The organism is Sphingomonas sp. PAMC 26617 (assembly GCF_000242835.1).
GTDB lineage: Bacteria > Pseudomonadota > Alphaproteobacteria > Sphingomonadales > Sphingomonadaceae > Sphingomonas.
In genome coordinates, this window is the sequence record NZ_JH594425.1 from 1,414,271 (window position 1) to 1,471,941 (window position 57,671).

The window sequence follows — 57,671 nt, forward strand, 5'->3', positions numbered from 1 at the left end:
CCACCCCAACCCCTCCCCTGAAGGGGAGGGGCTAAGTTGTCCCCGTCCGCGCAACCCCCACCACGCCCCCGCAGCCGGCAATAAACCCCATCATCGCCTCCAGCGGAGCGTCCGCCCGCCGCGCCCATACCGCACCACCGACGTCTGCGTGATCGCGGCGGGGCGCTATGCATCTGGTCAAGGTCGACGGCGATCCGCTAGCGGATATCGGAACGCTCGAGCGTGTGGCGTTCGTGATGAAGGGCGGCATGATCGTCCGCGGGGGGACTGCGGGGTAAGGGCTGTACTGAGAGGAAAAGCCCCTCCCCTTCAGGGGAGGGGTTGGGGGTGGGGCAGTGTCTCACCGAGAACGCGCTCTGCCAGACTTCCCCACCCCAACCCAGTGTCGGGTGAAGGATGCCCCGCATCCTTCAGGCCATGCCGGGGGCATGGCCGACCCGACACTCCTAAAGGGGAGGGGCTAACCCTTTTCAGTCCCGCAAAACCTCCACCACATCCCCGCACGCCGGAATAAACCCCACCATCGCCTCCAGCGGTTCCCCCGCCTGCCAAGCCCGCACCGCCGCGATCGGCCCACCGTGCGCAATCACCAGCGTGGTCCCGGAACCCGGCAACCGGCCCCACGCCGCGCAGGCCCGTTCCGAGAGATCAAGCCCGGTCTCGCCCCCACCCGGACGAAACCCCGCCGGATCGGTCATCATCCGGTCCATCAGATCCCCGGTCTCACGCCAGATCGCGTGCCACGTCCGGCCCTCCCACGTCCCGAAGTCGCGCTCCAGCCAACCCGTGTCAGCCTGCACCGGAACCCCCCGCCGCCGTGCGATCATCGCGGCCAGCCGCGCCGTCCGCAGCGCCCCGGAATGAACGATCGCATCGATCGGCACCGCCGACAGTTCCTCCGCCAGCCCCCGCGCCATCGCCAGACCCGCGCGGCTCCACCCCATGTCGGAGCGCCCATAGCAACGCTTGCGCCACGCCAGCGCGACCGGCGGATGCCGCACCAGCAGCACCGTCCCGCTCACACCGCCGCCGCCGCGAGCAGCACGACGAGCTGCCCGACATAAGCCGCGAACCCGAGGCAGTCGCCGGTACTTCCGCCGATCCGCCGCCGCAGAAAAGCGGCCAGCCAGAGCAGGAAGACCGCCCCGACCAGCAGGCACGCCAGCATCGACACCGGGCGCAGCAGCACCAGCGGCAGCACCCCCGGCACCGCCAAGACCACCGCCAGCAGCACCCGCCCGAGCGGCACCTTCCCCGCGCGCACCGCCATCCCGTCCCCCCGCACCGGCGCGACGGCCCCTGCGAGCACCACCGCCCACAGCCGCCCCATCGTGGCGGCGGCAACGATCGCCGCGACTACGAGTCCCGCCGGGAGCGCAACGATCGCCGCAAGCCGCAGCGCGACCACCAGCCCGAGCCCGAGCGTCCCGTAACTCCCGATCCGGCTGTCCTTCATGATCCGCAGCGCGGTCTCGCCGTGCGCGGTGCCGCCGAACGCATCGCAGAAATCGGCGACCGCATCCTCATGGAACGCGCCGGTCAGCAGGCCCTCGACCATCAACGCCAGCACCGCCGCGACGACCGGCGGCCACGCCGCGCCCGCGCCAGCGAACACGCCCGCGGTCACCAGCCCGACCAGCGACCCCACCGGCGGCAACCACGCCATCGCGCGCGCGAGGCCATCGGCGGCCTGCTCCCCCGACAGCCGCGCGAGCACCGGCACGGGCACCCGCGTCAGGAATTGCAGCGCGAGCAACGGTGGTGCCCAGGATGGGGCCAGAAACGGGGCGCGCGTCATGTCAGTCCGCCCGCTCCGCGCCGATCGCATCGAGCCGCGCGACATCGTTCAATAGCGCGGCGGCGGCATCGAGCAGCGGCAAGGCAACGAGTGCGCCGCTCGCCTCGCCGAGCCGCATCTCCCATGCGAGCACCGGCTCGAGCCCCAATGCCGCAAGCGCGGCGGCGTGGCCCGGTTCGGCAGAGCGATGCCCCGCGATCATCTGGCGCTTGGTTCCGGGCGCAAGCCGCTCGGCCATCAGCGCGGCGGCGGTCGCGACATAGCCGTCGAGCAGCAGCGTACAGCCGAGCGCCGCCCCACGGGCGTAAAACCCCGCCATCGCCGCGATCTCATAGCCGCAGACCGAGGCGATCGCCGCCGTCGCATCCTCGGCGAGAAGCAGCGTCGCGCGCGCGACCGCATCGGCGACGACGCGCGCCTTGATCGCCAGCGTCGTATCGTCCGCGCCAGCGCCACGCCCGACCGCCGCGTCGGTATCGAGCCCGGTCAGCAATGCGGCCAGGCAAGCCGCGGGAGTGGTGTTGCCGATCCCCATCTCGCCCGCGATCAGCAGCGCCGCGCGCTCCGCGACGGCGCGGTCCGCCTCGTCCGCGCCGACCTGCCACGCGGCGTCGAACTGCGCGGTGGTCATCGCCGGACCGTGCGCGAGGCTGGCACTGCCGTCGCCGACGCGCGCATCACGGAAGAAGGCGGGCGGATCGACCATGCGCGGCCCCGCCACCCCGACATCGACCAGCCGCAACGGGCAATCGTTGGTCGCAGCGAGCGCGTTGCTCGTCGCCTGTCCGGCGAGGATCGTCCCGATCATCATCCCCGTCACCGCCGACGGCCACGCCGACACACCGTCCGCGACGCACCCGTGATCACCCGCGAACAGCACGACGCGGCGGGGCCGCGTGCGTGGATCGCGCCGGTCCTGCGTCAGCGCGAGCGCCACCGCGAGCCGTTCGAGCTGGCCGAGGCTGCGCCGCGGCTTGGCGAGCGCGTCGAGATGGTCCCAGAGCGTCTGTTCGTCGATCATGCGGCTTCCTTTGCGATGGCGATCAGTGCGGCCACGTCGAGCACCCGTTCCAGCGTGGCGGCGATTGCGTTCAGCGCGGCATCGATCGTCTCGCGCCGGTCGAGCCCGTCCGAGCGTGCGCCGAGGCTGGCGACGAGGTGCGCGCGCGCGTCCGGCTGGTCGAACAGGCCGTGGACGTAGCAGCCCCCGATCTGCCCGTCGCGCGCGGTCGCGCCGTCGTGCGCGCCATCGGCGAAGCGGAGCAGCGCGGGGGCATCGGGGTCGACGGTCGTGACCCCGGCGTGGATCTCATAGCCCGCGAACGCTGCGTCGCCCGAGACGAACCACCCCGTAATCGGCCGCGTCCGCTTGTCGCCCCGGATCACGGTATCGACCGGGAGCAGCCCGAGCCCCGCGACCGACCCCGCGTCGCCCTCGATCCCGTCCGGGTCGGCGATCGTCCGCCCGAGCATCTGATACCCGCCGCAAATCCCGAGCACGCGCCCGCCGCGCCGGACGTGCGCGGCGAGATCCACGTCCCACCCCTGCGCGCGCAGGAAGGCGAGGTCGGCAATCGTCGCCTTGGTCCCCGGCAGGATGACCAGCGCGGCATCCCCCGGCAGCGGCGTCCCCGGCGGGATCATCGCGAGCCGCACGCCGGGCTCGTGCGCGAGCGCGTCGAAATCGTCGAAATTGGCGATCCGCGCCAGCATCGGCACCGCGATCAGCGGCCCCGCGCCATCGCCGGTGTCGCGCCCGAGCGCGACCGCATCCTCGGCGGGCAGCCGCGCCGCATCGCTGAGCCACGGCACCACCCCGATGCTCCGCCACCCGGTGCGCGCGGTGATCGCCGCCAGCCCGTCGTCGAACAGCGACACGTCGCCGCGAAACTTGTTGATCAGGAAACCGCGGATCATCGCGGCATCGGCGGGGTCGATCACAGCCTGCGTCCCGACCAGCGCCGCGATCACCCCGCCGCGATCGATATCGCCGACCAGCACGACCGGCACGTCCGCCGCGCGCGCGAACCCCATGTTGGCGATGTCCCCGCGCCGCAGGTTGATCTCCGCGGGCGACCCCGCGCCCTCGACCACGACGATATCCGCTTCGGCGCGCAACCGCTGGTACGCACCGAGCACCTCGGGCAACAAGTCCGGCTTGCGCCGCCAGTAATCGCCGCCGCGTAGCGTCCCCTGCGCCTTGCCGCGCACCACCAGCTGCGAGGTCCGGTCGCTTTGCGGCTTGAGCAGCACCGGGTTCATGTCGACGCTCGGCGCGACCCGCGCGGCGATCGCCTGCAACGCCTGCGCGCGCCCGATTTCGCCGCCGTCCGCAGTGACCGCGGCGTTGTTCGACATGTTTTGCGGCTTGAACGGACGAACCGTGAGCCCGCGATTGGCGAACACGCGGCACAGCCCCGCGACCAGCACCGACTTGCCGACGTCCGACCCGGTCCCCTGCAGCATCAGCGCAGCCATGCGATCCCCCCGACGACAAGCCATAGCAACCCGCAGGCGATCCGATAGCAGCGCAGCGCGCGCGCAAGATCGCGCGCAGCGGGGAGGGGGCCATCTCCCAGGATCGCGCGCGCAGCGGGTTCGCCGTCGTAGCGGACCGGACCGCCGAGCGTCCGCCCGAGCACCCCCGCTATCGCCGCCTCGGGCCAGCCGCCATTGGGTGAGGCGTGACCAGGCGCGTCCCGTAGCATCGTCCGCCAGCCGCCCCGCCCGGCGAGACACAGCAACGCCCCCGCAATCCGCGCCGGAACCCAGTTCACCCCATCGTCCGCCCGCGCCGCCGCCCAGCCGAACCAGACGTAACGCGGCGTGCGATGCCCGATCATCGAATCCGCGGTGTTGATCGCCTTCGCCGCGACCAGCCCGGGCAACCCGAGGAACAGGAACCAGAACGCGGGCGCGACGACGCCGTCGCAGAAGCTTTCGGCAAGGCTTTCGATCGCGGCGGTCGCAACCCCGGCCTCGTCGAGTGTGTCGGTATCGCGCCCGACGATCATCGCGATCGCCGCGCGCGCAGCGGGCAGGTCGCCCGCCAGAAGCGGCCGCAACACCGCAGCGACATGATCATGAAGGCTCCGTTGCGCGAGCCCCGTAGTGCCCACGGCAACCACCAGCACCAGCCCCCAGCCACGCCCCGCACCCCGCTCGATCGCCACGCCAAACACCGCAGACACCGCAATCAACACCGCCAGCAGCGCAACGCCCCCGATCCGCTGCCACGCCGCATCGCCGCGGTTCCACCGCCGATCGAGCGCCGCGATCAGCGCCCCCGCCGCCATCACCGGATGCCACCAGCGGCGCGGATAGCCGAACGCGGCCTCCGCGATCAGCATGGCGAGCAGCATCCCGGCATGGCTCACCGCGCGATCGGCAGAATGAAGCGGTGACCTGCGGGAGTCAGCCCGATCTCGACATCCACGCCATACGCCTCGGCGATCAGCGGCGCGGTGAGCACCGCGTCGGCAGGCCCCGCAGCAACGACCCGGCCGCCCCGCAACAGCACCGCATCGTCCGCGATCCGCGCCGCGAGGTGGAGATCGTGGAGCACCAGCACCACCCCGCTCCCCGCATCCGCGATCGCCCGCAACCGCGCTAAAACATCAAGCTGGTGCGCGGGATCGAGGCTCGCGAGCGGTTCGTCCGCCAGCAGCCAGTCGGGCTCCCCCGCCAGCACCCGCGCCAGCAACGCGCGCCCGCGTTCGCCCCCCGACAGATGCTCGACCCCACGCCCCGCCAGCCCGGTCATGTCGGTCGCCGCCAGCGCGCGCGCGACCGCATCGCGGTCCGCTTCGCTCTCGCCCCAGCGCCCGCGATGCGGCAGCCGCCCGAGCCCCACCAAAGTCGACACGTCGATGTTCCAGTGCACGTCGGCGGCTTGCGGCAACAGCCCGATCGCGCGCGCGCGGACGCGTCGGTCGATCCGCTGTACGTCCGCACCGTCGAGCGTCGCGGCACCATCGTCGGGAACACGCAGCGCTGCGAGGCAAGCGAGCAACGTGCTTTTCCCCGCACCGTTCGGCCCGAGCAACGCGGTCACGCGCCCGCGCCGGAACGCGAAGCTGACCGCATCGAGGACACGCTTGCCCCCCAGCGACAGGCCGATCCCCTCGGCAGCAAGCGTGCTCATGCCAGCCTCCGGCGCATGCGGATCAGCAGATACAGGAAGAACGGCCCGCCCAGCATCGACATCGCGATCCCCAGCCGCAATTCGCTCACCGTCGGCGCGAGCCGGACGAGACTGTCCGCCACCATCAGCAACACCGCCCCGCCAAGCGCGGAGGGAAGCAGGATCGCGGACGGCCGGTTGCCCGCGAACGGGCGCACCATGTGCGGCACGATCAGCCCGACGAATCCGATCACCCCCGCCGACGCCACCGCCGCGCCGACGCACAGCGCTGTCCCCGCGATCACCACGAGTTGCAGCCGCCCCGGATCGACCCCGACCGAGCGCGCCGCCTGTTCGCCGAGCGTCAGGGCATCGAGCGACCGCGCAGTCGTCGCGAGCAGCGCGCTCCCGACCACGATCAGCGGCAGCGCAACCTTGACGTCGTCCCAGCTGCGATCGGTCAGCGCGCCCATCAGCCAGGTCACGATCTGCGATGAAACGAACGGCGTCGGCGCAAGGCTGATCGCGAGCGCGGTGAGCGAGCCGGTGATGCTGGTCAGGATCATCCCCGCGAGCGTGAACAGGATCAGGCTTCCCGAACGTCCAGCGATCAATGCGAGCAACGCCATCGTCGCCCCGGCGCCGACCAGTGCGAACCCCGGCAGCAGCCAGAGCCGCGCCGCGAAGCCGAAATAGAGCGACACCACCGCGCCCAGCGCCGCGCCCGACGACACGCCGAACAGGCCGGGATCGGCGAGCGGGTTGCGTAGATACCCCTGCATCACCGCCCCCGACAACCCGAGCGCACCCCCCACCAGCAGCGCGAGCATTGTGCGCGGGAGGCGCAGTTCGACGATGATGATCGAGCGCGGGTCGGCGGCGGTCCACGCGTCGAGCGGTACCCACACTTTGCCCGCCGCGACCGACAGGCACGCCGCGCAGACCAGCGCGACGACGAGTCCGAGGTTGAGCCGGGTCACGCGGTGAACCCGCGGCGGACCTGCTTTAGCCGCGCCATTGCGTCGATGATCGTCGGTCCGCCGCAATTCATCAGCCGCGCCGGATAGGGCGCGACCGTGATCCGCCGCGCGAGCCGCCTGACCGCCGGGTGCGCGGTCAGCCGATCCTCGCCCGCTTCGGCGGCAGCGACCGACAGCAGCACGCGCGGCGGCTGCGCGATGAGATATTCTAGCGGGAGCACGTCCCATTTCTTGAGGCCGTAGGCTGCACTCATGTTGCGGAACCCCGCGCGGCGGAGCAATTCATCGGGAAGCGTCCCGCTGCCGGGCACGAGCCCGCCGGATTGCCAGATCAGCGCGGGCAGCGGCGTGGCGCGAGCAGGGGTCGCCGCCGCCGTGATCCGCGCCGCCAGCGCAACGCCGCGTTCGACATGCCCGGTCGCGGCAGCGATGTCGCGGACCTGCACGACGCTTTCGGCGACCGACTCCGGCACCGTAAACTGGACGAGCCGGATATGCAGCCGCTTGAGCGCGGCAACCGTCGCGGGCTCGGTATGCGGCCCGGTCAGCACCACGTCGGGCCGCAGCGCGACGACTTCCTCGGCGGTCCCGGAAGTCGCGCGAAAGCGGTTGGCGACGCCGAGCGGGATCGAGGTCGCGCGCGGGTCCTGCGAATAATGGCTGATCCCCGCGATCTGCGCCGGGTCGGCGATGCGCACCAACACCGCGTCGATACACGGGTTGATCGATACGATCCGCGGCGGGCGCGCCGGGGCCGCCGATGCCAGCAGCGCCGCTGCCACGGGCAGGGCGAGCAAACGCCTCAAAACTCGACGCCCTTCTGCGCCGCGAACCCGGCGTTATACGGGTGCTTCACTTCGGTGAAATCGGTGATGAGGTCGGCGATCTCGAGCAGTTCGGGCTTCGCGCCGCGCCCGGTGATGCAGATGTGCTTGGTCAGCGGGCGGTCCTTCAGGAACGCGACGATGTCGGCGATCGGCAGCGTGTCGTTGCGCAGCACGATGTTGAGTTCGTCGAGGATCACGAAGTCGATCGCGGGGTCGAGGATCATCTCCTTCGACCGCTCCCACGCGGCCTTCGCAGCAGCAATGTCGAGTGCGCGGTCCTGCGTGTCCCAGGTGAAGCCTTCGCCCATCACCTCGAAGGTCGCGAGGTCGGGATGCGCCTCGAAGAAGTTGCGCTCGCCCGTCTCCCACTTGCCCTTCACATATTGCAGGATCGCGACCTTCATCCCCCAGCCGATGCTGCGGATCGCCATCCCGAACGCCGAGGAGGACTTGCCCTTGCCGTTGCCGGTGTGGACGATCAGCAGACCGCGCTCGAGCGTGCGGCGCGCCTGCATCCGTTCGCGCGCGGCGGCGATGCGCTTGCTGCGCGCATTGTGGCGGGCGAAATCCTCGGGGGTCTCGGTCATCGGGGGAACTCCTCAAGCGCGGTGGCAAGACGGACGAGGCCAGCCGCACCGCGCGGCAGGCCGATACGGAGCCGGTCGGGCTGATCGGCGAAGGGGCGGGTCAGGATCGCGTGGCGCGCAAGCGTCTCGAACAGGCGGGTTGCCGCCTTGCAGGCGATGAGCCGGAACAACGGCGCGTGGCCGATCAGGTCGAGCCCGGCGTCGCGCAGCACTTCGTCGAGCAGCGTGCCGGTCTCCGCGATCCGCGAGGCTTGCGCCTGGCGCCAGCCGTCGTCGCGATAGGCCGCCGTCCCGATCGCAACCGCGGCGGACGAGACCGGCCAGTCGCCGAGCAGCGTCCGCAAGCGCGTTGCAAGATCCTGACCGGCAACGACGAAGCCGAGCCGCACGCCGGGGAGCCCGTAGAATTTCCCGAACGACCGCAGCATGATCAGCCGGTCGCTCGCGTGCGGGCAGAGGGCGGGGGCGGGGTCGGCATAGGCTTCGTCCACGACGACGGTCATCGTCGTCGCAAGCGTGCGCAGCAGCGCGGGATCGGTGACGCGGCCATCGGGATTGGCGGGCGAGGCGAGCACCAGCAGGTCGGCGTCGTTGAGCGCGCCGCCACCTCCAACTCCCACCGTCACCCCGGGCTTGGCCCGGGGTCCACCGGGGTGCGTATCCCCTGGCCGTGGATCACGCGGCACGGTGGACCCCGGGACAGGCCCGGGGTGACGAATGGGAAGGGATGGGGCGTGACCCACTGCATCCACCGAATCCGCCGAAACCGCCACCGCACCCGGCCACGCCGCGAGATGCCCCGCATAGCCCGGCCGCACCACGCTCGGCCGTTTCGCGCCCAGTAGCGGTGCCAGCACCCGCATCGCAAGGTCGGTCCCCGGCACCGCGACGACCTGTGTCGGATCGGCCACCCCGAACGCCGCCGCCGCCGCCGCCTCGAGTGCGGCGATCGCCCCCGGCTCGGGCAGCCGCTCCCAACCCGGATCGACCCCCGCCACCGGCCACGCCCAGGGTGCGATCCCGGTCGACAGGTCGATCCAGTCCGCCCCCCCGAACGCGGCCCGCGCAGCCTCGACCCGTCCGCCGTGGGCGTGAAACAGGGCGAGGTCGCGGGGTGTCATCGGGCGGTCAATAGGTCAGCCGGATGCCGCCAAAGGCAGCGCGACCGGGTTGCCCATATTGGTAGATCGTCTGGTAGTGCGTATCGAGCACGTTCTCGATCCGGCCGTACACTTCGACCGTCCTGGTGACCGGAAAGGACGCGCGCAGGTCCGCGAGCACATAGCCGTCGAGCCGTCGCGCGTTCGCGGCATCGTCGAAACTGTCGCCGACCGAGGTCAGCGTCGCGCCGGTCGTCAGCCCGAAGGTCCAGCGATAGTCGGCGTTGACGGTGATGCTCTGGCCCGGCCGCCGCGCGAGCGTGTATCCGAACGTGGCGGAACCGGGCGAGCGATCGGTCGCGTCGAGATAGGTGTAGCTCGCGCTGACCGTCAGCGGCGCGACCGGGCGCAGCAGCAGCGTGAGTTCCACCCCCTGCGCGCGGGTCCGTGCGATATTGTCGTAAGTGCCGAACGGGCGATCGGTGCAGATCCCGGTCAATGGTCCGTCGCACGATACGAAGGTGATGAGATCGCGCGAGTTGCGGTGAAAATACGTCGCGCTTGCCTCGACCGCGCCGTCCAGCGCCTTTTGCGTGATACCGGCGTCCCAGCCGTGCGAGCGTTCCGGGGTCAGGCCGGCATTCCCATATTCGCTCTGCAGCTGGTACAGCGTCGGGGCCTTGAACCCTTCGGAATAGCTCGCACGCAGCGTGGTCGCGCCGGCGTTGGGCGAATAGACCCCGCTTCCCGAAAACGTCGTCGCACCGCCGAAGATGTTGTGGTCGTCATGCCGCACGCCGCCCGTCGCGGTCAGCCCGGCGATCGGCGTGATCGCGAGCTGGCCGTAGCCGCTGAACAACCGCGCCCGCCCGCGCGTGACCGGGCCGCCATAGCTCGACGAGGAAAAGCGCGAGACCTCGCGTTCGGCACCGAAGGTCGCGAACACCGCCTTGGTGATGTCCGCCGTCCCCTGATATTCGATCCGGTCGTTGCGGCCGATCCCGCGGAACGTCTCGGTCGGGTCGCTGTCGGGGTCGAAATTGCGGCGGTCGGTATCGGTGTGCGCATAGCCGATGCGGTTGCGCAGGCGCCCGTCGAACAGCGCGGCGTTGAGCCCGGCATAGCCGATCCATTGTTCGGAATCGCCATATTCACGCGTGTCGCCGAACGTGTAGTCGGGCGGCGGGAAGCCATCGAAATCGGTGCGGCTGTTGGTGTAGAAACCCCGCAGGTCAACCGAGACGGTGCTCGCGAGCGCGATCCCGAGGCTGCCGTTGGCGGCATAGCTGCGGAACCCGTCGCGTTCGGTGCCGGGCGCATAGGCCGAGATCCCACCGGTACTATAATACCCGCCGCCGAAGCTCGCCGACACCGGCCCGGCCTTGCCCGAGACGTTGGCGAACCCCTGCCCGGTGCCATCGCCGCCGCCCTCGGCACGTGCGATGATCGCGATGTTCTCGGTCGGCTGGCGGGTGACGAGGTTGACCACCCCGCCGATCGCCTGGCTGCCCCACAACACCGATTGCGCCCCGCGCAGCACTTCGATCCGCGCGATATTGCCGATCAGCAGGTTGCCGAAGTTGAACCCCCCGCCCGGCGCGGACGGATCGTTGAGCTTGATCCCGTCGATCAGCGCGACGGTCTGGTCGCTCTCCGCGCCGCGAATGCTGACCGAGGTCGTGGTGCCGATCCCGCCGTTGCGGACCACGGTGACGCCGGGTGTCTGGCGGAGCAGGTCGGACACGACCACCGCCTGGCGCTGCGTGATGGTGGCGGTGTCCAGAACGGTGACCGACTGGCCGACGGTATCGACAGGGCGTGCCGCGCGGTTGGCGGTGACGACGATCTCCTGCGCGGCATCGGCGGCCTTCTCCAGCCCAGTGGTGGACTGCGCGCTCTGCGCCAGCGCGGGCGCGGCAAGCGCTATGCACGGCAGCACTATCAGATAGGTACAGGTCTTCACGTGGTTCCCCTTCGCAACAGCTCATGGGACCACGCATGGCGATATGCCGGAAAACGACTTCCCGCGACGCACGACCCCAACCATGTCGTCTCGCGAGGAAACCCTCGATCGCTCGGCACTCCCCGGCCGGACGAAGGACAACCGCGACAGGCAGGTCTCCTGGCTTCCGGGTCCTCATCTTGCCCGGCCTTCCCGGATCCGGAGATCCAGTGGCGCACGAAGGAGCAAGACTCGCCGGTCACAGTTGCGGGGACAGCCCCGGATGACGAGCCTGCGCTCGCTTCCGGGTTCCCTTTTCATCCCATCTCTGGGAACCTGTCGCAGCTGCGCGTCTAGAACGCGCGTTGGACAAGGGCAAGCCGTGGCACGATCGACACTATTCCTGGGCGGCGCACGGTCGGGCAAGAGCCGGCTTGCGCAGCAGGCGGCGGAGGCGTGCGACGGACCGCTGACCTATCTTGCGACCGGGGAAGGCCGCGACGATGAGATGGCGGATCGCATCGCCCGGCACCAGGCGGATCGCGGCGCGCGGTGGCGGACGGTGGAATGCCCGCTCGCGCTCCCCGAGGCAATTGGCGCGGTCGGGGCCGGCGCGGTACTGGTCGATTGCCTGACGTTGTGGCTGTCGAACCTGATGCTGGGGGAACATGACATCGCTCGCCGCACCGCGGATCTGCTCGCCGCGATCGCCGGAACGCCGCTGCCGGTAATGATCGTGAGCAACGAGGTCGGGCTGGGGATCGTGCCCGAGCATCCGCTGGGCCGGAGGTTCCGCGACGCCGCGGGGCGGCTCAACCAGGAGGTCGCGGCGCAGGTGGACGCGTGCTATTTTGTCGCGGCGGGACTGGTGTTGCCGCTGCAACCCTTTGGCGGGACGCGCTAGACGTGATCTCGTTCTCCCGCCGGCGCAGGAGAACGAGACCGCGTCCTCAGACGCGCATCGGCATCAGGACGTACAGCGCCGCCGACTTGTCATTCTCGCGGATCAACGTCGGCGCGGCGGCATCGGCGAGGTGGACCTCGATCGTGTCGCCATCGAGCTGCCCGAGGATGTCGAGCAGATAGCGGCTGTTGAACCCGATCTCGAACCCGAGCGCGGTGTATTCGCCCGGGACTTCCTCGGCGGCGGTGCCGTTTTCGGGCGAGCTGACCGACAGGATGATCTTGTCGCGGTCGAGCGCCATCTTGACCGCGCGGGTCTTCTCGGTCGCGATCGTCGAGACGCGGTCGACGCCTTCCTCGAAGCTGCGCGGGTCGATCTTGAGGATCTTGTCGTTGCCGGTCGGGATGACGCGGCTGTAGTCCGGGAAGGTCCCGTCGATCAGCTTGGACGTCAGCAGCGCCTGCCCGAGATCGAAGCGGATCTTGGTCGGCGACATCGACACGCCGACCGAGCCGTCGATCTCGTCGAGCAGCTTGCGCAGCTCGGCGATGCACTTCCGCGGGATGATGATGTCGGGCATCGTCTCCGCGCCATCCGGCCGCGGCATGGTCACGCGCGCAAGACGGTGGCCGTCGGTTGCGGCGGCCTTGAGCACGGGGAGCGGATCCTCTGACACGTGCCAGAAGATGCCGTTCAGATAATAGCGCGTTTCCTCGGTCGAGATCGCGAAGCGCGTCTTGTCGATGATCTGCTTGAGCGTCTCGGCGGGCAGCTCGAAGCTGACCGGGAGCTCGCCCTCGGCGATCACCGGGAAATCGTCGCGCGGCAGCGTGCCGAGCTGGAACTTGGCGCGTCCCGCCATGATCGTCATCTTGCCCTCGGCCGCGCTGAGCGACACCTGGCTACCCTCGGGCAGTTTGCGTGCGATGTCGAACAAGGTGTGCGCCGACACGGTGGTCGAGCCCGGCTGGTCGACCGCGGCCGCGATCGTCTCGTTGATCTGGAGATCCAAATCGGTCGCCATCAGCTTGAGGCCACCTTCGGCGGTCGCCTCGATCAGCACGTTGGACAGGATTGGAATGGTATTGCGCCGCTCGACCACCGACTGGACGTGGCTGAGCCCCTTCAACAAGGTTGCGCGTTCGATCGTCGCCTTCATGCCGTTCCCCCGGGCCGCCGCCCCATTTTCAGCCCATTCCGGTGCGCACCGGGGGCAATTCGCCGTGTGCCTTTCCTTAAACATAAAAGGGGCCGGAGCAAGCGCCCCGACCCCTCTTTCCCGCAGCTAATCAGCCGTGGGCCGTCTCGTTTCCGGTCGTAAGCGACCGAATCAGAAGCGGAAGCCGACGCCGGCGAGAACCTGGTGACGGTCCGTGTCGACGCTGAAGTTGTTGGTGTTGGCACCATTCGCGAACTCAAGACGTGCGTTGCCGTAGTTCGAATAGCGATATTCGAGCTTGGCATAGGTGCGCGCCGTGATCGCCTGCTCGACGCCTGCGCCGACCCGGTAGCCGTCCAGCGTATAATGCTGGCCGGTGGTGACCGTGCCGTTGTTCGCGGTCAGATCGAGGCGGGCGTTGGTGTAACCGCCCTTGACGTACAGCAGCATGGTCGGCTGAAGCTTGTAGCCGACGCGCGCGCCGGCATAGAAGTCACGACCGGCCTTGACGCGGCCGTAGCCGAGCGCGGCTGCATCGACCGGGTTGTTGGTGACCTTGCTGGTCGACCCGGTGACTTCGCCTTCGACGCCGAACACGAAGCGGCCGCCGTTGTCGATGTCATAGCCGATGTCGCCGCCATAGGTCAGGCCGTCGGCACCGCGGTCGCCGCGGATGCTCGATCCGTCGGTGCTGCCGGGCTGCAGCTTGTCATAGCCGAGCAGGACGCCGGCACGCGGGCCGTTGAACGCGCGGTCGGGGGAATTGGTGGGCGGGCCGTCCTGGGCCAGTGCGGGGGCAGCCATGCCGAGGCCGAGAACGGCGGTGGCGGCGGTGAGGACGATCTTGCGCATTGGGGTAACTCCATGGTGTTCGCCCGCCGGTTCCAAATCCTTAACAGCGGGGAAGGCTCAGATAGGCGCTCGCCGAAGGCCTTGCATGAACCTCAGATAAACACGGAAAACCGTTGCTTTTGCGCCACACGGGGTTGAAGGAACGCCCATGAATTCCAACGCCCCGATACTGTCGCAAACCGCCCCGAAGTCGCCACGCGGCGGCCGCGATTACATTGCGCGGCACGGCGAAACCGTCTTCAACGCCGCAGGGCGCCTGCAGGGGGAGCACCCGCACACGCCGCTGACCCGCGCCGGTTTCGCGCAGGCGGAGGAAATGGGGCGGGTGTTGCGGCAGAAATTGGGCGCCAAGCCCGCACTGACCTTGTGGGCCTCGCCGACCGGGCGCGCATTGCAGACGCTTGCGGTGATCGCGGAGCATCTCGAGCTCGATTGGCACGGCGCACACACCGATTCGCGGCTGGTCGAGATCGGCACCGGCGACTGGGCGGGGCGCTATTATGCCGATCTCGCGGCGGAAGGGCTGAAGGTCGTGGATCGCGAGACCGGGCTGTTGCATCCCGCCCCGGGCGGCGAACACTATCCCGCGATCGCCGCACGCGTATCGGGCTGGCTCGCGGATACCGACGCCGATCCGGGCGACCGGCTCGTCATCATGCACGGCGTCTCCAGCCGGGTGCTGCGCGGGGTGATGACCGGAGGCGCGGACTTGCCGGGCTATGGCGCGCCCGCATTGCCCGGGCTGCCGCAGGGCTCGATCGTGCTGATCGAGCGCGGAGTCGAGACGCTGGTCCATCGCGGCGCGGGGCATGCGCCCGCGTGATCCGGCGGCTGCTGGCGGTGCTGGCGTTGGCCGCGCTCCCGGCGGGGGCGGGGGCGCGCGAGACGCTCGGCGTGTTCGACCGGTGGGGCGCGTTCAGCGACTCCGCGCCGGGCCGCTGCTTCGCGATCGCCGAGCCGGTGCGCGCGGGCGGCGCGTCGCGCTGGCGGCCGTTCGCGAGCATCGCGAGCTGGCCGGGGCGGGAGGCTGGAGCGGGACGGGTGCGGAACCAGCTCCACATCCGGCTGAGCCGGGAGCGCGATCGCCAGGCGCGCGTCACGCTGTCGGTCGGGGACCGCCGCTTCGACCTGACCGCGACCGCTGCCGACGCTTGGGCGCCCGATGCGCGGACCGACGCCGCGATCGTCTCGGCGATCCGCTCCAGCCGGAGCATGAGCGTCGAGACGCTGGGGCAGGCCGGGGGGCCGTTCGCGGACGTCTATGCGCTGAAGGGCGCGGCGACCGCGATCGATGCGGCGGCGATTGCCTGTCTCGGCCGGTAACGGGCAGCGCGGCGAACGCAGCGAAGGTTGCACGGACCGGGCACGGGCGTCTCATATAAGCTATTGTTATATTGGCAAAATACCGTGATTCACGCCTGCGCGCCGACGAGGCCGTAATAGACCGTTCCGTCGGCCGCCGTGATCGTGACGAGCAGCGCGACCTCGGTCCCGCGCGGGCCGTACAGCGCGCCTTCGAAGCTGCCCGTGACGCCCGAAGCGGTGTAGGTCGCGGTGCCGCTGACCCGGCCGGTCGACGGATCGACCACGCCGACCAGCGTGATCGGCTGTGGGGTGACGGGCGGGCCGTAGATGGACGAGCCCGTTCCCCCCAGCGACGCGGGATAGAAAGCGGTGCTGCCGCTGACCGACCGCGCGCCATAGTCGATCGCGAGCGACGCCGTCGCGCCGGTGCCGCCATAAACGAAGGTCGAGGTGAGGGTGGACTGCCCGCGCAGGATGACGGTCCCCGCAGTGGGAAGGTCGCTCGCAAGCGTCCGCGCACCGAACAACAGATAGCGCAGCACGCGATTGTCGGGGTCGGTCGTATCCTGCCACGTGACATAGCCGGCATAGCTCAGGCCGATCCCGGCGCCATTGGCATCATAGCCGAGATCGACCGGCTTGCGGGAAAGGCTTTGGGGTGACCCGACCGACGTATCAAAGGATGCGCTCCCGCTTCCCTGCACTTGCGTGCCGACCGTGAGCGCCGCGCTGCCGTAGCGGGCCTTGTACTGCCGCGTCGCCACCGTGAAATCGAACCCCTGCGCTGCCGACTCCTGATCGAGGCGTGTCAACGGGGACGCCCCGCGGGGTTGCTGCAACGTGTAGCCAATCGCGGTGAAGACGCGATCGCGCGTGAAGTCCGACGCAGCGGCATAGCTTGGCTGGGGTGTGGGCGTGGGTGTCGGCGAGGGGGTGGGGGTGGGGGCGGCTCCCGATGGTCCGGCCGGGACGACCGCGACATCGCCGCCCCCGCCCCCGCCGCTGCCGCTCCCGCTGCACGACGCCGTTATCAGGCCTATCCCGACCAGCACGCACCAGTTCGTCTTTGCCAGTACCGTCATTCGTCCGTCCCCCCGACCCGGCGGGACGAATAGCGGGATCAGGAGGGGCCGACAAACCCTTCCCGCACGATGGTGCAACGCCGAATAGGCGCGGCGTGACGGATTTGAGGTGTGGGAGACTTGCGGGGAACCAGGCGGCCAGGCTTCCTCACAAGGCGGCAGCGACGGCATCGGCTTAACATCCGCGCAACTCCTCGTGGCGTGATCGTCCGCAACGGTTCGATTGCGGGGTTCGAGGCGTATCCGTCCCAGTCGCTGTATCATGCCAGCAAGGCGGCGGTTCGCTCCGTTGCACGGAGCCGGACGAACGATCTGACGGGCCGCGGCATCCGCGTGAACGTCGTCTTGCCGGGCAGCGCCGACACCCCCTTGGTGCCAAACGTCTTCGACGGCTCGCCCGATGCAGCCGGCGGAGCCTTCTCGCCATACGCCGATCGCCAGAGAGTGCGCTCCGGAACCGGTATCGCGCACGGTATCTTCAATCGATCGAAGTCTATCCGGCTTCGAGCGGAGCGGTGGCCGGCACGGCGTCGAGCGCGACGCTCACGGCCGCTTGCAGTTCCGCCAGACTGTACCCGTCCCGCGCCTGGATGGCCAAACCCTGCATGATCGCCGTGATGAACCGCGACAGACGCTCCGCGGGCTCTGCCGTCAGCCACTGCCGCAGTTTCTCCGCCAGCAAGGTGCGGAAGGCGGCACGACGCTGGACGAGTTCCTGCGCAAGCTCGGCATGGTCCGGATGGCTGGCGATCATCCCGGTGTTGAGCATGCAGCCGATCTCTCCCTTCGGATCGAGCAATCCCCGGGCGGTGCCGTCGAGCAGAAGGCGCACAGCTTCCCGAAGCGACCCCGCCGCATCCATGAACGACAGATCGGAGGCTCCGCGGAAATCTGCGTACCGGTCGAGCGCTTCGCGATAGAGCGCCGCCTTGTTGCCGAACGCGGCATACAGGCTGGGTGCCGCGACACCCAGCTCCGCCGTGAGCTGCTGGAACGATACACCCTCATAACCGTGCCGCCAGAACAGACGCATGGCGCTGTCCAACGCAGCGTCCCGGTCGAACCCGCGGGGTCTTCCAATCGGTCGGTTTGACGGGGTTTCCATAATGCCCGTTAAACAACGATTGACAGGCGGACGCAACCAATCCATTCTTTTATGACCGTTAAAGAATACTGAGGTGATACCAATGCCGTCAGCCAATCCCATCGCCGTCATCACCGGGGCATCCTCCGGCATCGGTGCGGTGTACGCCGATCGCCTCGCGGCGCGCGGCTATGATCTCGTGCTGGTGGCGCGCCGGATCGATCGCTTGTGAACGCTGGCGGACAGCCTGTCGGCGGCGCACCAAGTCGAGGTCCAGGCGATCGAGGCCGACCTCACCGACGAAGCAGGCCTTGCACGGGTCGAGCAGCTGCTACGCTCCGACGAGCGGATCGCGCTGCTGGTGAACAACGCGGGCAATGGCAAGCTGAGCGGCACCCTCGACATGTCCGATGCCGATACGGCCTCGACGATCGCGCTCAACCTCGTCGCGCCCACCCGGCTGGCTCGCGCCGTCCTGCCTGCGTTCGTGAAGCGGGATGCCGGTGCGATCATCAACATCGCGTCGGTCATGGCGCTGCACGTGCTTCCCATCACGACGCTGTACAGCGCGACGAAGAGCTACGTGGTGATGTTCAGCCGTGGGCTGCAAGGCGAGTTGCAGGGGACCGGCGTTCGCGTCCAGGTTGTCCTTCCGGCAGCTACTGTAACCGAATTCTACGACCAGGCCGGTCTTCCGCTTTCGGCGCTCGATCCTGCGGTCGTCATGACGGCGGAAAATCTGGTCGATGCGGCGCTTGCCGGTTTCGATACGGGCGAGGCGGTGACGCTTCCTTCGGTCCACGATGCCGAACTCTGGACCGCCTATGACGCAGCGCAGGATGCGCTATTTGGTGCCACGCAGGTCGGCAGTCCGGCACCGCGCTACGCCCCGGCTGTTTGAGCAAGTCCCAATCTGGGCAGGTCCCGGCAAATCGTGCCGAGTCGCGGCTTCGTTCTTCCGGTCCCTCCGGTGATCGCGCCGCCAGGGGGCCGGCCCGAGGGCGGGCGGCAGCCGCGCTGGCCTGCCGTGCGCGTTCCCGCCGTACGGGGAGTGGAAAAACCGTGCGTTTTGCCCTATGTGCGCCCCATGCAGACAGCACCAGCCTTCTCCATGCCCATCCCGGGGCATATCGACCCTGTACCCGTGCCTCGCGCATTGGTGCCGCGCAGCGACGGGCGGATCGATCTGCTCGGCCTGTCCAAGCCCGATCTGCGGATGGCGCTCGAGACCTCGCAGCTCGACCCCAAGCAGGCGAAGCTGCGCGCCAAGCAATTGTGGCACTGGATCTACAATCGCGGCGTCACCGACTTTTCGCTGATGACCGACATCTCGAAGACGATGCAGCCGTGGCTCGAGCAGCGCTTCACGATCAGCCGCCCGCAAGTGGTCGAGGCGCAGGTGTCGACCGACGGGACGCGCAAGTGGTTGCTGCGGACCGACGACGGCAATGATTACGAGATGGTGTTCATCCCCGATGCGGACCGCGGCACCTTGTGCGTGTCGAGCCAGGTCGGCTGCACGCTCAACTGCCGCTTCTGCCACACCGGCACGATGCGGCTGGTGCGCAACCTGACCCCAAGCGAGATCGTCGGGCAGGTGATGCTCGCGCGCGATGCTTTGGGCGAATGGCCGAGCCAGCCCGAGGGGCGGATGCTCACCAACATCGTGATGATGGGGATGGGCGAGCCGCTCTACAATTTCGACAATGTCCGCGACGGGTTGAAGATCGTGATGGACGGCGACGGGATCGGCCTGTCGCGGCGGCGGATCACTTTGTCGACCTCGGGCGTCGTGCCGCTGATGGCGCGCGCGGGCGAGGAGATTTCGGTCAACCTCGCGGTGTCGCTCCATGCCGTCACCAACGAGATCCGCGACGAGATCGTCCCGATCAACCGCAAGTATAAGCTCGAACAGGTGCTGCAGGCGTGCGCGGACTATCCGGGCGCGAACAATGCGCGGCGGATCACGTTTGAATATGTGATGCTCAAGGACAAGAACGACAGCGACGCGGATGCGCGCGAGCTGGTGCGGTTGCTTAAACTTTATGATCTGCCGGCGAAGGTCAATCTGATCCCGTTCAACCCGTGGCCGGGCGCGCCGTATGAATGCTCGACGCCGGAGCGGATCAAGGCGTTTTCGAACATCGTGTTCGACGCCGGGATCAGCGCGCCGGTCCGCACCCCGCGCGGGCGCGATATCGATGCGGCCTGCGGTCAGCTCAAGACCGCGAGCGAGAAGAAGACGCGCGCCGAGCTCGATCGGCTGGCGGAGGAGAAGCAGGCGGCGCTGGGGTGAGGGGGGCGGGGGGTTTCGCGGCCCGTGCCGGTCCCACAACTCGCCGTCACCCTGAACGCGTTTCAGGGTCCACCGTCCCGCAACTCCGGTCCGAGCCTGTTGCGCGGTGGATGCTGAAACAAGTTCAGCATGACGGGGGTGTTGGGGGGTGGCGCGTCCTGATCGGCCGTGCGATTCTCATCAGCGTTGCGTTCCCACGCCGCCGTCACCCTGAACGCGTTTCAGGGTCCACCGTGCCGCGGGGGCGGTCCGTGCCTGTTGCACGGTGGATGCTGAAACGAGTTCAGCATGACGGGGGTGTTGGGGGGTAGCGCGTCATGATCGGCCGTGCGTTTCTCAACAGCGTCCCTTTCCACGCCGCCGTCACCCTGAACTCGTTTCAGGGTCCACCGTGCCGCGGGGGCGGTCCGTGCCTGTTGCACGGTGGATGCTGAAACAAGTTCAGCATGACGGGGGTGTTGGGGGGTAGCGCGTCATGATCGGCCGTGCGTTTCTCAACAGCGTCCCTTTCCACGCCGCCGTCACCCTGAACGCGCTTCAGGGTCCACCGTGCCGCAAGTCCGGTCCGAGCCTGTTGCGCGGTGGATGCTGAAACAGGTTCAGCATGACGGCAGGAGGTGGATGGCACGCGCAACTGCGCCACCCGACCAACCCGACCCTATATCTTGCCTCGATCCGCCCGCTGCGGCACAGGCGTCCGGCACAAGATGCGGCAGGACGGAGGCGCGGTGACCCTGACGACAATCGGCCTGTCCGCGGGCGCGGGCATCCTCGGCGGCGCGATGAACGCGCTGGCGGGCGGGGGCACGTTCGCGACGCTGCCCGCGCTGATCGCGCTCGGGCTGCCCGCCAATACCGCCAATGCGACCTCGAACGTCGCGCTGCTGCCGGGCGCGGCGACGAGCAGCTGGGCGTTTCGCAAGGAGCTTCAGCCGGTCGGCGGGGTCAATGTGTGGCTGCTCGGGGCGATCACCTTCGTTGGCGGGCTGGCGGGGAGCGCGCTGCTCGTGGTGACGCCGACGCGCGCGTTCGACCTGATCATCCCGTGGCTGCTGCTGTTCGCGTTCGTCGTGATCGCGTTCGGGAAGCAGGCCGCCGATGCGCTCCACAGCCGGGTCGCGATCGGGCAGCGGACGCTGATCGCGGCGCAGACGTTGCTCGGCGTCTACGGCGGCTATTTCGGCGGCGGGGTCGGGTTGATGACGACCGCGATCTACGGGTTGCTCGCGGGGGTGTCGCCGCGCGCGCTGTTCGCGCCGCGCACGTTGATGCTCGCGCTCGCCAATGCCGCCGCCGCGATCGTGTTCATCGCGGGCGGGCTGGTCGCGTGGGCGGCGGCGGTGCCGATGCTGGTCGGCGCGATCTTCGGCGGGTGGATCGGCGCGATCGTGGGCAAGCGGCTGTCCCCCGGGCTGGTGCGCGGGTGGACGCTGTTCGTTACCGCCGCGACGACGATCGTGTTCTTCGCGCGCGCCTATTTCTGATTCGGGAGCGTCAGCAGCGCGGCAAGGATCCTGGGGTCGTCCTTCGGGTCGATCGAGGCCTTGTAGGCGGTGCGCATCTTGCCGATCTCGGTCGTCCAGGTCTTGGCGTCGAGCTTCGGCTGCGTCAGCAACTGCTCGGCCGAATGGCAGGCGGTGCAGTTGGTCGTCAGGATCTCCGCGCTTGTGGGGAGCGTCGCGGTCTCGGGCGGGAGCGTGATCGACTGCGAGGTCAGCGCGATCGCGGTGGGCGCGGGGGTTGCCTCGGGCGCACGGTGGCACGCGCCGAGCAGCAGCAGCGCGACGAGCGGGGCGCGCGTCATGCCACCACCACGCGCGTGGTTTCGATGCTGCTGCGCATATAGCCTCCGGGGTTCCAGATCGGCGAGGCCTTCTGGCCAGCGCCGCGCATGTTGACGGTGCGCACCGCGATCTCGTGCGATCCGCGCGGCAGGCCCGCCAGCGGTATCGCCCAGCGGCGGAAGCTGTAGGGGCCGTGGTCCGGACCAAGCTGCGCCGCCTTCCAGCTTCGCCCGCCGTCGAGCGACACCTCGACCTTCGCGACACCCGCGTCGCCGCCCAGCGCGATCCCGCGCGCTTCCTGCGGCGTGGTGCGGGTGAAGAAGGCGCGCGGCGGCATCCGGCCGATCGGGACGGTCGCGAAATCCTTCGCGCCGGGCTGCACGCCCGCGTCGGCGGTCGCGGGGATGCGATACGCCTTTTCCATCCAATAGCCGGTGTCGGGCGCGGTCAGCAGCTCGATCGAATCGAGCGCCTTGATCCAGTAGGTCGAATAATAGCCCGGGACGATCAGCCGCAGCGGGAAACCGTTGAGCAGCGGGAGCGCGGCGCCGTTCATCCCGTAGGCGACGATCACGTCGTCGGTGCGCGCATGGTCGAGCGCGAGGCTCTTGGCGAAATGCGGTGCCTCGCCCGGGGCCTGGTCGAGCCCGGAGAGCTTCACCTGCACCACGCCCGGCGCGACACCCGCGCGGTCGAGCAGGTCGCGCAGCCGCACGCCGGTCCAGCGCGCATTGCCCATCGCGCCATTGCCCCATTGCGCGCCCGGCACGCGCGGCGCGAACAGCCCGCGCGAATTGCCCGAACACTGGTTGACGGCCGCGATCTCCACCTTGGGCATCGCCTGGATGTCGGTCAGTGAGAGCGCAGTCGCGCGCTTGACCGCGCCACCGATCTTGAGCCGGAACGCCGCTGCGTCGACCGACAGCGGAATGTCGGCATAATGCCAGCGGACGTAGAACCGGTCGTTCGGGGTGAACGGATCGTCGCCGAGCGCGCCGTCGAACGCCGCCATCGGGGTTTCCAGCAGCGGCGCACGGCTGCGTTGCAGGATCATCCCCGTCTTGCCGGGAAAGGCGTCGGTCAGCGGTCGCTGGCCCGTGCCGTCCGAGAGACCGAGGTCGACCATCGCCTGCGCCCAGAGCGGGGCGCTGGCGAGCGCGCCGACGCCGAGGCCCCCGAGCGCGAGCGCGGCGCGGCGGTCGACGGGCTCAGCCATGCTGGATCGCCACCGGCACGAACCGCGCGACCTGCTTGCCGACCAGCGAGAGCTGTTCGATCACCGCGGCATCGTTCGCGCCGCCATCCTCGTCGAACTTGGTTAGCTGCGTGTTGACCGCGGCGGCGAACGGCGTCGGCCAGCCGCGCAAAGCGTGGACGATCGAGCGCAGCGCGGCGATCGTGCTGCCGGTCGCCTGCCAGCCATAAGCGGTCGCGATCAGGCCGACCGGCATGTCGGCGAGATACTGGCGATGCGGGTCGCGCGCGGTTTCCTCGAGCAGGTCGAGCGCGTTCTTGACCACGCCCGAGATGCTGCCGTGATAGCCGGGCGAAGCGATGATGATCGCGGATGCCTGGCGGATCGTGTCGACGAATTCGGTTTCGTCGGGCGTGCGGGTCGTCGCCTTGGGATCATAGAGCGGGAGCCGCGCCATGTCCGCGCCGCCGAACATGCGGGTGCGGAAGCCTTCGCGCCCCGCCGCGTCGAGCGCGATGCGCAGCGCGCGTTCGGTCGAGGAGATACCGCCGATCGTCCCGCCGATCCCGACGACGAGGGGCTGATCGGATACGGGTTCGGCCATCGGGGCAGGGCTTTCGGCTGGGTCCAAACGGACCGGGAGCGCGCTCAATAGCCCGGCAGGGCAATTGTCTCAATGCTTCTGACTGCCCCTCTGACTGCCCGCCTGACTGCGGTGTCATATCGGGATACGCAACATTGCTCGCGCCACGGCACCGGGCCTGCTAAAAGCACGCGATGCTGTCCCCCTGCTTGCGCGATCTGTCATACACAGATAATACACTCGTTCGTCCTGTCGGGATCTGCTGAGTATGCGCCCATATCCGTTCGATGCCGACCCGGCTTCCTCGCGCAATGGCCCGCTCGAGCTGAAGGACGGGGTTCCGCCGCCCGAACGCTATCTCCGCGAGACGCCGTTCGAACCCGAGGACGACCACTATCCCCGCCCGCCGCGCCGGCGGCGGCAGATCAACTGGATGCGCTGGATCATGCGCGGGCTTGGGCTGGCGATCGTGCTGTTCGTGCTCGCGGTCGCCTGGCTCGCGGTGACCGCCCCCTTGTCCAAGTCGCTCCAGCCGCCGACGCCGCCGAGCGTCACGCTGCTCGCGGACGATGGCACGCCGATCGCGCGGCGCGGGGCGATCGTCGGCGCGTCGGTCGATGCCGCCAAGCTGCCCAAGAACGTTACCAACGCGTTCCTCGCGATCGAGGATCGCCGCTTCCGCTCGCATTGGGGGATCGACCCGCAGGGGATCGCGCGCGCGTTCGTCCACAACCTGCGCTCGAGCGGGCGCGACCAGGGCGGCAGCACGATCACGCAGCAGCTCGCGAAGAACGCGTTCCTCGATTCGGACCGCACCGCCGCGCGGAAGATCCGCGAAGTGCTGATCGCCTTCTGGCTCGAGGCGTGGCTGACCAAGGACCAGATTCTGTCGCGCTACCTTTCGACGGTCTATTTCGGCGACAATACCTACGGCCTGCGCGCGGCCGCGAAACATTATTTCGGGCGGACCCCGGAGAATCTGTCGATCGCACAGGGGGCGATGCTTGCAGGGCTGGTCAAGGCGCCGTCCAAGCTCGCGCCGACGGTCAACCTGTCGGGCGCGCGCGCGCGCGGCGCGCTGGTGCTGGCGGCGATGGTCGATGCGGGGTTCCTCGACAAGACGACCGCCGCCTCGGTCCGTCCCGCGCGGCTCGCGAGCGACCGGGTCGCGCCGCTTCCGAACGGCACCTATTTCGCGGACTGGGTGCTCCCCGCCGCGCGCGACCAGGCGGGCGAACTCGCCGCCGAGAGCAAGGTCCGCACCACGCTCGACCGCCGGTTGCAGAAGGCCGCCGAACGCTCGGTCAAGCGCGCCGGGTTGCGGCAGGCGCAGGTCGCGCTCGTCGCGATGCGCCCGGACGGCCGCGTCGTCGCGATGGTCGGGGGCAAATCCTATGCCGCCAGCCCGTTCAACCGCGCGACGCAGGCGATGCGGCAGCCGGGATCGGCGTTCAAGCTGTTCGTCTATCTCGCGGCGATGCGCCACGGGATGACCCCGGATTCGATCATCGACGACAAGCCGATCACGATCGCCAACTGGAGCCCGAAGAATGCGGACGGGCGCTATCTCGGCCCGATCACGCTGCGACAGGCGTTCGCGCGCTCGTCCAACGTCGCGGCGGCGCGGATCACGCAGGAGGTCGGCGTCGCCGCCGTCATCAAGGCGGCGCGCGATCTCGGCGTGACGACGCCGATCCCCAACGAGGCGACGATCGCGCTCGGCACCGCGAGCATGTCGCTGCTCGAACTGACGCAGGCCTATGCCGCGATCGCCGCCGAGCAATATCCGGTGCGCGCGCGCGGGCTCGAGGATGCGCCGTCGCGCGGCATGTTCGCGACGCTGACCGATCGCCCGCATGCGCTGTCGGGGACGATCCGCGACGAGATGCTCGACCTGTTGTCCGCCTCCGCCGAGACGGGGACGGGGCGCGCGGCGGCCTTGTCGGTCAAGACCTATGGCAAGACCGGCACGACGCAGGACAGCCGCGACGCGCTGTTCGTCGGCTTCGCCAACGGGCTGGTGGTCGGCGTGTGGGTCGGCAATGACGACAATACGCCGAACGCCGGACTGTCGGGCGGCGGCGTGCCCGCGCGGGTGTGGAGCGACTTCATGCAGCAGGCGCTCGGCGTCGGGCGCGCGGTGGTGCCCGAGGCGGTGACCGAGGATGTCGACCCGGACGCCAACGGCTTTGGCGAGACGATCGAGAACTTCCTCGACCCGGGGAATATCCCGCCGGTCGAAGGCGAAATTCCCGGCGTCGGGCGCGTGCGATTGCGGGACGGGCGGCTCGATTTCGAACCGACCCGCGACGGGCGGCGCGAAGACGAGCGCGACCGCCGCCGCCGCGACGACCCCGAGGATCGCGCACCGCAGCGCGATGGCTATGAGGACGAGCAATAGCGGGTGGCTGGCGCGGGGGTGCGGTTTTGGGTACACGCACCTCAAAATCAGGAGCGCTTCCCCGGCGAAGGCCGGGGCCCAGTAGCGAAGGGGGTTGCAACAACGCGCTGCGCTCGCAACCATATCGCCCGCTACTGGGCCCCGGCCTTCGCCGGGGAAGCGCCTTTATGCGTGCATTCATTTTATCGGCGTGACGCCGCGTTGTTCCAAGGATTCCTATGACCGACCAGAAATGTGGCCTCGTCGCCGTCCTCGGCGCCCCCAATGCGGGCAAGTCGACGCTCGTCAACGCGCTCGTCGGGCAGAAGGTCGCGATCGTCAGCCCCAAGGCGCAGACCACCCGCGTCCGGCTGATGGGCGTCGCGATCGAGGGCGACACGCAACTGCTGCTGGTCGACACGCCCGGCATCTTCGAGCCCAAGCGCCGCTTCGACCGTGCGATGGTGCAGGCGGCGTGGGGCGGGGCGGAAGGCGCGGACGTGCTCGCGCTGGTGGTCGATGCCAAGGGCGGGCTGCCGACCAAGGTCACCGACATCGCGACCGCGATCAAGGACCGGCCCGAACCCAAATATCTGATCCTCAACAAGGTCGATCTGGCGGACAAGGCCAAGCTGCTGCTCCACGCCGAGCGGCTCAACGGCCTCGTCGCGTTCGACGAGACGTTCTTCGTCAGTGCCTCGACCGGGGACGGCCTGCCCGAGCTGAAGGCGCATCTGGCGGCGCGGATGCCCGCCGAGCCGTGGCATTTCCCCGAGGACCAGGTGTCCGACGCGACCGAGCGCAGCCTTGCGTCGGAAGTGACACGCGAGCAGATCTTTCTCCAGCTCCACGCCGAACTGCCCTACGCGTCGGCGGTCGAGACCGAGCAATATCTCGAGCGCGAGGACGGATCGGTCGAGATCCACCAGCAGATCCTGGTCGAACGCCCGACGCAGCGCGCGATCGTGCTCGGAAAGGGCGGCACGCGGATCAAGGAGATCGGCGCACGCGCGCGGACCGAGCTGAGCAGCATCATGGGGCGGCCGGTGCATCTGTACCTGCACGTCAAGGTCCGCCCGGGCTGGGACGACGAGCGCGACGTCTATCGCGACATGGGGCTCGACTGGGTGGAGTGAGGCGCGCTTTCGCCCCGGTATTGCTTCCCTCTTCTTACTTCCCCGGCGAAGGCCGGGGCCCAGAAGCGGAGCGGACGAAGGCCGGGCGGTGCGCTCCGTTACCCTGGACATCACAACTGGGCCCCGGCCTTCGCCGGGGAAGCATCAGGGGTTTGACGACTTTACCGGGAGAGGGGAAGTTCGCGATGCGCCGTCCTGTTCTAACCCAGCATCGCCTCCATCCGTTCCGGCATGAGCACCCCCCCTTTCACTTCCCCCCTTCACTTCCCCGGCGAAGGCCGGGGCCCAGGAGCGGAGCGGACGAAGGCCGGGCGATGCGCTCCGTTACCCTGGACATCACAACTGGGCCCCGGCCTTCGCCGGGGAAGCATCAGGGGTTTGATGCGTTGCCTTTAACCCGTTCGTTTCGAGCGAAGTCGAGAAACAGCTACGCGCGCTGTGCCAGGTTTCTCGACGCCGCTCGAAACGAACGGGAGAGGGAAATGTCGTCCTGTTTCAGCCCAGCATTGCCTCGACCCATTCCGGCACCAGCACCCCCGCCGCCCCGAGCCGCGTCTCGTGGAAATAGGCGCTCCCCGCCGACCGCTCGAGATTGAGCTCCAACGTCCGCGCGCCCGCATAGCGCGCACCCTGGACGAACCCGGCGGCGGGGTAGACCGCGCCCGACGTACCGATCGATACGAACAGGTCGGCATCCGCGAGCGCGCGTTCGATCCGCTCCATCTGGTACGGCATCTCGCCGAAGAACACGATGTCCGGGCGCAGTTCCGGCGCACCACAATGGCCGCACACCGACCCCGGCGGGAGCGCCCCGGTCCACTGCACGCGCGCCCCGCACGCCGCGCAGAGCGCCGACTGTAGCGCGCCGTGCATGTGGAGCAACCGCGTCGCCCCTGCGCGTTCGTGCAGGTCGTCGACGTTCTGCGTCACGATCAGCAATTGCCCGGGCCATTCGGCATCGAGCCGGGCGAGCGCCGCGTGCGCCGGGTTGGGGGCGACGCCCGCCAGCGCGGCGCGCCGCGCATCGTAGAAGCGATGCACCAGCACCGGATCGGCGGCGAGCGCCTCCGGCGTGCAGACGTCCTCGACCCGGTGGCCTTCCCACAGCCCGCCCGGCCCGCGGAAGGTGGCGATTCCGCTCTCGGCGGAAATGCCCGCGCCTGTCAGAACCACGATGTTTTCGGTCTCTCGCATGGTATCCTTGTACGCGAGGCTCTAGAGGCCCGGGAGAGGAATTTACGAAAGGCACGCGCGATGACCGCGATCGGGATTATCGGGAGCGCGGGGCGCATGGGGCAGGCGCTCGCGGCGGCGGTGCCCGACCTTGGCGCGACGCTCGTCGGAGGGATCGACGCGGGCGGCGATCCCGCCGCGCTGGCGCATGACGCCGACGTGCTGATCGACTTTTCCGCCCCCTCCGCGCTCGAGCGCAACCTCGCGGCGGCGCGGCTGACCGGCACGCCGATCCTGATCGGGACGACTGGGCTTACCCCGACGCATCACGCGCTGGTCGATTCGGCGGCGAGCGAGATCGCGGTGCTGCAGACCGGCAACGTCTCACTCGGCGTGACGCTGCTGGCGAAGCTGGTGCGCGAGGCCGCGGCGCGGCTCGGCCCCGAATGGGATATCGAGATCGCCGAAATGCACCACCGCCACAAGGTCGACGCGCCCTCGGGCACCGCGTTGCTGCTCGGCGAGGCGGCGGCGGCGGGGCGGGGCGCACCGCTTGCCGAGCTGCGCGTGGCGGACCGCGCGGGGCTGGTCGGCGCGCGCTCGGAAGGGACGATCGGCTTTGCGTCGCTGCGCGGCGGATCGGTCGCGGGTGACCATCTCGTCGTGTTCGCGGGCGAGGGCGAGCGGATCGAGCTCGGCCACCGCGCCGAGAATCGCGCGATCTTCGCGCGCGGCGCGATCACCGCGGCGCTGTGGCTCGCGGGGAAGCCCGCCGGGCGCTACGGGATGGAAGAGGTGCTGGGGGTTTGAAGAAGGCCGACGTCGTCGAATTCTATGCGCGGCTCGCCGCCGACAACCCGCACCCCGAGACCGAGCTCGCGGCGGGCAACCCGTTCCAGCTCGTCGTCGCGGTCGCCTTGTCGGCGCAGTCGACCGATGTCGGGGTCAACAAGGCGACGCGGCTGCTGTTCGAGGACGTCAAGACGCCCGAGCAGATGGTCGCGCTCGGCGTGGAGGCGCTCAAGACGCATATCAAGACGATCGGGCTGTTCAACACCAAGGCGAAGAACGTGATCGCCTTGTCGCAGAAGCTGATCGACGATCACGGCGGGGTGGTTCCCAACGACCGCGCCGCGCTCGAACAGCTCCCCGGGGTCGGGCGCAAGACCGCCAATGTCGTGCTCAACGTCGCGTTCGGTGCGGAGACGTTCGCGGTCGACACGCATATCTTCCGGGTCGGCAACCGCACCGGCCTCGCGCGCGGCAGGACCCCGCTCGCGGTCGAGCTCAAGCTCGACACGGCGACGCCGCAGCCGTTCCGGCTCCACGCGCACCATTGGCTGATCCTCCACGGCCGCTACGTCTGCAAGGCGCGCACCCCCGAATGCTGGCGATGCAGCGTTGCCGATCTCTGTGCGTTCAAGCCCAAGACGCCCGCGCCGAAGGTCCGCGCCGACCCGCGTCCAGCACAGGAGTGAGTTGCATGCGCCTGATCCTCGCCGCCGTCGCGCTGCTGTCCGCCACCACCGCCGCCGCCGCGCGCGAGCAGATCCCGGTCGCCACGCCCGACGGGGAATCGGTGTCGTGCGTACCGCTGATCCAGATCCGCGAGACCCGCGTGCGCGACGACCGGACGATCGATTTCATCATGAGCGGCCGCAAGGTCTATCGCAACACGCTGCCGTCCTCCTGTCCGAGCCTCGGGTTCGAGCAGCGCTTCAGCTATGCCACCAGCCTCAGCCAATTGTGTTCGACCGACATCATCACGGTGCTGTACCAGGCGCCGTACCTGACCCCGGGCGCGAGCTGCGGGCTCGGGCAGTTCCAGCCGGTGACGCTGGCACGCTGAATCGCGCGCGTTTGGGCTGGCGTCGGCGCGCGGGCTTTGCTAGGCGGGCAGTCAGGCACCCGTAGCTCAGCTGGATAGAGCGCTGCCCTCCGAAGGCAGAGGCCACTGGTTCGAATCCAGTCGGGTGCACCATCATTCACCACATCTGCACCGTGCGAGCGGGTTTTGCTTCCGTCGCAGCCTCGTGTCAGCAATCCAACCGAAGGGGCCCCCCTTCGATGCGGGAGCCGATCGCAAGCCAGCGACCTGCGCCAGGCTCAACTTATCGAAGCCTCGCGGTGCACCAGCCGCATCAGCCAGCGGAGCGCGCCGTCCAGCATGCTTCGGCGCTCGGCATCGATGATGAGTCGGCCGGGGATGGGCTGGATGAACGCTGCGGGCCGTTCGGGCGCGTCGATCGCCGCGAGGAAGCGCAGACGGTACAGCGCCTCGCGTGGCTTCAGATGGTTCTGGGGATCGCTGTTGACCGCGATCGGCCCGCCGTTGGTCGAGGCGAGCAGCGGCTGGTCGAGCGACTGCACCGCCGCCCGCCCGATCTCGAGCAGCCTTGCCGGCCGGGCGGGTCGCGCGACGTCGTCGGGCACGAACCGGGCGTGCGCGGACTCCGCGATGCGCGCGAGCCCCGTCTCGCCGACATAGGCCTGGATGTCGGCGCGGTCGGGGCTGACGATCCGCGCGACGATCTCGCCGCCGCCGATCCAGCGGCCCGCGTGGATTTCAGGACGCAGGTCGGTGACGATCCCGTCGATCGGCGCGCGCAGCACCAGCCGTTCCGCCAGGTCGCTGGCGCCCTTCAGCCGCGCGCGCTCGGCGGCGAGCTCGCGTTCGATCACCGCGCGGTTGGACAGGTCGATGCGATCCGCGCTCGATCGCGCGAGCTGCGTTTCGAGCCCGGCGATGCGCGCCGCGCTGCCCTGCTGGCTGGCGTGCAGGGCGGGGGCGCTCAGTTCGGCGATGATCTGCCCGCGGCGGACCGCCTGCCCGTCGGCGACGCGCACCGCGTCGATCCGCGCGGCATCCCCCGCGACGAGCGGTTCCGAATCGATCGGCGCGAGCAGTGCGGGCGCGCTGACGTGCCGGTCGAGCGGCAGGACCATCGCGACCAGCGCGAGCCCCGCCAGGCCCAGCGTCCAGCGGCCGCGCGGGCTGCGGGCGATGTCATGGCGCAAATGTGTCCAGGCGCGGAGTTCGGCAAGGATGGGGCGCACGATGAAGACTCCGATCTCGATCGCGAACAGCAGGATGCCCGCGAGCTTGAAGAACAGATGATAGACCAGCAGCGCGATCCCGAAGAACAGCACCAGCCGGTAGATCCAGGTGAGCCACGCATAGCCGACGAGGAACCGGCGCAGCCGCAGCGGCAGGTCCTCGGGCGGGGCATGGCCGAGCCCGAACAGCAGCTCGCGCAGTTGCCAGCGCCCCAGCGCGAAGGCGCGCGGCTGCAGATTGGGGACGCCGAGCAGGTCGGACAGGACGTAATAGCCGTCGAACCGGGTCAGCGGGCTGAGGTTGATGAACAGGCTGACCACCCAGCTCGACGTGGCGAGGACGAACATCGCGCTGCGCAGCGCGCCATCGGGCAGCCAGAGCCACACGAAGGTGCACAGCGCCGCGGTCATCAGCTCGGCGGCGACGCCCGCGCAGTCGATCGCGATGCGCTGGCGGCGCGCGCGCAGCCGCCAGGCGCTGCTCGTGTCGGTATAGAGCACCGGCATCATCACGAGGAAACTGACCCCCATCGACGCCACGCGACAGCCGAAGCGGGTCGCGGTCAGCGCGTGTCCCAGTTCGTGGATCACCTTCACCGCCGACAGGCCGAGTGCGTAGACGAGCACCCCCTGCCAGCTGAAGAAATAGAGGAAGGACGTCGCGAACGCATCCCACTGGCGCGCCACCATGATCAGGTCGAACAGCACTAGCGCGGCAAACACCCATAGCGTGCGGACCGACCAGAGCGGCCTGAACCAGCGCATCGCCGCCTCCAGCCGCGCGGCGGGGCGGACCAGCGGGATGCGGAAGAACAGGTAATTGTCGAGCATCCACTTCCACCACGCGCGGCGCTGCGCGACGCGGCGGGCGTTCATCGCCGCGACGACATCGCCGATCGGCGCGACGACGAGCTGATGCTCGAGCGAAAAGGCGACGACGCGCTGCACCGCGCGATTGGCCTCAGCGTCGTCCAGGCCCTCTGCCGCCAGCGCCGCGCCAAGCTCGGCGAACGCGCCGCGCGCCCAGCACGCGAAGATCGCATGTTCGATCCGCCCGAGCCGGTAGAAGGCATGGCGGAGCGGATCGAACAGCGTCCACCCCGGCGCACCCCCGATCAGCGGGGTGCCCGGCTCGATCCGCAATTCCTGCCGCAATGCCGGGAGTGCGAGCGGAGACGGCGTCGCGAGCGACGCCATCACAGCCCGATCGTCTGGCGCAGCGCGGCGATCGGCCGACGCAGCAGCGCATAGGACAGCGGGACCCAGCGTCCGTACAGTCTGGCGGTGCCGCGCGACCCGATGCGGGGCGGCGTGCCGTCCGGCCGGGCGATCACCGCAAAGGACAAAACCCCTTCCGGCGTCGGCCGCGCCTGATAGCTCGCCGAGACCACCCGGCCGCCCAGCGCCCACAGCGGCTCCGCATCGAGCCACACCTGCATCGGCGCGCCGGCGTTCAACCGGAGCTGTTCCTTGGCGGGGAGTTCGACGTGGAAGGCGACCTGGCGCGGATCGACGATCTGGACGATGGGGTCGCCGACGTTGACCGCACGCCCTTCCCAGTCGCGGCGGTCGCTGTAGAGCACCATTCCGGCGCGCGGCGCGAGCACCTGCGACTTGGCCATCACGTCGCGGGCATAAGCGAAATCGGATCGCGCGAGATCGGCCTCCGCCTGGAGCTGGGCGATGTCGTGCGCCTGCGCTGCGTCGGCAAAGGCCGCGCTGCTGGCGCGTTCCAGCTTGGCCCTGGCGACGGCCAGCCGTTCCTCCGCCTGCGCAAGTTCGTTGCGGACCTTCACGTCCTCGAACACCAGCACCGGCTGCCCCTGGCGGACCATCGTATTGGGCGCGACCGCGATCTCGCGGATCACGCCGGCGAACGGTGCCGAGACGACGTAGGGCCGCGCGGCGACCACCTCCATCGGCGCGAGCACGCTCATCCGCACCGGAAACAGCGCGATGGCCGCCGCCGCGGCGAGCAGCCATCCGCGCTGTCGCACCGATGGCAGCCACAGCTTGCGGACCGGGCGATGGGCGGTCAGCGCCAGCCACGCATGCGCGATCGTTTCCGCCGCGCGCGCGATCCGCGTCGCCTCGCGGGGATCGAACGGGGTTTCGCGAGTCAGCACCAGGCCGGCGAACGTCTTCCCCGTGCGGTCGTCGAGCGGCTGCCAGTGCCACGCGAGGAACGGATAGTCGGCAAGCACCGGATCGTCCGACAGCCGCGCCAGGTCGAACGCGGCAGGGGCGGGCTCGGTCGTGTCTGCCAGATGCGCGGCGAGATGGCGCTCGACCGCCTGGATCAGCGGCGCGTTGCGGTCGACCACCGCGATGCTCGAGGCGCAGACCACGTGCAGCGCGGTCCCGGCCATCGCCTCGCGCAGCACGAAGGCCTGATCGTAGGACACGATCCGGCGCAGGTCGTTGGCGACAAGGTAGCAGAGCTCGGCCACGCTGGGTTGCCGACGCACCTCCCCCTCGAACTGCATCAGCGCGGGCAGCGCGGCGCCGGCGATTCCGTCGACGCGCAGGGGAATCGGAATGGCCGCCTCAGCCGTGCTTGGCATGCGCTTGCTCCGCAGCTGCCGTACCGACGGGTGCCGAGACGGCGAGCGCGTGTCCGCCCTGTCCGGCGCGCGCGTCGTCGAAGATCGCCGAGCCGCTCATGCCGGCCAGGATCAGGCCGTCCTGCCTGGTGATCGCGCCGGTGACCTTGATCGTCTTGCTGACCGGGTCGACCGCCGCGCCGAGCCGCTGCACGCGACCCCGCACCGATTTGCCGGTCTCGTCGATGGTGAAGCTGAACTGCGCGCCCGGTCCGACCCAGGTCAGCCAGCGGCTCGGCACGATCATCTCGATCTCCCCGGCACCGCCGCTCTGGATCTTGAGCAGCGGCTGCCCGCTGGCGGCGATGTCGTTGCGCCGGGCCGTCTGCTCGACCACCTTGCCCGCGAACGGCGCGCGCACCGAACAATCGGACATCTGCGCCGCGACCGCCTTGGCCTCGGCATCCGCCTTGCCGAGATTGGCGCGGCTGACCGCCACCTCGTTCTTTCCGGTCGCCTCGTAGCTGTCGAGTTCGACCTGCGTTTCGTAGGTCTTGCGGTACGCCGCCGAGGCCGCCTCCGCGGCGCGCAGTTGCGCCGCGGAGGCGGTGCAGTCGAATCGCACCAGCTCCGCGCCGGCGGCGAAGGACTGGCCTTCGGCGAACGGCATCGCGACGATCCGCGCGGTCATGCGCGACGCCACGGTCGATGTGCTCGAAGCCTTGATGACGCCGCGGATCGCCGCTTCGACGGGCCGGGGTGCCGGGCGTGCGATGACGGCCGGCAACGGCGCTGCGTCCCGGGGCGGCGCGACCTGCTCGTCCGGGAACCGTTCGACGGTGCGATACGTGCCCGCCGTATAGCCGAGCAGCGCGGCACCGGCCGCGCCCACCGCCGCCAGCACCCAGATGCGCCGGGGCCGGGCCGCAGGGGCCGCGTCGTCGACCGGCGCGAATGCGATCACGCGATCGAACTTCATTTCAGCACCGCCGCGCGCGAGCGCGCGTCCCACCCGGTTGCCAGCGAAGCGGACAGCGCTTTCACGGTCTCCCGCCCGGTAAGATCCGCCCCGAAGCCGTCGATCCCCATCGAGCTGTACAGGTTGGCATAGGCATTTTGCGCGTCGGCGTAGGCGATGTCATATTGGACTTCGGCCACGAGCGTGTTCATCTCCTCGCGCAACTGGGTCTGCTGGCTCATCGCGCCGGCGCGATACCCGGCCTCGATCTGGCGCTTGATCTTCTCCTGCACCGCCAACTGGTGCGCGGCGGTCTCCAGCTCCTCGGCAAGATGCGCGTAGCGCGCGCGGGCGACGTGGACCTGCGTGATGACCGCCATGGTCAGCGCGAGCTCGCGCTGCTGCAGCACCGCGTCCTGCGCCCGCACCGCCTTCTTCTGGGCGGGATAGCGGAACACGTTGAGGACATTCCAGCTCGCGCGCGCACCCCATTGGACCCAGTTCTGATTGAACAGGAAACTGTTCGAATCCACGTTCGCGCCGACGAGGCCGCGGAAACTGGGCAGCGCGCGGAGCAGGGCGGCGTCCAGTTCCCTGGCATTGATCCGCTGGCGATAGCTGACCTCGCGCAGTTCGGACCGGTTGCGCAGCGCGGTGATCATCATCTCCTCGCCACTCTGGTGGACCGGCGGCAGCGCGCTGCCGCGGTCGGGCAGGACCAGGTTGAACGGCGTTCCAGGCTTCAGGTTCATCAGCGCCGCCAGTTGCGCCTTGGCGATGACCAGTTCGCGTTGCAGGCGGCGAACCTGCGCCTGAATGTCGATCAGTTCGCGCTGATAGGTGAGTGCGGTGAGCGGTGGCGACAGGCGGCGTTCGGCCAGGCGTTCGGAATGGTCGAGCGTGGTCGAGACCGAATCCTCGAGCGCCTGCAGCTTGGTCAGCAACCGTTCCGCGCTGACCGCGCGCCAGTAGGACGTGCGGACGTCCTCGATGATGCGGGTCGAGACCTTGCGGCGTTGCTCCTGCGCGATCAGCACCTCGTCGGCACGCTGCTTGGCACGGACATAGGACAGGCCGAAATCGAGCACGTCCCAGCTGAGCGTCAGGTCCCCGGTGAAGACGTTCTTTTCCGAGGAGGTCGAGGGTTCGAGCGACTGGCGACGGCTGAGCAGCGACAGCGAGCTTGCCCCGGAATAGTTGCTCCGCCCGGCATAGCCGCCGTTGGCGACGATCTGCGGCAGCATGTCGTAGCGCGCCAGGTCCATTTCGCGGACCTTCAGCGCTTCGTTCATCATCTCGACCTTGTAGTCGAGGTTGTATTTCAGCGCGCGCGCCATTGCCTCGTACAGGTCGATCGGCCCGGACACGGGTTCCTTGTCGGCGTCGACGCGCGCCAGGTTGCGGTCCGCGGTCTGGCCGAGGTGCGAGACGGAAAGCGGTTGGGGGGTTACCGCGCAGCCGGCGACGAGCACCAGCAGCGGCAATCCGGCGAGTTTCAAGACGGTCATTGCGTCATCCCTTGGGCGTGATCGGAAAAGGCGTCCGCCAGCGCGGCGGTTTCGCGGTGAAAGGCGGTGCGCGCGGCGTGCAGCGTTCGCGACAGCGGCGCGGCGGCACCGGCGCGCCGGTCGGCGATCGGTGAATCCAGCTGGATCTCGCCGGTCGCGCCCTGCACGACGACCGGAATGTCGAAGGCGCGACCGTCGGCGCGAACCGCGTGGACGACGAGGTGGAGTTCCTCGGCATCGACCGGGCGTTCGAGGATCGCCAGGCCCCGCTGGTCCATCGTCACCCAGTCGGGCAGCCGCGATCCGTCCCGCATCCGCAGCGAATAGTCGGTGATCCTCGGGGCATCGTCCGCCGCGACGTCCTTCATTTCCATGTACAGGATGCGATCGCGCACGATCGATTCGATCATGACCTGATCGTTGCCCGTGGCGAGCTGCCGGACCGAGAAGCCGTTCAGCGGCTTGAGCGTGAAGTCGCCCCAACGCGGATCGAACAGCCGGTCGACATCGTCCCGCAGGTTCCGGACGCGGTCGAGGTGGCGGATCGTGTCGTCGACGGCGGGCATGCCGTTGCGGCCCGGGCTCGCCTGGCCGCCCAGCCAGCTGATCCCGTTCACCGCCGTCAGCAGCGGACCATCGCCGCCGAGATCGGGGGTGCCGTGCAGGCTGCGGAAGCCGTTGACCGTATCGTCGATGATCAGCGGGACGGCGAGGAAGCTCCCCGCCGGATCGCGGACGTTCTCCCCGCGTGCGCCGTCGGGTACGCCCGGCCGTGGATACAGGCCGAGCAGCGCATTCACGTCGGCCGCCGCCTGCGCGACGCGCACCATTGCCACCGAAGCGGTGAAGCCGCCCCGCCCGTCGCTGACGACGTAGCGGATGCAGGCGGTGCCCTGGAAACCGATCGGCGCGACATAGGCGAGCGTGCCGTCTGGGTTGATCGTGACCGTGCCGACGTCGGCGGTGGCCGAAAAGACGCACACCGGGTCATTGTCGGCATCGCTGACGTTCGCCAGCACCGGGATACGGCAGCGGACGCCGCCGACCGCCTCGATCGCCTCGTTCCCGTCCACCGGCGGCGTGTTGATCCGCGTCACCACGACCGAGGCGGTCCCGGTCGCCGTGCCCCCCTTGCCGTCGAGGATCGTGTAGGCGATCGTGTCGGTGCCGACGAAGCCGGCATTGGGCGTGTACCGCACGGTCCCGTCGGACAGGATCGTCACCGTCCCGTTCGCGGCCGTCGCGCGGACCACCGACAGGCTGTCACCATCGACGTCACGATCATTGCCCAGCAGCGGGATGACGACGGGCACATCCGCGTTCGTCGCAGCACGGTCGGCCACCGCGATCGGCGGATGGTTGACCGGCAGCACCGTGATCGTTGCGGTCGCCGTCGCCGATCCGCCGTTGCCGTCGCTGATCGCATAGGTGACCGTCGCCACGCCCGTGAAGTGCGCCGCCGGCGTGAAGCCGATCGTGCCGTCGGGGTTGATCGTCGTGGCACCCTGCGCCGAATGCGCCGCGGTCACCGTCAGCGGATTTCCCTCGCGATCGCTGTCGTTCCGCAGCACCGCCAGCGTGACGGGCGTGTCCTCGTTCGTGGTCGCGGTGTCGTTCACGGCCACGGGCGGATCGTTGACCGGCACGACCGTGACCGCGACCGTCGCGGTCGAAACGCCGCCCTGTCCGTCGCTGATCGTATAGGTGATCGTGTCGGTGCCGGCGTAATCGGCGCGCGGCGTGTAGGTCAGCGTCCCGTCCGGGTTGATCATGACGGTGCCGGTGTCGGCAGTCGCGCTTGCGACGCCCAGGGGATCATGGTCCGGATCGCTGTCGTTGGCGAGGACCGCGATCGTGACCGGCACATCCTCGCTGGTCGCGGCACCATCGTTCACGGCGGTCGGTGCCGGGTTGGTCACCGTCCAGGTGAACGACGTCGATACGCTCCCGCCGGCCCCGTCGCTGGCGGTGACGGTGACGCGATAGACGCCCCCGTCGCCGCCCTGGCTTGCAGACGAATCCAACGTCCCGCTGATGACGCCGGTCGCCGGATCGATCGTCAGGCCGGGGGGCAGGTCGGTCGCGTCATACGTCAGCGAACCGCTGTCGATGTCGCCGAACGCGGAACCGGCGGGGAAGGACACGCTGTCCGAATCGACGCTGGACTGGTCCGGTAGGGCCGTGCTGACCGGGGCATCGTTGACCGGATCGATGGTAACCGCGACTGTCGCGGTCGAAACGCCGCCCTGCCCATCGCTGATCGTATAGGTGATCGTGTCGGTGCCGTTGTAATTGGCGGCGGGCGTATAGGAGAGCGTGCCGTCGGCGTTGACCGTGACGGTCCCGTGCGCTGCGGCCGCCGTGGTGACGTGCAGCGGGTCGCTGTCCGGGTCGCGGTCGTTTGCCAGCACCGCGATCGTGACGGGGGCGGCGGGATCCTCGTTCAGCATGGCCGCATCGTTCGCGGCGACCGGCGGCGGGTTGGCGATGCTCCAGACGAACGTCGACGTCGCGCTTCCGCCAGCGCCGTCGCTGGCGGTGACCGAGACGCGGTAGATCCCCCCGCCGACTTGGCTTGCGTCGGCGGACAGCGTGCCGCTGATCACCCCGGTCGCCGGATCGATCGTCAGCCGGTCGGGCAGGCCCGTCGCGGAGAAGGTCAGCGGATCGCGGTCGATGTCCGAGAAGCTGCCCGACGTCGCGACCGAAACCGGCGTACCGTCGAGATCCGACCGGTTGGACAGTGGCATGTCGACCATTGGCGCATCGTTGACCGGCGTGACGGTGACGGCGACGGTGGCCGTCGCCATTCCGCCCTGGCCATCGCTGATCGCGTAGGTGATCGTCGTCGCGCCGTTGAAATTGGCGGCGGGCACGAAGGTCAGCGTGCCGTCGGGGTTGATGGCGACGGTGCCGTCGGGGGAATAGGCGCTGGCGACCTGCAGCGGATCATTGTCCGGATCGGTGTCGTTGGTCAGCACCGCGATCGTCACCGGCGTGTCCTCCGGCGTCGACGCGCGATCGTCCACGGGGGTCGGTGCGGGGTTGGTCGCGGTCACGGTGAAGGTTGCCGTGGCGGTGCCGCCGGCCCCGTCGTTCGCGGTGACGGCCACGCCGTAGACGCCGCCGTTCTGTTGGCTGGCGGACCGGTCGAGCGTGCCGCTGATGAGTCCGGTCGCCGGGTCGATCACCAGCCCCGCCGGCAAGCCCGTTGCCCTGAAGCGCAGCGTGTCGCCGTCGAGATCGGAAAAGCGGCCCGCGGTCGGCAGGCTGACCGCCGCGCCGTCGACCCCCGCCACGTCGGGCAGCGGCGTGGCGACCACGGGTGCGTCGTTCACGGGCGTGACAGTCACCGCCACGGTCGCCGTCGCCATCCCGCCCTGGCCGTCGCTGATCGTATAGTCGATCGTTGTCGCGCCGTTGAAATTGGCGGCGGGAACGAAGGTCAGCGTGCCATCGGCGTTGATCGTCACCGCGCCGTCGGGGGAGCTGGCGGACGTGACCTGCAGCGGGTCGCCGTCCGGGTCGCTGTCATTGGCGAGCACGGGGATGGTGACCGGCGTGTCCTCCGCCGTCGTCGCGCTGTCGTTGGTCGCGCTCGGTCCGGGATTGGTCACGGTGACGGTGAAGCCGGTGGCGACCGTTCCGCCGTTGCCGTCGCTGGCGGTGACGGTGACCGCATAGACGCCGCCGCCGACCTGGCTTGCCGACCGGTCGATCGTCCCGCTGATGACGCCGGTCGCCGGGTCGATCACGAGCCCCGCCGGCAGGCCTGCCGCCGTGAAGGACAGCGTGTCGCCGTCGACATCGGAAAAGGCCCCCGCGACGGGTAGCGAGACGGTCGCGCCGTCGACTTGGGCCACGTTCGCCAGCGGGGTATCGACGACCGGCGCATCGTTGACCGGCGTGACGGTGATGGACAAGGTCGCATTCGCCATGCCGCCCTGGCCGTCGCTGATCGCATAGGCGACCGTCGCCACGCCGTTGAAATTCGCGGCGGGCGTGAAGGTGATCGTGCCGTCGGGGTTGATCGTCGCCACGCCATCGGGGGACGTCGCGCTGACCACGGTGAACGGATCGCGATCGGGGTCGCTGTCGTTGGCGAGCACCAACACGATGACCGGCGTGTCCTCGGCCGTGGTTGCGCTGTCGTTGGCCGCGGTGGGGGCGGGGTTGGTCACCCACCAGCTGAACGGCGTGCTGACCGTCCCGCCGTTGCCGTCGCTCGCGGTCACGACCACGCCGTAGCTGCCGCCGTTCCCCTGGCTCGCCGATCGATCGATGGTGCCGCTGATCACGCCGGTGGCGGGGTCGATCGACAGGCCGGCGGGCAGCCCGGTCGCGCTGAAGCGCAGGGCACCGCCGTCGATGTCGGCGAAGGTGTCCGCGACGGGCAGGCTGACCGTGCTGCCATCGGCACTCACCTGGGGCGTGATCGGCGTCGCGGTGGGGGCGTCGTTGACCGGGGTCACGGTCACCGTCACGGTCGAGGTCGAAAATCCGTCCTGCCCGTCGCCGATCGTATAGGTGATAGTGTCGGTGCCGGTGAAGTTGGCGTCCGGCGTGTAGCGGACCGTACCATCCGCGAGGATCACAACCGTCCCGTTCGTCGCCATCGCCGATGTCACCCACAGCGGATTGCCATCGGCATCGGTGTCGTTGGCGAGCACCGCCAGCACGACCGGCGTGTCCTCCGCGGTGGTGGCGCTCGACGGATTGGCGACCGGCGCATCGTTGACCGGGGTGACATCGACCATGACCGTCGCGCTCGACGTCCCGCCATAGCCGTCGCTGATCGCGTAGCGGATCGTGGTCGTGCCGTTGAAGTTCGCTGCCGGGGTGAAGGTGATCGTCCCGTCCGGGTTGATCGCGACGGTCCCGTCGGGCGACAGTGCTTCGGTCACGGTCAGACCGTTGCCGTCCACGTCGCTGTCGTTGGACAGGACCGCGATCGTGACGGGGGTGTCCTCGCTGGTCGTCGCATGGTCGTCTGCCGCGACCGGCGCCTGGTTGGACGACGAGACGCCGACCGTGACCGCGGCGGTCGCGCTGCCGCCATTGCCGTCGCTGATCGCATAGGTGATCGTGTCGGTGCCGTTATAGGCCCGTGCGGGCGTATAGGTCAGCACGCCGTCCGCCCCGATCGAGACCGTGCCGTGCAGCGCGGTCGCGCGGGTCACCGTCAAGGGATCGCCCTCGGGATCGTGGTCGTTGGCCAGCACGGTGATTGCCACCGGCATGGCGTCCGCGGCGAAGGCGCTGTCGTTGGCGGCCACGGGGGCCGGGTTGGTGATCGACCAGGGGAAGATGCGGCTGACCGCTTGCCCGCTCGGGTCGGTTGCCGTCACCGTGACCGTATACACCCCGCCGGTGCCGCCCTGGCTCGCGTCGGCGGCGAGCGTGCCCGACAGGATGCCCGTCGCCGGATCGATCCCGATGCCCGGCGGTAGCCCGGCTGCGGCGAAGACGAGCGTGTCGCCGTCGCGATCGGAGAAGAACGTCCCGACATTGACCGACGCGCTCTCGCCGTCCTGGTTGGCGAGCGCCGGGATCGCGACCGCATCGGGCGCGTCGTTGACCGGCGTCACCGTGATCGTCGCGGTCGCGGTCGAAACGCCGCCCTTGCCGTCGGATATCGTATAGCTGACCACCGCGATCCCGTTGAAGTCGGCGGCGGGCGTGAACGTCACCGTGCCGTCGGCATTGACGACGACGCTACCGTGCGTCGCGCTCGCGGACGTGATCTGGAGCGGATCATGGTTCGGATCGCTGTCGTTGGTCAGCACCGCGATCGTCACGGGGACGTCCTCGGGGGTGGCGGCCATGTCGTTGACCGCGGATGGCGGATTGTTCTGCACCGAATAGAGGAACGTGGTGGTGACTGCCGCGCCCGACGGATCGGTCGCGGTGACGGTGACGACATACGGCCCGTTCACCGACGTGCTGGGATCGAGCACGCCGCTGATGACGCCCGTCATCGGGTCGAGCGTCAGGTTCGGCGGCAGGTTGGTCGCGGTGAAGGTCAGCGGGTCACCGTCGGGATCGCTGAACGACGACGCGATCGAAAAGGATACGGCGGTCCCGTCGTCGCCATTCTGCGCCGGAATGCCGCTGGTCACCGGGGGATCGTTGACGGGTTTCACGGTCACCGTGACGGTCGCGGTGGCAACGCCGCCGTCGCCATCGGTGATGCGATAGACGATCGTGTCGGGGCCGTTGAAATTCGGGTTGGGCGTATAGACGAGCGACCCGTCGACCGAGATCGTCACGCTGCCGTTGCCCGCGCTTGCCGCCGTCACCGTCAGCGGATCACGATCCGGATCGCCGTCATTGGCAAGCACCGGGATGCGGACCGAGCCATCCTCGTCCACCGTCACGCTGTCGTTGGCTGCGACCGGCGCGGGGTTGGTGACCGACCAGACGAAGGTCTGCGATACGCTGCCGCCCTTGCCGTCGCTCGCGGTGACGGTGACCGTGTAGACGCCGGCGTTCGCCTGGCTGGCGCTATGATCGATCGTGCCGGAGATCACGCCGGTCGCCGCGTCGATCGTGAGGCCGGCGGGCAAGCCCTGCGCGGTGAAGGCGAGCGTGTCGCCTTCGGGATCGGCAAACGCGCCGCCGACGGGCAGGTGGACGACCTGGCTGTCGGGACTGGCCTGGTCGCCGATGCTGCCCGACACCAGCGGCGGATCGTTCACCGCGTCCACCGTGACGGAGACGGTCGCGGTCGACGTGCCGCCCTGACCGTCGCTGATCGTATAGGTGATCGTGTCGGTGCCGTTGAAATTGGCGTTGGGTACGTAGCGCAGGGTGCCGTCGGGGGTGATCGTGACGGTGCCATTGCCGGCGGCGGCGGTGACGACCGTCAGCGGGTCGCGATCCGGATCGGTGTCGTTCGCCAGCACGTCGATGGTGACGGGCGTGTCTTCTATCGTGTTCACCGAATCGTTCGCTGCCGCCGGCGGCGGGTTGGCGACGGTGAAGCTGATCGTCTGCGTGACGGTCCCGCCCTTGCCGTCCGACGCGGTGATCGTGGCGCTATACATGCCGCCGTTGGTCTGGCTGGCGCTGTTGGAGATCGTGCCCGAGATCACCCCCGTGACGGGATCGATGCCGAGCCCCGGCGGGAGCCCGATGGCGGCGAAGCGCAACGCATCGCCCTCGACGTCGGAAAAGTTGCCCGCGACCGGCACCGCGATCGCGGCACCGTCCGTCACGCTGCGCGGCGCGATCGGCGTGGCGACGGGGGCGTCGTTGACCGGGGTGACGGTCACGGTCAGCGTCGCGGTCGCGGTGCCGCCCTGGCCGTCGCTGACCCGGTAGGTGATCGTCGCGGTGCCGTTGAAATTGGCGGGCGGCGTATACTGGATCTGGTTGCCCGAGAGGACCGCCGAGCCGACCGTCGCCATCGCCGAGACGACGGTGAGCGGGTCGCCGTCGGGATCGCTGTCGTTCGCCAGTACGTTGACCGTGACGGTCGTGTCCTCGTCGATCGTCACCGCATCGTTCTGCGTGATCGGTGCCGGATTGCTGACCGCCCAGACGAACGTCTGGCTCGCGCGCAGGCCGCCCGCGTCTGTCGCGGTCACCGTGACCGCATAGACGCCGCCGCTACCTCCCTGGCTCGCCGACCGGTCGATCGTTCCGCTAATCACGCCGGTCGCGGCGTTGATCGTCAGACCCGCGGGCAACCCGGTCGCCGAATAGCGCAACGTCGTGTCGTCGACGTCGCTGAACGCGCCCGCGGTCGGCACGGTGATCCCGCCTTGCGCATCGACGCCGGCCTGCGGCGGCAGCGTGCCGACCGCGACGGGTGCATCGTTCACCGCGGCCACCGCGACCGCGACGCTCGCGCTCGCGGTGCCGCCCTGGCCGTCGCTGATCGTGTAGGTGATCGTGTCCTGGCCGTTGAAATTGGCGTTCGGAACGTAGCGCAGCGTCCCGTCGGGGTTGATCGTGACCGTGCCGTTCGCCGCGCTCGCCGAGACGACGCTCAACGGGTCGCGATCGGGGTCGCTGTCGTTGGCGAGGACATTGATCGTGACCGGCGTGTCCTCGCTGGTCGCGGCGCTGTCGTTGGCGGCGGTGGGGGCGGGGTTGGTGACCGACCAGGCGAAGGTCTGCGTCGCTGCCAGCCCGCCGGCATCGGTCGCGGTGACCGTGACCGCGTAGACGCCCCCGCTGCCGCCCTGGCTCGCCGAGCGGTCGATCGTTCCCGAAATGACGCCGGTGGCGGGGTCGATCGCGAGACCCGCGGGCAGCCCGGACGCGGTGTAGCGCAGCGTCGCATCGTCGACGTCGCTGAACCCGCCGGCGGTGGCGACGCTGATCCCGGCCTGCGCATCGACGGTGCCTTGCGCGGGCAGGGTGCCGACGCGGACAGGCGCGTCGTTGACCGCGACCACCGTGACCGGGATCGTCGCGGTGGCGGTGCCGCCCTGGCTGTCGCTGATGGTGTAGCTGATCGTGTCCGAGCCGTTGAAATTGGCGTTGGGCGTATAGGTGATCGTGCCGTTGGCGTTGACCACGACGCTGCCCCGGCCCGCCGATGCCGACACGATGCTGATCGGATCGCCATCCGGGTCGCTGTCGTTGGCGAGCACGTTGACGGTCGTGCCGGGGATGTCCTCGTTCACGGTCAGCGCGGGGTCGTTGACCGCGACCGGGGGCGGGTTGGTGATCGTCCAGGCGAAGGTCTGGGTGGTCGACAGCGCCCCGTCGGACGCCGTGACGACGACGGTGTAGACGCCGCCCGCGACCTGGCTGGCGGATCGGTCGATCGTGCCGGTGATCACACCGGTGCTCGCGTTGATCGACAGCCCGTTCGGCAGGCCGGTCGCGCTATAGGTGAGCGCGGTGCCGTCGACATCGGCAAAGGCGGCGGCGGTGGCCACGCTGATGCCGCTCGCCGCATCGACATTCGCGCGCGGCGCGAGCGATCCGACCCGGGTCGGCGCGTCGTTGACCGGCGTGATCGTGATCGGCACGATCGCGCTAGACGTTCCGCCGCGGCCATCGCTGATCGTGTAGCTGATCGTGTCGGTGCCGTTGTAATTGGCGTTGGGCATGTAGTTGAGCGTGCCGTCTGCGTTGATCGTGACGGTGCCGTTGGGCGCGCTGGCGGCGGTGACTACGACGTTGCTGGTCGTCGTTCCGGGAACCGGCTTGTCGTCGAGATCGGTGTCGTTGGTCAGCACCGCGATGTTGGCGATCGGCGTGTCCTCGGCGGTCGTCAGCGGGCCGTCGTTGACCGCGACGGGCAGGTCGTTGACCTCGATCACCTTGATCGTCGCCACCGCGACGTTGGACGAGAAAGTGGCATTCGCGAAACTGACGTTGATCGTGCGGTCCACCGTGGCGGGCCGCTCGCCCGTGTTGCGGAAGGTCACCGTGCCGAGCGCCGCCTGATAGGTCGCCGCGCTCGCCGCGCCGGTGAAGGTGAGGGTGCTGCCGGTGATCGCGTAGGAAATCCCGCCGGTGACGGTGCCCGACGTCGCGGTCGACCCGTTGACGAGCAGCTGGTCCCCGCTTTGCGCATTCGACAGCCCCACCGTCAGCGACGTGACCGAACCGATCGGGTTCAGGATCGTGGCGTCGGTATTGGCGATGCGGATCCCGCTGCCGTTCTCGATGAACGTGCCGAGATAGCTCGATCCGGTCGCGGTGCTGTCGCTCGAATCGAGATCGAGCCGGGGGATCGAGGTCGTGACCCCGCCCGCGCCGAACGCGAACTCGTTGTTGCCGTCATGGTTGAACCCGGCTTGCGCGGACGCCGCGCGATCGAGCTGATAGGTGATCGTCCAGGTGCTGGTATTGGTCCAGTTGAACTTCGCGGCCGAGATCGGCAGCGGCGGGAGCGACAGCTCGTTCTGCGTCCCGAACGCGGCAACCTGGCCTGGCGTCATCGTGGTGAAGCGCACGTCGCTGATCGCCGCCGACTGGAACGACGTCAGCGTGTCGGTCGAGACGATCACGCCTTCGCGGGTGAACGCGTTGGGGTTCAGACCCGTGCCGTCGATGTCGGCGATCGTGAAGCTGACGTCCGCCGCGACCGGGGTGTTCGTGCCGCCCAGCACCAGTTCCCAGCGGACCTGCGCCGACGCCACGCCCGAGGTCGGCCCGCCCGCCGTGGCGAGCAGGAAGCCGGGGTCGTTCGTCGTGGCGACGGGCCGGTCGAAGTTGATGACGTCGGTCCCGAGCGTGGTCCCCACCACCACCGCGCGCAGGTCGAGCGCTTGTCCGTTAAGCGTCGCGGCGTTGGTCCACACCGCATAGCCCGCGCTGATGCCGGTCGACCGCGATGCGCCGATGATGACCGAAAACCCGGCGCCGGTGGCGCTGTTCGCCACCTCGGTCCCGGCGGCGTTGTAGACTTTGAGCACGGTGGTGGCCGAATTGACCGCAATCTGCGCGGTGGCGAGCAGCCCGTGCCAGTCCAGCGCGGTGAGCGCGGTATGCTCGACCGTGCCGAGCCTGTTTTCGAGCACCCAGTTGCCGCCGCGCATCGCTGATCCGGTATCGTCGATCGACGCCGCGACATCCGCGCCGGTGGTCGTCGCGATGGCGTCGACCAGGGCCTGGCCCGACGGGCCCGCCGCCACGTCGCACCCGTAGATCAAAATGTCGGCATCGGCCGAAAGATGCGTGCCGATCGCGGCGAACCGATCGGCCAGCGCCCCCGTTGCCGTCGCGGCATCGACCCGGGTGGCACCGAGAAAGAAGGCACCCGCGACGCCGTGGCTGACGATGTGGATCGCGCCGACGTTGGTATGGCCCGACACCGCATCGCTGATCTGGGCAAGGCCGTCGCCGCCCGCGTCGAGCACGATCACGGTCCCCTGCGCGCGCCATTCCTCGACGAGTTGCTCATAGTCGCTGAGCGAGGAATCGATGAAGATGAAGCTCTGTCCGGCGGCATCCCGGCTGGTCGCGTCCGGGGATGCCGCGGCGACGGCGTCGGTCGCGACCGCGCTCTGCAACCAGGCGCGCTGTTCGGTGGGTTGGAGGTTGGGAACGCCCGCCGTGTCGCCGGAGCCGGCAGGGCGCGCGGGGTCGGCGGTGGACCGTGCCGACTGCGCGGCGGCGGTGTCCGCAGTGGCGAGCTTGGCAAGCAGATCGCCGCCGTCCAGCAGGGGGCTATCCGACGATACGGCATCATGCGCGGTGACGATCGCCGCGCCATCGAACATCATCCGCGGCTCGAGCGGCATGAGGCACGCCATGCTGCTGGCGCGCCCCAGGGAAAACCGTGTCTTGCCTGCCGTCTTCGAGACCATTGCGACTACACCCAAAATCCGCCGGGACCCCGCGGCAACGCCGCCGGGCACCACCGTCCCCGGACGGTATCGAACCCGTCGAAAGCCCCGTCGAAACCCGTAAGTCCCCCTTCGCCACTGTAGATGCGCGCAAGACGGTCCGGTCATGCTCGGTGCTTTTCGTCACCTAGGGATGCTGCGCAGTTGCCTGTTCGGCGCGTCTCACGCTCTGCCCAGCTTCGGCTTCAGGTCGCTTCGTGCGCGCGAGCATTGGTGAGCATTCGGGAGATCTTCCGCCGCAGCGGGGCCGCTGTCCTTCAGCATTACGGTCGGCCAGGCCGTGACGGTCGGCTCCCTTGTTCTACTGGCCGATGACCGAGGGGTGCCGCTGATCGATCAACCCACCGCCGCCCGCGACGCGCGTGGATATGCACGCACCTTTGCGGCAGGGAATGAGATGTTCGGCGTCGTGTCAGCCGACTAGCGGCTAACAGCGTTTGTTCTCGTCAGTCGTACAGGCGCGACGGAGGCCAAGAGCACGCGCAAAAACAGCAGCGCGGTCGGCGACGCGAAACGGCGTGGCGCCCGAATTCGTCAATGCGGGCCTGGCGCGGGACCGACCGAGCCAGTCCCCGTTGACTTGATGTTCTACTTACCTGATTTGGCACGGTAATAAATGAGGCGACGTAAGCGCCGAATTGACCCCCACCCGCATACCACCTTCTATTTCGCAGACTTCCCCTGAGATGCCGCAGGGTCGGCGACCGTCAGCGCGCCGCCATTGCCGAACGTTGAATTTGAAATTCGCCCCTTTGAAACAAGGAAACAAATTTCGTGTCGAGCGACAAGATCGAAGTACGTCCCCTCCCCGCTTCGTCTGCGACGGGCTCGCACAAGAAAATCCTGCTTGCGACGGTTTTGGCCGCAACCGTGATCGGAGGAGCCTTCGCGGCAGTTGGTGCAGGCTCAGGGACCAACAGTACGTCGCTCAGCCCGGCAGTGGTCAATCAACCGGCACCTCCAGCGATCTATCAATTTGGCACGAGGACCGTACCGACGCCGACGGGTACACCGTCGCCGGCCCGGTCGCTTTCGCTCGGGATCAACGTCGCCAGCAGCAATTACTACGGTACCGAGCGGACGTTCGCCAACCTGGCCTTCGCTACCGGTGCGTGGCGCAATCCATCCGCCAGCTGGGCGGACGTTCCGAAAGACAAGCTGACGCCTGGCGGTACGCCGTTGATCTATGCGGCTCTCATTCTCAACGTCCCGCAGACCGTCTGGGCGGGCAAGGCAACCCCCATCACGTGCACATGGACCGGCAGCGGGAACATCCGCGTCGACGGGGACGCCCGGCTGACCGGGAGCAATCATGCTGCGAGCTTTACCTGGCCAGGATATACCGGGAAGGCGCTGCCGACCGTGATCCTGTATGTGGACTCGGTCAACAAATCGGACCCCCTCGCCAACCTCGACTGTCGCGAGCCCAATCTTCCCACCAACGGGGCGTTCGATCAGCGGATCGTCGATGACCTCAAGCCGTATGGCATCCTGCGCTTCCTGGATTGGTCCAACGCCAACAGCAATCCGGCAAGCGTGACATGGGCGACGCGTTCGACGCCGGCCCGGCTGGTTCAGGACGGCACCGACGGGATCGCGCTCGAGCATATGGTCGACCTCGCCAATGCGGCGGGTGCAGACCCGTGGTTCACGATCCCGTGGAACGCCGACGAGACGTATGTCCGCGCAATGGCGAAACTCGTGCACGATCGGCTGGCGACAGGGCACCGGGCCTATTTCGAGCTATCGAACGAAACATGGAACTACGGGTTTCCGATTGCCAACCAGGTGCTGAACGAAGGGGTCGCAGAGGGGCTGTCCAGCGACAGATACACCAATGGCGTTCTTCGCTACGCTGAGAAGTCGATCTGGTTTCACAAGCTGCTCACCACCGCTTTCCAGGACAATCCCGCGCGCCTGGTTCGTGTCTTCAGCACGCAGAATGGCAACGGGTGGTCGATCGACCAAATGATGGGCTTCCGTGACGCGCCGAAATGGGCGGATGCAATCGCGACCGCGCCGTATTTCGGGCACGACCTGCTACGGTCCGTCGACTCCGGCGTCACCGACTTGCCGACGCTTTTCGCCGCGCTCGAAACGATGCGCGTTACCGCCATTGACCGCGCCGTCGCCGACAAGGCAAGCGCAACCAAGTGGAACAAGCGATACGTCGCTTATGAAGGTGGCCAGCACATCGTTCCCTTCGCGGAAAACGCGGCGGTCGCGGCACAGATGCAGCGTAGCCCCCTCATGCATGACATGTATCAACGCTATCTCCAGGATTGGAAAACGAAGATTGGCGACACCGTGACGCTGTATTCGGCAACCGGTTTCATCGGCCAATATGGAGCATGGGGGATCCGGGAATATGCCGGCCAACCACTCGCGGACTCGCCCAAACGACGGGCGGTTCTGGAAGCTGCCTCGGCAGCGCCCTGACCGAACCTCTCCCATTCCTTAAATAGGAACGGTCATTGTAAAAAATTCTTACGATCGAGGAGTCCGTTTCGCAATTCATCGGAATTGCGGCACGGATTTCTGCGGTTGGCATAATCCATGCTCGTATCCCAGAGAGAAGACCGTGCCGAAGGCTGGAGGTTGATGCCAAGTCGGCGAACCTCACACGCGCGAGTCAACAGTGGGGTTACGCCGTGCGTGTTTTGAGATCACTGTCCCTTGCCGTTGCGTTGTCGGCAGTACCGAGCCTGGCTCAAGCGGCTACGTTCACGTTGACCGGCGCGCATTCGGCGACCTTTACGCTGCCGCTCAGCCCAACCGCGATCGACCCCGAGGGGCAGGCTGCTGGTTTGAACGACCCCACGATCTTCGCGCTCGAAAGCACCGCCACGGTCGACGGTGTCCCAACACCCGTTCTTTTCTACTTTTATACCGCTCAAGGCGCGGGTGGGTTCGATCTGTTGAGTCTCAGTTCTCGTTTCTTTCGATATTCTCCCTCGGGCGCATCGATCTTCACCGGAACGGTTTTCAATCCGACATTCGTGCTCGGGGAATATGACTTCACCGACTTCAACCTTCCTGCGCTGACCTATCATCTTTCGGTCACGGCGGACGCCGTGGCGCCCGTGCCCGAAGCGGCGACGTGGGCGATGATGCTCGCCGGTTTCGGCATGATCGGCGTCGCGGTCCGTCGTCGTCAGTTGGCTCAGATCACGATCCGCTACGCCTGAGTTTTTCGGCAACGGGGACTGGCGCCGTCTCGGCGGACACCAGGACCTCAGAAGGCCTGCTCGCCGACATAATTCCCGGCGTTGCTGTAGCGACAGACCAGGACGTCGGTATGCAAGCCGGTCGCCTGCGCGCATCCGACCTTGCTCGTAGCGCGCCACGCGACCTGGGTGTAATGACCGACATCCTCTACGTTTCCGGTCGTGCTGTTGTCGGGAAACGTTCCGGGCTTGAAGAAACGCTTTTCGCGGATCCAGGCGTCGACCCGCTGCTCGAGCCGATAGGCGCCTTTCGTGCCTTCCCAAAGGTTCTCGCCTTCCGGGTTGGACGGCAACTCGGCGGCGTGTTCGAATGCACCGGTTGCGGCGAGGTGGTTTGCCCAGCTTTGCGCGGACTGCGCCAAGGCTGCGTTCCACTGGAGCGGTGCCACGCCCAGGCCGGCCCGCTCCCGGTTATGCAGCGAAAGAACGGTCGCTTCGAATTCCGCGGCCGTGCTGGTCGCGCTGACGAGGGTGGGGGCAACGGTCGCCAGCAGCGCCACCGTCAGGGTGCGTTTCAACGTGCGCACAGACATACGGACAATACCTCCGGAGGAGGGTATTGCCAGGTCGGACTGTAGTTATCGTTTCAGGACCTGGTTAACCGCCTGGTCGGGATCTTCAGGCTGCGATGATTGCGACCCGATCGCCGACCTTCATCTGCCCGTACAGAAGCCGCGCGAATTCGAGCGGCACGCCGATGCACCCGTGAGTCGCCGAACCCTCGCGGACGGTACTGGCGTGGATCGCGACCCCGTCGCCCGTCAGTCGCAACATGAAGGGCATCTCGGCGTCGTACAGCGACGACCGGTGCGTTTCGGCCTTCGCCAACACCGGATAGACGCCTCTTGGGGTCGGTTTTCCGTCGGCGCCAAACAGCACCACGGTCGTACCGATCTCGTTCCCGCCACGAAACACCGACAGCGTCTGGCGCGACAGGTCGACCCGTACCCAGACCGGCCCGTCAGGGACGCCCGCATCGTTCCAGATATAGTCGCCGAACCGTATCGGTCGCTGGCTGTTCAACAGGCTCTTGACCCGTTCGCTCTTGCCATCCGGCAGGACGAGAGCCGGATACCCGTTCGCGGGATAGGTGATCCGGTCGCCGCTGGAGATCGGCGCCACCGGCCCCGCGGGACTTGCCCCGTGGCGTGGCCCGAAAGCCGGGACAAGAAACGACGCGGCGACCAGGGTTGCGACACCCGACACGGCCATAACGATACGCATTGCCTGCAATCGCGTCAGCGCACGGTATCGGCAGCGAGGGGACCTGTGGACGCGCTTTTGCGGCGCCGCCGATATCCGATGCCAACCAGGAAATATCCCGTCAGCATCAGCGCCCAGGTCGAGGGTTCCGGGACCGCGGAGGGGACCGAGGGAACACCCCCACCGTTACCCCCAACTCCGACGGCACCGCCCGTGCCTGGCGTACCGCCACCGCCACCACCGGAAATCGTACCGGGGAAGCCGCCCCCGCCGAAACCGCTGCCGGATGCTGGAACGCCGGCTGGAAAACTCGTCACGGCCTCATCGGGAATGACCGCGTCGCTAGTCGGGAGAACCGGAATCAGACCCGTCTCCGTCGCCGGGACAGCAACAGGCGGACGCGTCCGCACGTTTGAGAGAACCCGCTCGGACGGCGCTGCCGGGCCAGTACCGGTGGCGCTCGTGCGATCGTTCGCGTAGGCCTTTTTCGATTGCAGGAGCGCACCGCTGGACCGCGACCCGGGCGATCGACCAGAGAGGACGGAAAGCGGATCGGCCAGAAGTGCTGCGGTGGCGGGGCTGAGCTGCCCGCCGCTCACCATGTACTGCAACGCCCCGATCGAGCAGGCGACCGCGACGACCGCCCCTATCGGACGGATGTACGACTTCTTCCAGAACGCAAACTTATCTTTCATCTCAGTATATTCCCCAATACCAATTCAACTCGGTATCAAAGGATTCGTTGCACGCGGGGTGCAGGGTCGGTGTCCCAAATTGAGCGCAGACGCCTGATTCCCCCCGCGTGGCGGGGTAGAGGCGGTGCTAAGGGCGCGGGTTCGACGTCCACGGCGGCTCCAGCGTAAGGCGTTGAAGCTGGTCGCGGTGGAGGGGCGGCGCTCGAGGAGCGTTGCGGTCGAGGAAAGCGTTTCGGCCACCCGCGATACGCGACGGTCTCATCCCAAATAGGGTGTCGTCAGGACCGCTTCCGCGTCGCCAGATCCTGGACGGCGAGAGGAGCGGGCACCGGTGCGACCCGAGCGGGGATGCCCGCTTTCCCCCGTCTCACGACGCTGGCGCGTGAAAGCGGCGACCCCGACGCAGATAGACGATCATGTGGCCCGCCTCGCGCGGAACCGCGAGGACCGGTCGATAGTCGCGGCGGAGCGCGGTCTCGACAAGCCCGAGCGTCTGGCGGTTCCATTCGGCGAAAGGCGTGTCGAGCGTGACGATGACCGGCGGCGCTTCGGCGAGGATGCGGCGGACCTCGGCGACCTCGTCGATCCCGCTCGCGCCGCGTTCGGGTTCGTAGGCGAGCGTCGAGGGGAAGACGCGCGTCGTCGGCAGGCAGGTTCGCGCGAGGTGGTACAGGATCGAATCCGCCGCGAAGACATAGGGGCAGCCACCCGCGCTGTTCGCACGCATGACCGCGGCGACCGTGCGCACGCCGGCGGCGTCGACGGGGCGGATCGGCACGCGCGCGACGAACAGCCCGAGCCCGACCGCGAACAGCGCGGGCGTGGCGAAACGGTAGCGATCGAGCACCGGCGCGGCGAGGATCGCGAAGGGTGCGACCAGCGGAAGCACATAATGGTCGAAGAACGCGCCGATCATCGCGAACGCGACCAGCGCCGCGCCCAACCAGCCGAAGGCGAGGGTTTTCTCGGCGGTCCACGGCCGCATTCGCCACGACACGATCGCGCAGAGCAGGAAGGGGAACATCTGTCCGATGTTGCCCGCCATCCGCGCGGCGATCTTCGCGGCGGGATAGCCCTTGCGGAGCCTGATCGAGGCGAAGTTCGAGAACCAGAACGCCTGGAACACCGCAGGTCCGCGCCGCGCATAGTCGAGCACCACGGCGGCGGTCGGCGCAATCGCGAGCGTCACCCACAGCAGCGCCGCTAGGCCGATGACCGGCCATCTTCCGCCCGCGCGGCGGAGGTACCAGAGGTGCGCGACGCCGAAGAACGCGCCTTCCACCGCAGGAGTGTATTTGGTCTGGATCGCCAGCCCCGCGAGGAAGCAGCTCGCCGCGCCGTTGACGACGATCGCGCGCGCCGCCCCGCGCCCGGCTCCGCGTGCCGCGAGCTCGGGGAGGCGCAGCGTCAGCACCGCGGCGGCGGTCATGAAGAGATTGTAGAAGACCGGCGACTGCCCGCCGCGCCCGCTCAGCAACGGCAGCCACAGCAGATAGGCGATTGCCGCCGCGAGCGCCGCGCCACGCGACGCACCGAGCCGGCGCGCACCCCGACCGACAAGCCACGCGGTGCCCGCCGCGAACAGCGTCGCGACGAGTTGATAGGCGAGGATCCCGTCGCCGGGCAGCAGCCGGATCGCGGCGAAGATCAGGAACAGCCCGACCGGCTTGCGATCCCAGATGTCGACATAGGGGAGCGCGCCGTGGAGCATCCGGTCGCCGACGAGCAGGTAGAATTGCTCGTCGACATGGATCACGGGATTGCCGAAATCATGGCAGCGGATCAGCACCGCGACCGCGAGCAGCAGGAGCGCGATCGTCAGCGGGCGCGCGGTCGTCGTCCTTTGCGGGCGCGGTTCCGGCACGGCCGGGTCGACGATCCGTCGGATACTCGCGCTCATGATGGTCGACGCCTTTACAAAACACAGAAACACGTTTCCCGCGACAGGGCTGACCGCCCCCCCCTGGCGTCGTCTGGAAAGCTGCGACGACGCGGCCATGCAACGCCGCGACGGACAGTCTGGCGATCCCCTACCGGGGTTCTGGAGAGGCGGGCGGCGGCGTGCCTTCGCTACCGGTCAGCTGTTCTCGAACAGCGCGCCGCGTAGATTGATCGCGTCATATTGATCGAGCAGGGCACTTACTTCGGCGACGATCGCTTCCTGCTCCGCGCGGACTCGCGCGGACGCGTCTGTCGTGGGGGTGCCATTCCTGCCGTCATGGATCGTGAAGCCGTTGTCGAGCAGCCAGATCGTATCCGTCGCGCGCGATCGCTGTCGCCGCAGGTGGACCGCCCATTGCTCAATCAGTCCTGCCGGAACTTGCCGTTCGATTTCACCCATGTCCCTGCCTACAGCGCGGCTGGTTAACGCACAATTTAGATATGGCCCGTGTCGGATTTTTGCCCCCGGCGCGGTCGCTTGTCCGCCGCCACGGCGGTGCCTCAGCGAAACCGACGGACCTTGCGATGCGCCGGGGCCAGGATCGTCGGCTGGGGTCACCACCGCCTGCAGCCCCCCGGACGTCCGGCGGACGATGCTGCGGATGGATGGATCTTCGATCACGGATACCCTCGATATTCTGTTGCCAACGGGCTGCCCCGTGCCGCCTTTGGGCAGTGTATGGGGCAGCGACGTTCGCACGGCACCCCTGCCGCCCGGTTTCGTCCTAATGGACGAGGCCGGGCGGTGCCGGGCGCACCAGCGTGACCCCTCCCGCAACATTAACAGGGCGGGGCGGGCGAGCTATTGACACGACTGTCAGTAAGGAGCCGAGTCGATGGCCACGCTTCCCCCGTTTCCCGGCACCAGCGGACGACGCGACTGGCGCACCGCATTCGACGCGATCCGCAAGTTGCTCGCGAACGGCGACGATACCACCCAGGTCTTCCGCATCATGCGCGCGCTCAACGTCGGCAATTCGCCGATCAACTATGCGCGGCTGATCGCCACCACGCAGGGCGGGCGGCTCGCCTGCGAACAGACCGAGCTTGCCGAGCGCCTGTCGGACAGCGCGTTCGTCGCGGGGTTCGCGCCCGGCACGGTCGGCGCGGCCTATCGCGAGTTTCTCGAGACGACCGGCTATTCTGCCGACGGACTGGTGCAGGTGAGCCAGGTGATCAGCGAGGATCAGGTCGCACACCCTTATGCCTGGTTCGGGCGGCGGGTGCGCGACACGCATGACATCTGGCACGTGCTGACCGGCTACAAGGCGGACGAATCGCTTGGCGAGGCGTGCCTCGTCGCGTTCAGCTATGCGCAGGTCGGCGGGCTTGGCTGGGCGTTCATCGGCGGCGCGGCGGCGTTCAAGAGCCTGTCGGTCACGCGCAACACGCTGTTCGCGCGTGCGGTGTGGGAAGGGTATCGCAACGGACGCCGCGCGCGGTGGATTTCGGGCGAGGATTATCTCGCGCTGCTCGCCGAACCGATCGATGCGGCGCGCGCGCGGCTGGGGATCGTGACGCCGGTCGCGTATCTCAAGGCGCAGCGCGAGCTAGGGGCGGAACTGGCGTCTTATCTCAGCACCCGGCGCGAGACTGCGGTGGAGCCGTCGCTCGCGTCATAGGACGGACGCTTTATTTCCCAAACGCCTTCCCGTTCGTTTCGAGCGAAGTCGAGAAACCTGCGCTGTGCCGAGTTTCTCGACTACGCTCGAAACGAACGGACGGAGGGGGATGGCTCGACTTCGTTCGCATCGGCCGGGTGGAGGCGTGTTTGCTTCTCTCTCCGCGCGCGCATCACGCAAATTGCGTAACGCGGCCAACAGGGTAGAGCGGTCGCGATGCTGACGCGCCTCGTCCTCACGAATTTCCGCAACCATGCCGCGCTGGCGATTCCGCCCGGCCCGGGCTTCGTGGTGCTGACCGGCGAGAATGGCGCGGGCAAGACCAACGTGCTCGAGGCGGTGTCGCTGCTCGCGCCCGGGCGTGGGCTGCGACGCGCGGGGCTGGGCGAGATGGCGCGGCAGGACGGGCCCGGCGGGTTCGGGATCGCGGCGGACCTTGGCGGCGACGTCGCGCTCGCGACCGGCACGCAGGCGAACGCGCCCGAGCGGCGGATCGTGCGGGTGCAGGGCTCCGCGGTCGCCGCGACGCAACTCGCGGAATGGCTGACCGTGCTGTGGCTCACCCCCGCGATGGACCGGCTGTTCGTCGAGCCTGCGGGCGAGCGGCGGCGGTTCCTCGACCGGCTGACGCTCGCGCTCAGCCCCGGCCATGCGGTCCACGCCAACCGCTACGAAGCCGCGATGCGCGCGCGCAACCGGCTGCTCGGCGAAGAGGGGCGGCCCGACCGCGAGTGGCTGAGCGCGCTCGAGGTACAGATGGCCGAGCATGGCATCGCGATCGATGCGGCGCGGCGCGATACGGTCGCCGCGCTGGGCGCGCGGCTGGTCGAGCAGCCCGACGGCCCGTTCGCGCGCGCCGGTCTGGAGCTGACCGGCTGGACCGGGGCGGGGGAGACGCTCGCCGCGGATCTCGCGGTGGGCCGCGCGCGCGATGCGGCTGCCGGGCGTGCGCTGGTCGGCCCGCATCGCAGCGATCTGGCGGTCACGCATCTCGGCAAGGCGCAGGCGGCGGCGCTGTGTTCGACCGGCGAGCAGAAGGCGTTGCTGCTCGGGCTGATCCTCGCGCATGCCGATCTCGTCGCCGAACGGACCGGAATGGCGCCGGTGCTGTTGCTCGACGAAGTGGCGGCGCATCTCGATCCGGTCCGGCGCGCGGCGCTGTTTGCGCGGCTGGCGGGGATCGGGCAGGTGTGGATGACCGGGACCGAGGATGCCCTGTTCGCGGACCTCGGGCGCGACGCCTTGCGTCTCACCCTGGGGCATGGCGCCGCCTGAACCCCGGCTGTCGAGGGAACTCACCGGCGGTTCAAGC

44 protein-coding genes, 1 tRNA gene, 2 pseudogenes and 1 riboswitch are annotated in these 57,671 nt (G+C 68.7%); of the genes and pseudogenes, 18 read left to right on the forward strand and 29 right to left on the reverse strand.

Going from position 1 to position 57,671, the window contains the following annotated elements; genetic code table 11:
• Positions 1-139 precede the first annotated feature (139 nt).
• Positions 140-278: pseudogene (locus RH91_RS23575) on the forward strand (amidohydrolase family protein); the annotation flags it as partial.
• Between the two features lie 192 nt (positions 279-470).
• On the opposite strand, the gene RH91_RS06155 reads toward RH91_RS23575, so the two are convergent.
• From RH91_RS06155 to RH91_RS06205, 11 genes are read right to left on the reverse strand one after another with little or no spacing between them, the layout of a single operon-like run.
• Positions 471-1,022 carry a histidine phosphatase family protein gene (locus RH91_RS06155; protein ID WP_010161734.1) on the reverse strand — a complete coding sequence of 184 codons (552 nt, stop codon included), beginning with the start codon at positions 1,020-1,022 and terminating at the stop codon, positions 471-473.
• Complete coding sequence (locus RH91_RS06160) at positions 1,019-1,798, reverse strand: adenosylcobinamide-GDP ribazoletransferase (RefSeq protein ID WP_232283418.1); 780 nt, start codon at positions 1,796-1,798, stop codon at positions 1,019-1,021. The genes RH91_RS06155 and RH91_RS06160 overlap by 4 nt, the downstream gene beginning before the upstream one ends.
• 1 nt (position 1,799) lies before the next feature.
• Positions 1,800-2,819 (reverse strand): nicotinate-nucleotide--dimethylbenzimidazole phosphoribosyltransferase, encoded by a 1,020-nt coding sequence (gene cobT, locus RH91_RS06165; protein ID WP_010161737.1) that lies wholly within the window; start codon positions 2,817-2,819, stop codon positions 1,800-1,802.
• The gene (locus RH91_RS06170) at positions 2,816-4,276 is read right to left on the reverse strand and encodes a cobyric acid synthase (RefSeq protein WP_010161739.1); all 1,461 of its coding nucleotides are present in this window, start codon (positions 4,274-4,276) and stop codon (positions 2,816-2,818) included. The genes cobT and RH91_RS06170 overlap by 4 nt, the downstream gene beginning before the upstream one ends.
• Positions 4,264-5,160, reverse strand: a complete 897-nt coding sequence (cbiB, locus tag RH91_RS06175) for an adenosylcobinamide-phosphate synthase CbiB (RefSeq protein WP_010161740.1) — start codon at positions 5,158-5,160, stop codon at positions 4,264-4,266. Before cbiB ends, RH91_RS06170 begins: the two co-directional genes overlap by 13 nt.
• Before the next feature lie 11 nt (positions 5,161-5,171).
• Positions 5,172-5,942: an ABC transporter ATP-binding protein gene (locus tag RH91_RS06180; RefSeq protein WP_010161741.1), complete on the reverse strand. Its 771-nt coding sequence runs from the start codon at positions 5,940-5,942 to the stop codon at positions 5,172-5,174.
• Positions 5,939-6,901 carry a FecCD family ABC transporter permease gene (locus RH91_RS06185; protein WP_010161742.1) on the reverse strand — a complete coding sequence of 321 codons (963 nt, stop codon included), beginning with the start codon at positions 6,899-6,901 and terminating at the stop codon, positions 5,939-5,941. The genes RH91_RS06180 and RH91_RS06185 overlap by 4 nt, the downstream gene beginning before the upstream one ends.
• Complete coding sequence (locus RH91_RS06190; protein WP_029623650.1) at positions 6,898-7,707, reverse strand: ABC transporter substrate-binding protein; 810 nt, start codon at positions 7,705-7,707, stop codon at positions 6,898-6,900. Before RH91_RS06190 ends, RH91_RS06185 begins: the two co-directional genes overlap by 4 nt.
• Positions 7,704-8,315, reverse strand: a complete 612-nt coding sequence (cobO, locus tag RH91_RS06195; RefSeq protein WP_010161744.1) for a cob(I)yrinic acid a,c-diamide adenosyltransferase — start codon at positions 8,313-8,315, stop codon at positions 7,704-7,706. The genes RH91_RS06190 and cobO overlap by 4 nt, the downstream gene beginning before the upstream one ends.
• Positions 8,312-9,436 carry an aminotransferase class I/II-fold pyridoxal phosphate-dependent enzyme gene (locus RH91_RS06200; protein ID WP_010161745.1) on the reverse strand — a complete coding sequence of 375 codons (1,125 nt, stop codon included), beginning with the start codon at positions 9,434-9,436 and terminating at the stop codon, positions 8,312-8,314. Before RH91_RS06200 ends, cobO begins: the two co-directional genes overlap by 4 nt.
• A gap of 7 nt (positions 9,437-9,443) precedes the next feature.
• On the reverse strand, positions 9,444-11,378 hold the full coding sequence (locus tag RH91_RS06205; RefSeq protein WP_010161747.1) for a TonB-dependent receptor plug domain-containing protein: 1,935 nt from the start codon (positions 11,376-11,378) through the stop codon (positions 9,444-9,446).
• A 132-nt stretch (positions 11,379-11,510) separates the two neighbouring features.
• Positions 11,511-11,712: riboswitch (cobalamin riboswitch) on the reverse strand.
• 27 nt (positions 11,713-11,739) lie between these two features.
• Here RH91_RS06205 and cobU point away from each other — a divergent pair.
• A complete protein-coding gene (cobU, locus tag RH91_RS06210) occupies positions 11,740-12,261 on the forward strand; it encodes a bifunctional adenosylcobinamide kinase/adenosylcobinamide-phosphate guanylyltransferase (protein ID WP_010161748.1) in 522 nt (173 codons plus the stop codon).
• Positions 12,262-12,307: 46 nt separating this feature from the next.
• Here the strand turns inward: cobU and dnaN are convergent, their stop codons facing one another.
• Complete coding sequence (dnaN, locus tag RH91_RS06215) at positions 12,308-13,420, reverse strand: DNA polymerase III subunit beta (protein ID WP_010161749.1); 1,113 nt, start codon at positions 13,418-13,420, stop codon at positions 12,308-12,310.
• Positions 13,421-13,591: 171 nt separating this feature from the next.
• On the reverse strand, positions 13,592-14,272 hold the full coding sequence (locus tag RH91_RS06220; RefSeq protein WP_010161750.1) for an outer membrane protein: 681 nt from the start codon (positions 14,270-14,272) through the stop codon (positions 13,592-13,594).
• Positions 14,273-14,420: 148 nt separating this feature from the next.
• On the opposite strand from RH91_RS06220, the gene RH91_RS06225 reads away from it, so the two are divergent.
• Entirely contained in the window at positions 14,421-15,095 is a 675-nt protein-coding gene (locus RH91_RS06225) for a histidine phosphatase family protein (RefSeq protein WP_010161751.1), read from the forward strand.
• The gene (locus tag RH91_RS06230; RefSeq protein ID WP_010161753.1) at positions 15,092-15,595 is read left to right on the forward strand and encodes a hypothetical protein; all 504 of its coding nucleotides are present in this window, start codon (positions 15,092-15,094) and stop codon (positions 15,593-15,595) included. Before RH91_RS06225 ends, RH91_RS06230 begins: the two co-directional genes overlap by 4 nt.
• An 89-nt stretch (positions 15,596-15,684) precedes the next feature.
• On the opposite strand, the gene RH91_RS06235 is transcribed toward RH91_RS06230, so the two are convergent.
• A complete protein-coding gene (locus RH91_RS06235) occupies positions 15,685-16,659 on the reverse strand; it encodes a hypothetical protein (protein ID WP_232283419.1) in 975 nt (324 codons plus the stop codon).
• 111 nt (positions 16,660-16,770) lie between these two features.
• Here RH91_RS06235 and RH91_RS23050 point away from each other — a divergent pair, with 111 nt between their 5' ends.
• On the forward strand, positions 16,771-17,268 hold the full coding sequence (locus tag RH91_RS23050; protein WP_442852540.1) for an SDR family NAD(P)-dependent oxidoreductase: 498 nt from the start codon (positions 16,771-16,773) through the stop codon (positions 17,266-17,268).
• Here the strand turns inward: RH91_RS23050 and RH91_RS06240 are convergent.
• A complete protein-coding gene (locus tag RH91_RS06240) occupies positions 17,153-17,692 on the reverse strand; it encodes a TetR/AcrR family transcriptional regulator (protein ID WP_232283572.1) in 540 nt (179 codons plus the stop codon). The two genes, RH91_RS23050 and RH91_RS06240, sit on opposite strands and share 116 nt — an antisense overlap.
• Positions 17,693-17,846: 154 nt before the next feature.
• On the opposite strand from RH91_RS06240, the pseudogene RH91_RS06245 reads away from it, so the two are divergent.
• The 3 genes and pseudogenes from RH91_RS06245 (at position 17,847) to RH91_RS06255 (ending at position 21,523) form a co-directional block, all read left to right on the forward strand.
• Positions 17,847-18,644 (forward strand): annotated as a pseudogene (locus tag RH91_RS06245) (SDR family NAD(P)-dependent oxidoreductase).
• Positions 18,645-18,830: 186 nt separating this feature from the next.
• A complete protein-coding gene (rlmN, locus tag RH91_RS06250) occupies positions 18,831-20,039 on the forward strand; it encodes a 23S rRNA (adenine(2503)-C(2))-methyltransferase RlmN (RefSeq protein ID WP_026046861.1) in 1,209 nt (402 codons plus the stop codon).
• A gap of 707 nt (positions 20,040-20,746) precedes the next feature.
• Positions 20,747-21,523 carry a sulfite exporter TauE/SafE family protein gene (locus tag RH91_RS06255; protein WP_010161758.1) on the forward strand — a complete coding sequence of 259 codons (777 nt, stop codon included), beginning with the start codon at positions 20,747-20,749 and terminating at the stop codon, positions 21,521-21,523.
• On the opposite strand, the gene RH91_RS06260 is transcribed toward RH91_RS06255, so the two are convergent.
• From RH91_RS06260 to RH91_RS06270, 3 genes are read right to left on the reverse strand one after another with little or no spacing between them, the layout of a single operon-like run.
• Complete coding sequence (locus RH91_RS06260; protein ID WP_010161759.1) at positions 21,514-21,843, reverse strand: hypothetical protein; 330 nt, start codon at positions 21,841-21,843, stop codon at positions 21,514-21,516. The genes RH91_RS06255 and RH91_RS06260 overlap by 10 nt on opposite strands.
• Positions 21,840-23,039: a molybdopterin-dependent oxidoreductase gene (locus tag RH91_RS06265; RefSeq protein ID WP_010161760.1), complete on the reverse strand. Its 1,200-nt coding sequence runs from the start codon at positions 23,037-23,039 to the stop codon at positions 21,840-21,842. Before RH91_RS06265 ends, RH91_RS06260 begins: the two co-directional genes overlap by 4 nt.
• A complete protein-coding gene (locus RH91_RS06270; RefSeq protein WP_010161762.1) occupies positions 23,032-23,622 on the reverse strand; it encodes an NADPH-dependent FMN reductase in 591 nt (196 codons plus the stop codon). The genes RH91_RS06265 and RH91_RS06270 overlap by 8 nt, the downstream gene beginning before the upstream one ends.
• A gap of 247 nt (positions 23,623-23,869) precedes the next feature.
• Here RH91_RS06270 and RH91_RS06275 point away from each other — a divergent pair, with 247 nt between their 5' ends.
• Positions 23,870-26,002: a transglycosylase domain-containing protein gene (locus RH91_RS06275; protein WP_010161763.1), complete on the forward strand. Its 2,133-nt coding sequence runs from the start codon at positions 23,870-23,872 to the stop codon at positions 26,000-26,002.
• 218 nt (positions 26,003-26,220) lie between these two features.
• The gene (gene era / locus RH91_RS06280; protein WP_010161764.1) at positions 26,221-27,117 is read left to right on the forward strand and encodes a GTPase Era; all 897 of its coding nucleotides are present in this window, start codon (positions 26,221-26,223) and stop codon (positions 27,115-27,117) included.
• A gap of 495 nt (positions 27,118-27,612) precedes the next feature.
• Here the strand turns inward: era and RH91_RS06285 are convergent, their stop codons facing one another.
• A complete protein-coding gene (locus tag RH91_RS06285) occupies positions 27,613-28,311 on the reverse strand; it encodes an NAD-dependent deacylase (protein WP_010161765.1) in 699 nt (232 codons plus the stop codon).
• 60 nt (positions 28,312-28,371) lie between these two features.
• Between RH91_RS06285 and dapB the strand changes: the two genes are divergently transcribed.
• From dapB to RH91_RS06305, 4 genes are all read left to right on the forward strand, one after another.
• Entirely contained in the window at positions 28,372-29,100 is a 729-nt protein-coding gene (gene dapB / locus RH91_RS06290) for a 4-hydroxy-tetrahydrodipicolinate reductase (protein WP_010161766.1), read from the forward strand.
• A complete protein-coding gene (gene nth, locus RH91_RS06295; RefSeq protein ID WP_010161768.1) occupies positions 29,097-29,768 on the forward strand; it encodes an endonuclease III in 672 nt (223 codons plus the stop codon). The genes dapB and nth overlap by 4 nt, the downstream gene beginning before the upstream one ends.
• Before the next feature lie 5 nt (positions 29,769-29,773).
• Positions 29,774-30,139: a hypothetical protein gene (locus RH91_RS06300; RefSeq protein ID WP_010161769.1), complete on the forward strand. Its 366-nt coding sequence runs from the start codon at positions 29,774-29,776 to the stop codon at positions 30,137-30,139.
• Positions 30,140-30,194: 55 nt separating this feature from the next.
• Positions 30,195-30,271 (forward strand) — tRNA-Arg (locus RH91_RS06305).
• Between the two features lie 125 nt (positions 30,272-30,396).
• Here RH91_RS06305 and RH91_RS06310 read toward each other — a convergent pair.
• Genes RH91_RS06310 through RH91_RS22275 form a run of 5 tightly spaced genes read right to left on the reverse strand, consistent with a single transcriptional unit; the run spans position 30,397 to position 47,566 of the window.
• Complete coding sequence (locus RH91_RS06310) at positions 30,397-32,544, reverse strand: site-2 protease family protein (RefSeq protein WP_010161770.1); 2,148 nt, start codon at positions 32,542-32,544, stop codon at positions 30,397-30,399.
• Positions 32,544-33,911: an efflux RND transporter periplasmic adaptor subunit gene (locus tag RH91_RS06315; protein WP_010161771.1), complete on the reverse strand. Its 1,368-nt coding sequence runs from the start codon at positions 33,909-33,911 to the stop codon at positions 32,544-32,546. The genes RH91_RS06310 and RH91_RS06315 overlap by 1 nt, the downstream gene beginning before the upstream one ends.
• Positions 33,895-34,869, reverse strand: coding sequence for an efflux RND transporter periplasmic adaptor subunit (locus RH91_RS21225; RefSeq protein WP_157136864.1), 975 nt, complete (start codon positions 34,867-34,869; stop codon positions 33,895-33,897). The genes RH91_RS06315 and RH91_RS21225 overlap by 17 nt, the downstream gene beginning before the upstream one ends.
• Complete coding sequence (locus tag RH91_RS06325) at positions 34,866-36,356, reverse strand: TolC family protein (protein WP_010161773.1); 1,491 nt, start codon at positions 36,354-36,356, stop codon at positions 34,866-34,868. Before RH91_RS06325 ends, RH91_RS21225 begins: the two co-directional genes overlap by 4 nt.
• The gene (locus RH91_RS22275; protein ID WP_051116670.1) at positions 36,353-47,566 is read right to left on the reverse strand and encodes an Ig-like domain-containing protein; all 11,214 of its coding nucleotides are present in this window, start codon (positions 47,564-47,566) and stop codon (positions 36,353-36,355) included. The genes RH91_RS06325 and RH91_RS22275 overlap by 4 nt, the downstream gene beginning before the upstream one ends.
• A 975-nt stretch (positions 47,567-48,541) precedes the next feature.
• On the opposite strand from RH91_RS22275, the gene RH91_RS06335 reads away from it, so the two are divergent.
• On the forward strand, positions 48,542-50,110 hold the full coding sequence (locus tag RH91_RS06335; protein WP_232283421.1) for a hypothetical protein: 1,569 nt from the start codon (positions 48,542-48,544) through the stop codon (positions 50,108-50,110).
• Positions 50,111-50,400: 290 nt separating this feature from the next.
• Positions 50,401-50,859 (forward strand): PEPxxWA-CTERM sorting domain-containing protein, encoded by a 459-nt coding sequence (locus tag RH91_RS06340; RefSeq protein WP_010161776.1) that lies wholly within the window; start codon positions 50,401-50,403, stop codon positions 50,857-50,859.
• Positions 50,860-50,906: 47 nt separating this feature from the next.
• On the opposite strand, the gene RH91_RS06345 is transcribed toward RH91_RS06340, so the two are convergent.
• The 5 genes from RH91_RS06345 to RH91_RS06360 form a co-directional block, all read right to left on the reverse strand.
• The gene (locus RH91_RS06345) at positions 50,907-51,425 is read right to left on the reverse strand and encodes a CAP domain-containing protein (protein WP_232283573.1); all 519 of its coding nucleotides are present in this window, start codon (positions 51,423-51,425) and stop codon (positions 50,907-50,909) included.
• 91 nt (positions 51,426-51,516) lie between these two features.
• Positions 51,517-52,122, reverse strand: a complete 606-nt coding sequence (locus tag RH91_RS06350) for a L,D-transpeptidase family protein (protein ID WP_232283422.1) — start codon at positions 52,120-52,122, stop codon at positions 51,517-51,519.
• Positions 52,123-52,136: 14 nt separating this feature from the next.
• The gene (locus tag RH91_RS21530; RefSeq protein WP_081469510.1) at positions 52,137-52,796 is read right to left on the reverse strand and encodes a PEPxxWA-CTERM sorting domain-containing protein; all 660 of its coding nucleotides are present in this window, start codon (positions 52,794-52,796) and stop codon (positions 52,137-52,139) included.
• A gap of 367 nt (positions 52,797-53,163) precedes the next feature.
• Positions 53,164-54,696 carry an ArnT family glycosyltransferase gene (locus RH91_RS06355; protein ID WP_010161780.1) on the reverse strand — a complete coding sequence of 511 codons (1,533 nt, stop codon included), beginning with the start codon at positions 54,694-54,696 and terminating at the stop codon, positions 53,164-53,166.
• A 177-nt stretch (positions 54,697-54,873) separates the two neighbouring features.
• On the reverse strand, positions 54,874-55,137 hold the full coding sequence (locus RH91_RS06360) for a hypothetical protein (RefSeq protein ID WP_010161781.1): 264 nt from the start codon (positions 55,135-55,137) through the stop codon (positions 54,874-54,876).
• A gap of 436 nt (positions 55,138-55,573) precedes the next feature.
• On the opposite strand from RH91_RS06360, the gene RH91_RS06365 reads away from it, so the two are divergent.
• Both RH91_RS06365 and recF read left to right on the forward strand, forming a co-directional pair.
• On the forward strand, positions 55,574-56,359 hold the full coding sequence (locus tag RH91_RS06365; RefSeq protein WP_010161782.1) for a Coq4 family protein: 786 nt from the start codon (positions 55,574-55,576) through the stop codon (positions 56,357-56,359).
• A 216-nt stretch (positions 56,360-56,575) separates the two neighbouring features.
• Positions 56,576-57,634, forward strand: a complete 1,059-nt coding sequence (gene recF / locus RH91_RS06370) for a DNA replication/repair protein RecF (RefSeq protein WP_010161783.1) — start codon at positions 56,576-56,578, stop codon at positions 57,632-57,634.
• Positions 57,635-57,671: the final 37 nt, after the last annotated feature.

Coding starts and splice junctions, on each gene's coding strand:
- cobT (WP_010161737.1), bottom strand. CDS start 2,819: ATGATCGACGAACAGACGCTCTGGGACCATCTCGACGCGCTCGCCAAG.
- RH91_RS06325 (WP_010161773.1), bottom strand. CDS start 36,356: ATGACCGTCTTGAAACTCGCCGGATTGCCGCTGCTGGTGCTCGTCGCC.
- RH91_RS06260 (WP_010161759.1), bottom strand. CDS start 21,843: ATGACGCGCGCCCCGCTCGTCGCGCTGCTGCTGCTCGGCGCGTGCCAC.
- cbiB (WP_010161740.1), bottom strand. CDS start 5,160: ATGCTGCTCGCCATGCTGATCGCGGAGGCCGCGTTCGGCTATCCGCGC.
- RH91_RS06265 (WP_010161760.1), bottom strand. CDS start 23,039: ATGGCTGAGCCCGTCGACCGCCGCGCCGCGCTCGCGCTCGGGGGCCTC.
- RH91_RS06255 (WP_010161758.1), top strand. CDS start 20,747: ATGCGGCAGGACGGAGGCGCGGTGACCCTGACGACAATCGGCCTGTCC.
- RH91_RS06350 (WP_232283422.1), bottom strand. CDS start 52,122: ATGCGTATCGTTATGGCCGTGTCGGGTGTCGCAACCCTGGTCGCCGCG.
- era (WP_010161764.1), top strand. CDS start 26,221: ATGACCGACCAGAAATGTGGCCTCGTCGCCGTCCTCGGCGCCCCCAAT.
- RH91_RS06235 (WP_232283419.1), bottom strand. CDS start 16,659: ATGACGGTACTGGCAAAGACGAACTGGTGCGTGCTGGTCGGGATAGGC.
- RH91_RS06240 (WP_232283572.1), bottom strand. CDS start 17,692: ATGCGTCTGTTCTGGCGGCACGGTTATGAGGGTGTATCGTTCCAGCAG.
- RH91_RS06365 (WP_010161782.1), top strand. CDS start 55,574: ATGGCCACGCTTCCCCCGTTTCCCGGCACCAGCGGACGACGCGACTGG.
- RH91_RS06200 (WP_010161745.1), bottom strand. CDS start 9,436: ATGACACCCCGCGACCTCGCCCTGTTTCACGCCCACGGCGGACGGGTC.
- dapB (WP_010161766.1), top strand. CDS start 28,372: ATGACCGCGATCGGGATTATCGGGAGCGCGGGGCGCATGGGGCAGGCG.
- RH91_RS06310 (WP_010161770.1), bottom strand. CDS start 32,544: ATGGCGTCGCTCGCGACGCCGTCTCCGCTCGCACTCCCGGCATTGCGG.
- RH91_RS22275 (WP_051116670.1), bottom strand. CDS start 47,566: ATGCCGCTCGAGCCGCGGATGATGTTCGATGGCGCGGCGATCGTCACC.
- RH91_RS06225 (WP_010161751.1), top strand. CDS start 14,421: ATGAATTCCAACGCCCCGATACTGTCGCAAACCGCCCCGAAGTCGCCA.
- RH91_RS21530 (WP_081469510.1), bottom strand. CDS start 52,796: ATGAAAGATAAGTTTGCGTTCTGGAAGAAGTCGTACATCCGTCCGATA.
- RH91_RS06220 (WP_010161750.1), bottom strand. CDS start 14,272: ATGCGCAAGATCGTCCTCACCGCCGCCACCGCCGTTCTCGGCCTCGGC.
- recF (WP_010161783.1), top strand. CDS start 56,576: ATGCTGACGCGCCTCGTCCTCACGAATTTCCGCAACCATGCCGCGCTG.
- rlmN (WP_026046861.1), top strand. CDS start 18,831: ATGCAGACAGCACCAGCCTTCTCCATGCCCATCCCGGGGCATATCGAC.
- RH91_RS06160 (WP_232283418.1), bottom strand. CDS start 1,798: ATGACGCGCGCCCCGTTTCTGGCCCCATCCTGGGCACCACCGTTGCTC.
- RH91_RS06170 (WP_010161739.1), bottom strand. CDS start 4,276: ATGGCTGCGCTGATGCTGCAGGGGACCGGGTCGGACGTCGGCAAGTCG.
- RH91_RS06285 (WP_010161765.1), bottom strand. CDS start 28,311: ATGCGAGAGACCGAAAACATCGTGGTTCTGACAGGCGCGGGCATTTCC.
- RH91_RS06360 (WP_010161781.1), bottom strand. CDS start 55,137: ATGGGTGAAATCGAACGGCAAGTTCCGGCAGGACTGATTGAGCAATGG.
- RH91_RS21225 (WP_157136864.1), bottom strand. CDS start 34,869: ATGAAGTTCGATCGCGTGATCGCATTCGCGCCGGTCGACGACGCGGCC.
- RH91_RS06180 (WP_010161741.1), bottom strand. CDS start 5,942: ATGAGCACGCTTGCTGCCGAGGGGATCGGCCTGTCGCTGGGGGGCAAG.
- RH91_RS06355 (WP_010161780.1), bottom strand. CDS start 54,696: ATGAGCGCGAGTATCCGACGGATCGTCGACCCGGCCGTGCCGGAACCG.
- RH91_RS06275 (WP_010161763.1), top strand. CDS start 23,870: ATGCGCCCATATCCGTTCGATGCCGACCCGGCTTCCTCGCGCAATGGC.
- RH91_RS06270 (WP_010161762.1), bottom strand. CDS start 23,622: ATGGCCGAACCCGTATCCGATCAGCCCCTCGTCGTCGGGATCGGCGGG.
- RH91_RS06315 (WP_010161771.1), bottom strand. CDS start 33,911: ATGCCAAGCACGGCTGAGGCGGCCATTCCGATTCCCCTGCGCGTCGAC.
- cobO (WP_010161744.1), bottom strand. CDS start 8,315: ATGACCGAGACCCCCGAGGATTTCGCCCGCCACAATGCGCGCAGCAAG.
- dnaN (WP_010161749.1), bottom strand. CDS start 13,420: ATGAAGGCGACGATCGAACGCGCAACCTTGTTGAAGGGGCTCAGCCAC.
- RH91_RS06300 (WP_010161769.1), top strand. CDS start 29,774: ATGCGCCTGATCCTCGCCGCCGTCGCGCTGCTGTCCGCCACCACCGCC.